Genomic DNA, 57,671 nt, shown 5'->3' on the forward strand with positions numbered 1-57,671 from the left:
GAATCATTGTTTATGCTAAATTTGTATATTTAACATTTTCAACAACCTTTCGGTGGGTGTGATCATGCTCATGCAGGGCACACACATCATGCATAAAATAATGGGGGTTTAGTAGTTCTCTGCCCCGCATCAAATTTTGTAACGGCAGACCATAACGACGCCCGCAAACCCCCATCATTTCATACATGTGACCGGTTGACGGTCATTCTAATGCAGACACATTAAAAATGAACAGACAGAAAATGAAATATTTAAAAAATTTAATCATTATAGGCATTCTATTTACCTTGACCAGTTGCGCTAACAAAAAAACTGACAAAATCATAGACAATGAGCTCAATCAATTACTTGAGCAAAAGGACTATTTCAAACTTCGTGAGCGTTTAGAAAGTAATGAAGATAAACTCACAGAAGATAGACTATTATATTATAAGGCTTTTGTTACAAACGCTTTTGGAGAAAAAAAACAATCTAATGAACATATCAATGTTTTATTGGAGAAGTATAAAAATGAATTTAACGACTCGACACTAACAAGCCTATTGGACTTAAAAGCATCCAATTACTTGTATAGCCATGATTACAAACAAGCATCAGCCAGTTATGCAAAAATGCTTAATGACTATCCAAACGTGTTAGACAGTGTGGAGATAGCCAATTGCAAGAATGTGAAAAATCTCTTTGTGACGTTTTCAAACGTAAAGCCACAAATTATGCACAAAAATAGTTTGGTGCAAATAGCTTCTTACAGAAACAAATTCAATCATATAATGACACCCGTTAAATCAAATGGTGTTTGCGAAGACTTTATTTTTGATACAGGAGCGAACTTATCAACCATTGCAGAAAGTCAGGCTAAGAAAATGAACTTAACCTTATTTGAGCAAAATGTTGACGTTGGTTCTTCTACTAAAATTAATGTTCAATCAAAATTAGCAGTTGCCGACAGTTTATATGTTGGTGATATCCTTTTTGAAAATGTGGTCTTTTTAGTTCTGGCAGACGACCAGCTTACTTTTCCTGAAGTTAACTATCAGATACATGGTATTGTTGGTTTTCCTGTTATTCATCAATTAGAGGAAGTTCATTTGCATAAAAATGGAAATATTACTGTTCCAAAATCCCCAAAAGAAAAAAAACTAAAAAATATGGTTCTAGAAGGACTTACTCCAGTTGTGAAAGTAATCTCTGACAATGACACTTTACTTTTTACTCTCGACACAGGTGCAAAAAATTCAGAACTTTCTTTTAAATATTTCAATGAACATAAAAGCGAAATAGAAAATCGAGGAGAATTACAAACAAATGCAAGAGGTGGCGCTGGCGGACGAACAACAGTTAAAGAATATTTGCTCAAGAACTTTCCAATGAAAATTGGCACAAAAAAGACAACACTAACAGAGATTCCTGTAACGCTTGAAGAATATGATTTTAACAAATATTTTGACGGCAATTTAGGTCAAGACATTTTTAATCAATTCAATACATTAATCATTAACTTCAAATATATGTATGTTGACTTTGAGTAGAAAAGAAGAACGAACCGCTAATCGAATAGCCCGCCCCGCTAGTAATCATTAGCAGGGAGAGGCTTTCACACCACTGTACGTACGGGTCTCGTATACAGCGGTTCGTTAAGTTGTGGGGAAATTTTCTTGTAAATATCAAGCATAGATTCATAACCGCGTTTCCGCAATCTTTCAAGCGTAATGGTCGTTCTTAAAATTGGACTCTGAGCCAGGACGGAAGTTGTTTTTTTATTGAGAAGATATTTTGATAACAGGCTCTTCGAACCAATAACCAATGCGTTTATAATGTTGATGCAGTTTAATTTCATATTCCCTGGAAAGCTGAAATTCCTCATTGTATTCCGGAGACGATTTGATGTCTTTACGGGATAGATTGACATAGACTTTATTGTCATTCAAACTAATACGTTCAATCCATTGTGGTGAAACCAAAACTATTTTTCCCGTCCACCAGTTTTTTGTATCAACGATTAAATATCGAATCGCCCATGTTTCTTCATCGATAATAAGCCCCTTAATATGGCCAATCTCGCCATCGTTAGCTTGTAGGTTATAGCCACTCACTTCATTGGTACTGCGCAAACTAGAATCCCACATTTCCTCCTCCTGTATTGCTTTTTCCCATTCTTTACTATCCCGTATAATATTAGGATAATATCCCCACATGTACATGCCGTTCCAATAAGCTGGCCATCTATAATAACCATAATATTCATTTTCAAATTGTCGCGACACTGGTTTGTCGCTTGAGAGAGAAGGACTATCCTCAATTTGTTTCTTAGTCAAATCGATGTTGATGTGTTCTAATTTTTTATTAACCTCAGTAAGCGCATATGGAGAAATCAGTACCTGCCTACCTATGAGCCAGCCTCCCGTATCGGCAATCAAGTAACGAATTGTCCAAAACTTGTCATCGAAGTAGAATTCATTAACCTTGCCTACTTCGCCATCGATACCATTTAATTTGTACCCTTTAAGGGTTTTTGAATTGATTAACATAGTCATCCTCCTTTAAATTTTAAGTTAAATTTTTCCTTTGACTCACTATTTTTTCTATCATCCATTCTTCATGCGGTATAAATGGCACGAACAAGGATATTCTCCACACCTATTCAAATAACCAGAGTATTTGTTTTATTATGCTCTATAATTTGCATATTTCCCTCTATTTGATGGTACGTACATTAGTATTTGGTTCTACTTTAGCAGTTAATGGCAAATAAAGTCCATTTAGAGCTATTTTGAATAATCGTTTTCTATGATTGTTTTTTCTCCTGGTATTCTTCGTTCGTGATTTCTCCTGAAGCAAAACGTTTCTGCAAAATATCCAATGGTTTTTGTAATTAGCCAACTTTTTCAAAATGTTCTTTTACAAATTCATACATCTGATTTTCTGTTAAATTGTCAGTTGTTTCAACGTTAATCTTAATGTTATTAAAATGGCTATCTTCTTTTAATAAGTTGTATAATTCTGTTTTTGCATTGGTCGGTCCAAACAGTAACACTTCTGAATATTCCATTATAACCACACTTAGCCTTTAAAAAAAATCTGAAAGCTGATCTTGATCTGTATTATGTTTCAGACTTTCGTCCATGCCAAAATTTTATTTTTCTCCTTGTATGGAGAGCGATTCTATTGTATAAGAAGTAATTGAATTACTTTTTTCTTCTATTATCTGAGCTTTGGTATGATCTAACCAAACACCAAGTATTTTTTTAGAGATTTTCATCTGTTCAATTTTTTTTGATTTCTGAATGTGTTCAAAAAAATTGAACACATTCAGGAACTCACATAAATAATTTTAGTCTTTTTTCTATTTGATAGTTTTTTATCGAATACTACCCTGATTAGAACAACTAAGCCAGCAGCTGCAAGCCATAAGTGAACACCTGAGGAAGGTTTAAAAATTAGTATCCAGATAAGCACCAATAAACCAGCTATTACATAATAGTAGATTTTTCATGATTTTATACTTTATTGTTCGTTAATAATATTACGTAATTCCTCTTTCGATATACCAAGCTTATGTTCCAACATTTCAATCATCATTTTTTCTTTTCCATCATTGAAACATAAATCTTCTTCGGTTATTTCAGGGAATAATTGCCTAATTTTTTCTTTTTTACTGCTCCAATTACTCTTGCTTATTGTGCCCATTTGTTTTTAGTTTTATGTCTAATGTTCATTCTTTACTTAAAGAATTCTTCTCCCTTGAATTATTCTGAGTATTACTGCAATTACAGCAATAACCAAAAGTATGTGTATAATGCCCCCGGCATTGTATCCAATAAACCCTATCGCCCAAGCGATTAGAAGGATTAAAGCAATTACATATAGTAAATTTCCCATGATTTCTTTGTTTGTATAAATGGATAATAATTATTCTACGTTTTCAACAGTTATATCTTTAAAAGCTTTGCCCAATTCATTCATGTCGTGGTTAAACTCTTTTTTAAATCCATTCCATTTTTCTTGTCCATCATCTTTATAGTCTGCAAGCTTCTTTTTTAATTCCTTGTTTTTTTTCTCTAATTCAACCAACTTTTTATTATAGTCAGCATTAACTTCTTTTTTTTCACTAACTAATCTGGCTTTAAATTCTGCAATGTTTTTTTCCTGAGCAACAATTAACTTTTCTGCTTCTATTTTGAATTGCTCATAGTTACTAATTGTATCTAATCGTATTTCGTACAAGTCCATTTTAGAATCTGCCAAATCCATTTTAGCCTCCTGAACATTATCTTCTGCATTCTTAATTTTTTTAGCTGATGATTGACAACCAAAAAGTATGGTTATTGTTAGCAATAGGATGCTTCCTAAGGCTATTATTGAATTTTTCATAGTTATATTTTTTAATTAAGTTTTTAATGGCAACTAATTATCTGATAAAAAAAGTTTGTTAATCACCATTAATAATTTTGTACAATTCTTCTTTGGTTTTACCCAACTTAATTTGTAGTTTTCCAAGCATTTCCTCTTGTTTACCTTCTTCAAACATTAGGTCATTTTCAGTAAGGAATGCAAATTTCTTTTTAAGTTTACCTTTCTGTTCTTTCCAGTTTCCTTTTAATTCCGTTTTATTCATGTCTTTAAATATTAATTATTGCAACTGGCAATACAGTAGTGAATCAATTTCACCTTACAAAGGTCAGGCTATATGTCATAGAAACCATTACATAATTCTGTTTATTAGTTACATCATTCGCACTTTTACCAATAAATGTTAATGTAATTAACTGTAAATCATATAGCTTACTATGTGGAAATAAAGAGTACAACATTCTGTGTGGGTGAATGTAGGAGTGAGTTTTAAACGGTCCCCAAGATAGTTTTAGAATTTAATCTCCATCGATAAGAAGTATCACGATTGGATGTTCTGCATCTATTAGGCATAGTATTTTAAATATCTTAGTTGATACTCGAAATATTATGCCTAAATATCAAGCAATCAATGAATAAGTAAATCATAGAGGGGCTGTCAAAAAAAGCCCCTTATTTTTATCTAAAAATTTTACCAGAGATTCCCTCTCTGGTTTTATTAACTTTTCTTTTAGTAATGGCTCTTATTAAGAATTCTATTAAAAATGACAGTGCTAATACTCCCACCGATAGTATCAAAATGGTGTACGAATCCTTTATTGAATATTTTAAAAATAAAACAATAACTCCTAGTGTAGTTATTAGAGCTAAAGCAACAAGTAACTTCGATGCTTTAGTCTTATTTATCAACTTCAGATGACCCAGATGCGTTATTGCATGAATAAATAACACAGTAATGGATCCTATGGCCGCAATTTGAAGTAAATCTAAAAATAATATTAACAATGCCGTTAAAACTACACTAACTATAAGGCCTTCTCTGGTTTTTCCAATTGGGTTTGCAAAAAACCCTGGAAGTTCGCCATTTTTCGCCATTTGATAAGCAATATTATTGGTAGCAAATAATACGGCATTTATAGAAGATGAAGTGGCAAATAAGGCTGCTATCGAGATTATTGTAAAACCAAATACTCCAAACGCGGGTCTGGCAGCTTCTGCAAGTGCATAATCTTTAGCTTCAAGAACCTGGTCAACTTCAAGATTGCCAAAAACAGCAAATGCCAGCGCAGTATAAATAACCATTGTTATACCAATTGAAATGAAAATGGCTTTAGTCAGGTTTTTTTCCGGATGAACAATATCCTCTGCAGTATTCGTAATTATTCTAAATCCTTCGTATGAAAAGAAAGTTATAGCAATGCTAAACAATATTTTATTCGAAGATGGATACAATGCCGGTGCCATTAGTTCAGGCTTCATATAGATTAAGCCTACAGTGGCAAAAACAACTAATATAAGAATGGTTATTATAATTGCTACATTCTGAAACTTAACCACTTTTTTAATTCCGAAATATTGGATTGTTCCAAGTAGTGTAATAATCGATAAGGCAAATATGTTAGTGTATATCAGCGATCCTTTTAAATTTAATAAGGCTGCTGCATAACTTCCAAAAGCTTTTGCAAGAAGAGCTAAGGAAATTAATGATGCCAGATACAACATGACACTTATTCCGCCGGTAAAAACATTTACACCAAACGACTGAACTAAATATTCTACTATACCTCCGGCTGCAGGAAAACGCGCTCCTAACTTAGCCAGAGAATATCCACTAATTGCGGCAACAATTCCGCCTAGGATAAATGAAATATAAACCGCTTTCCCTGCAATAGCTCCAGCTTGCCCCATTAGTGCAAATATACCGGCTCCAATCATTGCGCCAACTCCCAATCCAACTGCCGACCATAATCCAATTTTATTTTTTGATTTATCCATTCACTAATTTTTGAAAGATATTACTCTCTTGTTAAGTTTTTCATTGAATTTCCTTATTATTTCTTTGATAAGCGCAATGCATTAGCAATTACCGATACGGAACTAAAGCTCATGGCGGCGGCGGCAATCATTGGGCTAAGTAATATTCCGAAAAAAGGAAATAACACTCCTGCTGCAACAGGAATACCAATGGCATTGTAGACGAAGGCGAAAAATAGATTTTGCTTTATGTTACGCATTACTTTATGGCTTAATTCCCTTGCACGAACTATTCCATTCAAATCTCCCTTAACCAGCGTTATTTCTGCACTCTGCATCGCAATATCCGTTCCTGTTCCCATCGCAATTCCAACATTAGCTTGTTCAAGGGCAGGAGCATCGTTAATGCCATCGCCAGCCATAGCCACAACATGACCTTTTTCCTGTAAATCCTTTACAAATTTGTATTTCTCTTCGGGCATACATTCTGCCTGAAAACCATCGAGATGCAACTCTTCTGCTACAGATTTTGCTGTGAACTGATTATCGCCTGTAAGCATGTGAACTTTTACACCCATATTTTGCAGGTCTTTGATTGCACTGGCTGAGGAATCCTTAATCTTGTCGGCTACACTAACAATACCTTCCACCGTATTTTTAAGTACAAGGTACATTACTGTTTGCCCTGCCAACTGCCATTCTTCAACGATTTTCTTGTTTTTATCGTCAAGACTTACCTCAAAATCTTCCAGTATCCGGTGGTTGCCTAAACCTATTTTTTTATCTTTATAAATGGCTTTTACTCCTTTTCCTGTTAGCGATTCAAATTTATCAAGCGGAAGGAGTTCCAGTTTATTGGTTTTCGCACCAGCAACAATAGCATCCGCTAAAGGATGTTCGCTATTCGCATCCACCGAAGCCGCTAATTGCAGGACTTCCTTGTCGCTGAGTTTTCCAAATGATTTAAAGGCTTTAAGACTTGGTTTTCCTTCTGTGATGGTGCCGGTTTTATCAATAATAAGCGTATCCACTTTGTTCATTTCCTCAATAGCACGGGCATCTTTTACCAACACACCCGCATTAGCCATCCTACCCGAACCTACCATTATGGACATAGGAGTAGCGAGTCCGAGCGCACAAGGACATGCTATAATTAGCACTGCCACGGCATTTACAAAGGCATAAACGTAAGCTGGTTCTGGCCCCCAGATTGCCCAAACAGCAAACGTAATTAGTGAAATAGAAACTACTATTTGCACAAAATACTTAGCTACAGTATCGGCCACTTTTTGAATTGGCGCACGAGAGCGACTGGCTGTATTCACCATTTCGATGATTTGCGCCAGCAGGGTATCACTACCTACTTTCTCGGCTTTCAATTCAAAGGCTGTTTTGCCATTTATTGTTCCACCGGTTACTTTTTCATCTTTTGCCTTTTCGACAGGAATAGGCTCACCAGTTATCATACTCTCGTCAATAACAGCTTCGCCTTTATAAATGATTCCATCAACTGGAATCTTCTCACCGGGTTTTACTTTTAAAAGGTCGCCAACTTTTACTTCTTCCAAAGGAATTTCAATTTCTTCTCTATCTCTGATTACCCTTGCAACGGGTGGAACAAGACCGAACAAAGCTTTGATTGCTGAATTGGTTTTGCTGTGTGCTTTTAATTCCATAACCTGACCAAGTAAAACCAAAGTAAGAATGACAGCTGCTGCCTCAAAATACAGATGAACATTTCCTGTAGCATCTTTAAATTGAGCTGGAAAGATACCGGGCAACAATAATCCAACTACACTAAATAAATAAGCAGAACCTACGCCAAATGATATTAAAGTCCACATGTTGGGTGACCATCGGCGTATGGAACTCCATCCTCGTTTGAAGAAGCTTCCACTTGAATAGAATATTACAGGTGTTGCCAATGCAAATTGAATCCAGTTCCAAACAGATTTTGATGCTATTTTATCAAGATTCAGAAAAGGGATAACATCCGACATAGCGATTACAAAAACCGGAAAACTTAAAAAAAGTGCAATCCAGAATTTCTTAGCCATTTTTTTGTAAGCTTTTTCTTCATCACTGCCTTCTTCGCCTTTCTCCGGCACTAAATCCATCCCACATTTAGGACAACTTCCCGGTTTGTCTTGTGTAACATCAGGGTGCATGGGGCAGGTATATACTTGCTTTGATGAACCAACTCGTTCCTCTTTTTTCAGGTGCATTCCGCATTCCGGGCAATCACCGGGTTTTTCGTAAGTTTTGTCGCCTTCGCAGTGCATGGGGCAAACGAATTGATTCTTTTGATTATTTCCCATTGAATTGGTTTTTACCTGAATTAATTAGTGTTCGTCTATAAAGTATCTTCCTTTTTTATTTCAATCTCTTCTTTGTCTAATTCAGTCTGTCTATATTGTTTCTTTAATATATCTACCGGCCAATTTCTAGACCTTTTATGTGGATAATGCTTTTTATTTATAGCTCTAAATAGTAGTAGGATTAGTACAACAAGTACTATTATTCCTATAATCCAGCCCCATCCAAATCCCATTCCCCAATCATTATTCATTCCATTCATAGCAGCATCCGATTTTAATTAAACAGATATGTTATTTTAATTTATCAATTACGCGTTTCAATTTTTCCTGTATTATTCCTGCAATACCTGTTAGTTTTGGATTATCAATTGCCATCATAGAAGCCACTGGATCTACAGCTGCCACCTGAACCTTATTATTACCAAATTCCTGAATAATCACATTACATGGCAACATAATTCCAATTTTATCTTCTTCTTGAAGGGCTTCATAGGCAAATTGAGGATTACAAGCACCAAGAATTTTATACCTACGGAAATCAACATCCAGCTTTTCCTTTAGCTTATCGTGAATATCTATTTCCGACAGCACGCCAAAGCCTTCAGACTTTAATGCTTCAATTGTAGTTTCAACAGTAGTTTCGAAATCGGTATTCAATGTTTTTTCAAAATAATATTTCATAAGTTTCTATTTTTTAAATTGATGTATAAAAATATCCTTACCAGCATTAAATTAGTACTGTACCGACATTTAAAGCACGCAGCAGTACAAATTTAAATACCGAACAATAATTCTTTACTTCATACTTTTCAAATATTTGAAGAGCTCGTTGTCAGTAGATAAAATCACAGATGTAGTTGTGTCAAATGTTGTTTCGAAAGTTTCCATCGATTTTAAAAAACCGTATAATTCGCGGGAAGTAGATGTTTGGTCATATGCTGAAGCATATATTCCTGCAGCTTTGGCATCGGCCTTTCCTTTAATTTCTTCAGCTTTTCTAAATGCTTCGGATTGGATTGTTTTTAGTTCCCTTTCTTTCTCGCCATTAATACGCGAAGCTTCACCCTGCCCTTCGGACCTAAATTTATCAGCTATTCGAAACCTTTCACTTTTCATACGCTCGTAAACCTGCGCACTAACTTCCTGAACATAGTTAATTCGTTTAAAACGAAAGTCGAGTATGACAATACCAAGATCCTTGGCTTTCTCATTGGCAGACATAAGAATCATACGCTGTAATTCCTGACGTCCGACAGATATCTGGGCAAGCGTATCTGATATCATTTCACCTGTTGCGCCTGAGGAAGCCGGAACCCTGTTGTGAGAACGCACAGCTTCTTCCAGATTATGGGCTGCGATGTAATCTCTGGTTTCACCATCCAGGATATCATCCAAACGGGATTGTGCTCCCCTTTCATTAGTCATTCTCTTAAAAAACTGCAATGGATCTGTGATCTGCCAGCGTGCATAAGTATCAACAAATATGAATTTTTTGTCTTTTGTTGGCACTTGATTCGGATCGCCATCCCACTCCATGTAGCGTTTTTCAAAATAATTGGTTTTTTGTATAAAGGGTGTTTTGAAATTTAGTCCCGGTTCGGTTATAGCTTCTCCCACAGGTTTTCCGAATTGAGTAATAACTACCTGTTCGGTTTCTTTTACAATATATACACTTTGGAATACGACTATCAGCAATATTACCGAGGTGACGATTAAAAATATAAGTTTATTCTTCTTCATAACTCCAACCTGTTATTTGTTTAATTTCATTTGTAATAAGGGCAATACATTGTTTCCTTTTTCATCGATAATGATTTTACTGCCCAACTTTGGTAACACAGAACTCATTGTTTCGAGATAAATTCTCCTTCTAGTAACTTCGGGAGCTTTAATGTATTCTTTATAGATAGCATTAAAACGAGCAACTTCGCCGAGTGCATTATTCACCCGTTCGGTAGCAAATCCTTCGGCCTTTTGTATGGTTTCCTCTGCCTGTCCGCTTGCTTTGGGTATCACCTTATTATACTCCGATTTTGCTTTGTTAATCAAGGTTTCCCTTTCCTGTTGTGCCTGGTTTACTGCATTAAAAGCAGCTTTTACAGGTTCGGGCGGATTAACGTCTTGCAGTACAACCTGATCGATTTTAATTCCAAGTGAATAATCCTTGCATATTATGTTGGCAAGTTCTACCATTTTAGTGGCTATTTCCGTACGCCCTACAGTAAGCACTTCGTTCACAGTGCGATCTCCAACAATTTGTCTGAGTACAGCTTCCGAAACATCACGCAATGTATTTTTAGGATTCCTTACCTTAAATAAATAATTGTAAGCATCATTAATCCGGTATTGTACAACCCATTCCACATCTGCAAGGTTAAGATCGCCGGTAAGCATCAAAGACTCATCTTCGGCGCCAGACCTATTGTATTGAGAATTAACACCCGCGTGCACTGTTCGGAAACCAAACTCCAGCTTTTGTTGTCTTTCAACAGGTACTTTATACACCTGTTCAATAAAAGGTATTTTCATGTTAAGTCCTGGTTCCACTTTTTTCACATATTTACCAAAGCGTGTAATAACACCTACTTCTTCAGGTTCAATCTGAAAAAATGCACTAAATAAAGTCATCAATGAAATAAATAGTATGACGATAATATTCCTGTGCTTCACCATTTTTTTCAAAAGAGGCGATTCAATTTCGTTTGTATTAAAAACATTTTCCATTTATTAAAAGCATTTGATTCATAATTAATTTGAGTTTTCTATTTTGAAAATGTGCGGATATAGTTTACCAACTGCCAACGTTGTTCTTCAGTTAGCATATCCTTGTAAGAGACCATAGGCGGCCTGCCATTTGTTATTTTCCAGAAAATGGCACCATCGGTCTCTTTTTGTACATTTTCTGAGTTGAAGTTGGCTGGTTTTGGATTTAGGGCCACACTTGCAACACCGTCTCCTTTACCCGAGTCTCCATGGCAAACCACACATTGTTGTTGAAATAATTTCTTCCCTGCTTTGGTAGCCTCCTCATTGCCTTTTAGTGGATTAGTTATTTGGTCAGCTTCTTTTGGCGCAACCCAACCGTTGTTTCCTTTTTCCTGAGCAATAGCCTGAGAAGAGATAGCTGAAACAATAAAAATTGTTGCTATCAACGCATAATTTTTAAGTTTTTCCCTCATAATATCTTTTTATTATTTCATTCGGTTAAGTTCCGTCGGAATGTGTATTCGTACTTCATCGCCCACGACCATTGTTGCAGCCCAATTTCCAGTGCCTATGCCGTAACCGGTTCTGTCCAAAGTTGTATCAATTAAAACACCCAAAATAATTGTACCCTTCATCATTAGGTATTCCATTTCTCCAGTAATCTCCAATGGTAACAAAACATCTTTGGTTTTATCCTCAATGGTCAGTTTACCATAAACCGAATATTCCTTTTCCAATTTCTTTTCAATTTTAGCTGGAAAGTCGGGCGACTGCAGGTGTTCGTCCCTTTTCCTGTCATCCGTATTCACACTATTTACTGGAACAGTAAAATTTACTTTACTTGCTTTTAAGTTGTTGGGGTCAAAGTTAATGTTGCCCTTAAAGCTTGTAAACTTTCCGGTAACGGATTTGTTGAATAAAGAAAATTCCAGAACCCATTAAACTATTTTCTTTACTCAATATAAAATTGTAACATGTTTTTGAACGTCCTTTGAAAAATTAAATCATAATACTTCGCCCAAATGCTTATAGTTGGATGAAATAATCTTAAATGCTTCATCCATACGCCCGCTTAACATCATTTTACCCATATATAAAGCAAAACCTTTCATCTGGTCAAATTCCAACTTGGGAGGCATGGCAAGGGCATTCGGATCAGTCTGAATTGAAACCAATACCGGGCCATCATGCATAAAGGCCTTCTCTAATCCTGATTTTACATCATCCGGATCATCAATACCAATACCCGGCATTCCCATTGCTTCCGCTATTTTCAGAAAATCGGGGTTTAACATATCTGTTTCCAGATCGGGAATCCCGGCTACTTCCATTTCCAGCTTCACCATTCCCAATGTACGGTTGTTAAAAACAATGATCTTCACGGGTAATTGATATTGAACAATGGTCATGAGATCGCCCAACATCATTGAAATACCTCCGTCGCCGCAGAAGGCAATAACCTGTTGGTCAGGGCGGGCAAGCGCTGCACCTATTGCCTGTGGCATTGCATTTGCCATTGAACCATGATTGAACGAGCCCAACATTTTTCGCTTGCCTGTTCCGTCAATATAGCGTGCAGCCCATACACAACACATTCCGGTATCAACGGTGAAAATGGCATCTTTGGCAGCCAGTTCATTAATTACAGAAGCGACAAATTCTGGATGAATTTCATTGGTCTTTCCGGTATCCTTTACGTAGGACAGCAAATTCTTTTTGACTTCCTGATAAAACTTTAATTGCAAATCCAGGAAAGTGGCATCTTCCTTCATCTCTACCATAGGCATGAGTGCCTGCAAGGTATCTTTCACATCTCCGCAAAGTCCCAGATCGAGTTTAGCCCTTCTCCCGAGGTTTTCGGGTTTAATGTCTATTTGAACAATTTTATTTTTAACGGGCATGAAAGCTGTATATGGAAAATCTGTGCCTAATAATATTAGTAATTCAGATTCGTGCATGGCATGATAGGCCGATGGAATACCCAACAATCCTGTGAGCCCTACTTCATAAGGATTATCATGCTGGATTGCCATCTTGGCTTTATAGGAATACGCCACCGGAGCTTTTAGCTTTTCAGCCAATTGAATCACTTCTTTGTGAGCTTCAGCAGCTCCAATTCCGCAGAAAACAGTAACTTTTTTATGCGAGTTTATCAATTCTGCCAATTTCACTAATTCGTCTTCTGATGGTCTGACAACAGGCTGGTTCCTGAAAAGTACGGTCGTAGTTGCAGCAGCTACAGCTGGAAGCTCGGTAATATCACCGGGCAATCCAATAACTGCTACGCCTTTTTTATGCACAGCATTTTGAAGAGCTGCCTGTAACATGCGTGGCAATTGTGCAGGCGTAGCAGCTATCTGATTGTAGCAACTGCAATCGTCAAAAAGTTTTATTGTGTTCGTTTCCTGAAAAAAGTCTGTTCCAAATTCTATGGTAGGGATCGTGGAAGCGATAGCCAATACTGAAGCCGATGAACGATGCGCATCATACAAACCGTTTATCAAGTGGACATGCCCAGGGCCACTACTGCCCGCACAACATGCCAGCCCATTCAGTTGAGCCTCTGCTCCGGCTGCATAAGCAGCTGTTTCTTCGTGCCGTACGTGGATCCATTTGATTTTTCCATTGCGATGAACTGCAGCATTTACATGATTTAAACTATCGCCTGTTACTGCATAAATTCTTTGGATTCCAGCCTCTACTAATGTTTCAACCAGTTGGTCAGATATATTATTTTTCATAGTTTATTTATCCTTTATTTTTAATGATTTTTCAAACGACCAGTTAAAGTTTCCAGAGAAGTTTTTAGTTTCTCAATTGCACCAAAAATTGACTGTTCGGGAGTATTTGCATGTTCAGAAACAGCAATTGGTTTCATGCCTTCAAGACGAGCTTCAATTAAACATCGCTTATCGTTAAGCCCGTCTTTGCTGCCATCTTCGTCAGAGAGGTGAATTTCTAAGCGCGATATCTGTGGACTGAACCTACTTATTTCTTCTGATATTAAAGAAGTAAAATAATCTATTTGTTCTTCGCCCAGGCTTATATTATTGTCTGTATTAAATTGAATTTTCATTTTATTATGTTTTAAATGTTTTAATAATCTTCTTTCTCGCCCCTAAAAAGTAACGACAACTTTATTTCATACGGCTTGGTACAGTTTTCTTTATACTCAGCAAAAGCATGCAATTCAGAAATTTATGTAGTTCTGAATTCAAAGTCTGTTAACTCGGGCTTTACTTTTGGTCTGTTCTTTAAATTGATAGTTCTTGTTGTATTCAAAGTTTTATCTTTTGGAAGTAAAAAAATGAAATTGTGAACATAGACCTGCTGTAGATTTTTTTTAAACAGTACGAACTGCTTTTTCAATAGACATATCACCCGCAAGAATTTCAAAAAACTGGTTTTGCATTACGCCATCTTCCAAAACGTCAACTAAAGTTTTGGCAACATCTGCTCTTGAAATCTTTCCTGAATTTTCAAATCTTTTTTCAAGTTGAATTTTGCCCGACCCGTCTTCGTCAGTCAGATGGCCTGGTCGAACGATACTATAGTCCAAACCACTGGCACACAGATAGTCATCAGCATTTTTCTTTGCTTCCAAATAGGCTTGAAGATCTTTATTCCGGGAAGGGTCGTCTGCTCCCATTGCACTTAATATAACAAACTTTCCGGCTCTCTCATCCTTAGCAGCATCAATTAGCCGTTTTGCTCCTTCCTGATCTACGCCTAAAACATTTTTACCTTTTGATCCTGCAGCAAAAATTACTTTGTGCGCATTTTTCACTGCATCACTCAAATCTTCTTCCAAATCAGCCAGAACGGTTGTTACATTTTCCTTTTCAAAATACTCTTTTTGATCCTGCTTCCGAACCATAGCAATAGGCCGATAGGTTTCTGATTTTACTAATAAATTAATGACGATTCTTCCCGTAGTGCCGTTGGCTCCGGCAACTAATACATTCTGTTTTACTTTAGTCATGATATTTTATTTTTCTCTATAAATAGATTCGTTCGTAGTTTAATTTAATGAACCGTTTAGGATAGACTTATAATCACTTTTCCCTTTGCTCTACCTGTGGCTAAGTATAAATAGGCTTCAATGCCTTGTGCGAAGGAATAAACCTTATCAACCACCGGCTTTATCTTCCCATCTTTTACCATAGATGAGATTTCCGCCAATTGTTCGCCATTGGGTTGCATCCACGTATGCTTATAAATAGCTGATTTTTCTTTGATTATGCTTGATAATTCTTCGGGTAATTTATAATTAGTCATTCCCAGATTCTTTGCAGATTCTTCGTCTGGAAGGCCGGATATCGTGGTCACCTTTCCTCCCTCTTTGATAATTTCAAAGGCTTCCAACGTGTAGTTATTTCCTAATGTGTCAAAAACAATATCCAAATCTTTTGCAATCGTTTTGTAATCTTCAGATTTGTAATCGATCACGCGGTCGGCACCAAGTGCTTTCACCATATCTACATTTGGAGTGCTGGTGGTAGTGTAAACAAAGGCCCCTTTCGCTTTGGCATATTGAATTGCAAAAGTTCCTACACCTCCTGATCCTGCATGAATAAGCACACGATCGTTTTCTTTCAAACCGACGCTTTCTAAAGCCTGAATCGCAGTGAGTCCTATCAATGGTAAGCCGGCGGCTTCTTCAAACGATATATTATCGGGTTTTTTGGAAACCACACTACTCTCAACAGCTACATATTCAGAAAGTGTGCCCATTTGTTGTTGAGGCACTCTTGTATACACGGCATCTCCCAATTCAAATTTGGTAACTTCCGCGCCTTTCTCCACAATCACACCGCTCACATCAAAGCCAATTGTGCCGGGAAGTGACAATGGTACCATATCTTTCAATCCACCACTCACCATTTTGTAGTCAATAGGGTTGAGTCCTGCTGCTTTGGTTTCGATAAGAATATCCGAAGCCTTGATTGATGGTTTTTCTATTTCGTTTATTGATAAACTGTCTTTAAGTTCACCGTATTTTATTATTTGTAATACTTTCATATAATTATAATTTGTTTTTTAGTTGCTATATGGAACTTACCATATAATCATTTCCCTGTGTGTAGAAAGCTTTATACATGGACGTTTCATATAATTATAATTTGTTTTTTAGTTGCCATATAGCCTGTCCCGAATTTATCGGGAGAACTTACCATGCTGGAATAATCATCCCCCTGTATGTCAAAAACACTTTGGCATGGACGTTTCATATAAGTTAAGTTTTATTTTAATGCTTGTTTAAGCATTCTGTTTATTTTTTAGAATTTCTCCACGACTGCCATGCACCAGATGACCAAAGCGACCAAGCTATGAGAACCGGTTGAAAGAAAAGTCGAATTAATCGGGCACTATCAGAATTTAAAACTCCAAAAGCATCTTTTCCATCAAGGTATTGGGCTAAATTTCCTGGGAAAACCAAGATAAAGAATATGGCTAAGGCCCATCCAATATTCACTCGTTGCTTTTTCCACAACAGTAAAGTCAGACCTAATGCTATTTCAACAATACCTGATAATACTACCACTAAATTTTTGCTGAATGGAACCCAATCAGGAACCTGAGCCTGGAAATCGATACTATTAAAAGTTAGATGACTAATTCCGGCATAGACCATAAATAAGGCTAATAGAATTCTTAAAAATTTTTGCGTTAGAGATGTGTCGACTTCTTTTTTCATAGCTGTATTTTATAGATTAACAATTAAAAGGGATCTGAAAGACCGCTTTCGTACATTGGAATTTTCATGAACTAGGACCTTAATCTACTTCTTTGGTTACTCTCTTCGTATTCAATTCCATTTGGGAGAGTTTTTGCCCGCCTTTAATTCCAAAGTCCAATGTCCGAATTGGAAAAGGAATAGTAATATCTTGTTCATCAAATGCACTTTTAATCGCTTTGATGGCTTTGTTTTTCATCGTGAAGTAGCTGGGTTCTCCAGGATATTCTATCCAAAATCGAATATTAAAATTGATTGAACTGGAGTCAAATTCAGCATAGTCAAAAACCACCAAATCTTTATCTATCACTCCCTCCAAGTTTTTTATTGTGCTCACGACAACATCTTCAACTTTATCAAGATCTTCTGCGTAAGAAACTCCAACGGCTATATCAATACGCCTTTTTTTCAAAATAGAAAAATTGTAAATAGCACCCTGTAATATGTCTTTATTTGGAATGTAAACTTCCTGGCCATGGAAAGTCTCAACAACCGTAATCCGTAACTCAATTTTACTTACTATGCCCATAATACCCTTTATTTCTATAATGTCCCCAATTTTAAAAGGTTTCCTGAAGGCCAAAATAACACCCGAAATAAAATCTGCCGCTATATCCTGAAAAGCAAAACCCAATACTAAACCTAGCACACCAATTCCTGCGATTAGTGAGGTTAATGCTTTATTTAGCCCGAGTACTCCGAGCATAATAAAAAAACCAAGCCCTAAGATTGCCGCATAAACAAGAGTGGAAAATAAATGCCCTAATGCTTCGTTTTTTGATGCTTTGGTGAAAAGCTTTATAGATAGTTTGCTTCCTAGTCTTGCAAGCACTAGAAAGATTATTAATAACAACAAGGTCACTGCCATGTTGGGAATCAGACTAATGAAGGAATCAAACCAACCTTCTAACTTTTGGATTACCGTTTGTACTGGTTCTGCTAATTGCTCTTGTATGTCCTGTATCATTGTCCTATCCTAAATTTACTTTTATTTAGTATAAGGAAATATTCCTTTACTGTTTTGAAAGCATTTCCAAAAACATCCTTCAATTTCAAGGCTCGGAATGGTTAAGCCAAAATTTACTGAATGACTTTCAATAGACTTTATTAAAGTTAGGGGACATTATCGATTTTTGTGTTACACAACTTTGGTAAATGTTTATATCATTCATACATTGGAAAATGTGCCTTAGACTCTAAAGCTTAAGGCCATCTACTCGATTGGCAAAAGCTTTTATTTCATTTTTTCTAATTTCATTGGTAAATCAGTCAACTGATTAATTATCAATGTTGGCTCAATTCCCCAAGGGTCAAATATAGAATTTTGAGAACGTTGTACCCATGCAGAACGCATCCCGTATGAGATTGCACCTATTACATCAAAAGGATTACTTGAAATCAACCAAGAGTCTGATTTTGCAGAATTAGTTTCACTATTGAAATATTCATAAACTAAAGGACTTGGCTTAAAAATCCCGATACCTTCTACACTTATGATTCCATCAAATCTGTCAATAATTTTCGCATCCGTTAAAAGCTTTGTTATCGCTTTTCCACTGCCATTTGAGAAAGCAAATAATTTATGTCCGGCTTCTTTTAGATTTTTCAAACTACTCTCAACATCGGCAAAGCTTGGTAAAACAGAATACTCATCCATTAGAAATTCTTTTTGTCCTTTGCTTAAATCAGTCTTGAACATGATACAACAGAATTCCAATGAATCATTTGTACACACAGAAAAGTCTTTGTATTTATTCATTAATCCTCGTCTAAAAGAATATTCTAACTGCTTGTTTCTCCATGTCTCCATGAAAAGTTTTGCTTTGTCACCAATCATTTGCTCTAATGAATTAAACACTCCGTATGTATTTATCAGAGTTCCATAAACATCAAATGCTAGAGTATATTTCATGTTGTTCGGTTTGTTTAAAATTAAAAAGCATTATAACTTAATTTAAATATCTTAGTCATTCATCTTCTTACTCCACCATAATAAGTAGTGGTGTTTTTTAAAATACTTCTTTAACAATTAGTTTTTTATCTATTTTCAAATTCGCCAATTGTTTTTCAATGGCATCCATCATTGGCGTAGGTCCGCATACATAAATGTTTTTGGTGGGGTCGCTTATGTGAGCTTTGAGAAACCCTTCTGTGATTTGTCCGTGGGCATACCCATCAACTTTTTCGTCAGATAAAATATTGATGAAATTTTCGCCTAATAACTTTTTAAACTCCGATGCGAGAATGATGTCATCCTTGGTTTTATTGGCAAAAATGAGTTTATTGTTACCTAATTCCTTCTTTGATTGAAGATACCTGAAGATGCTTATAAATGGAGTGACACCTGCACCTCCGGCAATAAATACACCTTCTTCCTTATAGGCGATAGCACCAAAAACATCGTGCAAAATCAACTCATCATTCTTTTTTAGCATTAAAAGTTCGTTGGTTACCCCTTTGTGCGATGGATATGTTTTAATGATAAACTCAAGGTAATCATTTGCAGGAAGGCTTGCAAAGGTAAAAGGTCTTTTCTTATCCTTCCAGTCACTTTTATTTATTGAAACTTCGGTGGCCTGGCCGGGAGTAAAGTTATACTGCTGAGGTTTCTCAGTTATAATTTGCAGTACATTGTGGGTGATATTCTGAATCGAATTTATTTTTACGATATGTTGAGTCATAGGGTACTAATTTTTAAACAGATGTTAACGTTTCGTGCTTTATTTCTTCGGTATTTATAAAAAAGTAGATATTAGTTATTGATTTTTTCAAGCAACCCGTCTTTTAAATAGTAAAAAAGAGGTTTTCCTGTAGGGATTTCTAAACCAAGGATTTCTTCTTTTGTCAGTTTTTCTATAAACATGACAATGGAACGCAAGCTATTACCATGTGCAGATACCAATATATTTTTACCTGCTTTCAATTGAGGTAAAATAGTATCCTCAAAAAAAGGAATGGTTCGTTCAGCTGTATCTTTTAACGATTCGCCATTTGGAGGAGGAATATCATAACTTCTGCGCCATATATGAACTTGCTTATCTCCAAATTCTTTTGCAGTTTCGGTCTTATTTTTCCCTTGTAATTCTCCATAATAGCGTTCGTTCAATTGCCAATTGCAATAGACAGGAATAATGTTTTTTGCCATCTCTTCATTGTAAATGCTTGTCCATTCTTTCATCTTGCCTTCATTATGAATAACCACGGGGGTTTTATCACTTTTATTTTGTGCAAGGGCAAGCATAGTAGTTTCAATAGCTCTGGTCTGTACTGAAGTAAAAACTATGTCAAAATTGATATTAGCTAATTGTTCTCCAGCTTTTATTGCTTCAACAATTCCAGCGGACGAAAGAGGAACATCAACCCAGCCCGTGAACACATTTTTTTTATTCCAGACTGATTCACCATGGCGCACTAAAATTAATTTTGTCATAGCATACTTAGTTTTACATTCTAATTTTTTTCCATTCTTCTTTCATTAGTGTAATGTCTTTTATCCAATCTTCAATGTCATTTTCGTGTTCAAGCTCTTCATTTAGTATTTGAACAGCCATTTGATATGTCGAATGGTCTTTGCCATTTGTAAAATCTGCAATTTCCTGATACCTTTGGATTGCACATCTTTCTCCTTTTAGGTTTTGTTCTAAAATTACTTCGATATAGGGGTCCGATGGTTCTTCATATGAACAACGAGCTAACTTTGTCCATTCAATAGGATTTATTACTGGTGTTCCACCTAATTGAATAATTTTGTCAACAATTAAAAGAGCATGTCCTAATTCCTGATCTGCATGGATTAAAAGTTCGGGTTCTACTTCACTTCTCATTGGACCTTCCATAAGTCTTGCTCCAATCCAATACTGATAATATGCAAGCCATTCTTCGCTTAAGGCTGCATTTAACATTTTTAAAAGTTCATCTACATCAACGGATGAGATTTTAATACCTTGTTTTCCCATATTATTTTATTTTAAAAATTAAAACTATTGTAATCATTTTAACTGTGTCTGTCTGGTTTTTTATCCAAAAGCTAACGAAAAGCAATATAAAATCATAGAACCCATATTTTCAAATTCTTAAGTTTCCAAATGAGATTCAGATGTAATTGCCACTTTTAATACTTTGGAGACTATACAGTTTTGTTCAGCTTCCTTAACAACTGTAGCAAAAGCATCAGCATTCATATCTTTCACAGAACCCTTTATTGATAAATGTATTGCAGTAATGGATAAGCCTTCCAGAGTTAAGCTTGCCTTTGTATCCAATTTATCAGGGCTTAACCCTTTTTTATCTAAAATAGATGCAACTGACATTGTAAAACACCCTGCGTGTGCAGTTGCCAATAACTCTTCAGGATTAGTCCCCTTTTCACCTTCCTCAAAACGTGTTTTGAAGCTGTAATTGGTTTTATCTAATATTCCACTTTGCGTACTTAATGTTCCTTTGCCCTCTTTAATATTTCCTTGCCAATTGGCTGTTGCTGTTCTTTTCATGTGTATATAATTTGATTTTTATTTGTCACATAGAATACCCAAATTGCAAGCATCTTCCTGTGTGCAAAGCCTTTTACATGGGTGTTTCATAATTTTACATTTTAGTTTTTTGTTAAAAAGTATGTGATTTACTTCAAACCCTCAGCATTTAAATTCTATTACATTCCAGAAGGCATCTACATAATCTGATCTTTTGTTCTGATATTTTAAATAATAAGCATGTTCCCATACATTCATTCAAAGGTTAGGCTATAAATTAAAAAAAGCATTACACAGTTCTGTCTATTAGTTACATCATTCGCACCTTTTTGAATAACAAAAAAGTATTTAATCGTAGATTAGAATTAGTGAGTTAATAAAGAATGCTAATATCACTAATGTGGATAATTGTAGGGGGAGTTTTAAAGTATCGCCCAAATAGTCTTAGAGTTTAATCTCCAGCATTAAATTGTATCAGGCAAACTAATAAGAAGCTATTTTTTGAAGCCTTCAATACAGTCCAAAAACGGAAAAAACGATACCAATGATGTTGTCCTTCCAGAAATAGTGAAAATTCTGAATGAAATCTTTGGGCAGTATAATATAGAAGAAATACATTCTTTTAAAAGGAGTGAAATCGAATCTCTCATTTTGAAAAAATTAAGAAGTAAATTCAAAGAAGATCATATCAAAGTTGATGCAATACTTTTTGTAAACATTCAATTTTCAGAAATTATAAAAAAAAGAATCGAAGAAAATCTATTAAGAGAAGTAGAAAAGAATAACTGTCAGTGATTGGATAATATATCAAGTTGATAAGAATAATCCACTCATAATAATTAAGCAACCAACTGCCATGAGATTTGTTTAGAGGAAATGCTCTGCCTAAGCCCGCCTCTGCATATATTTACAATCCAAATTAATCCCAAAACTCCCAAATACTTTTGTAAATTTGATCTTTGAATACATCTCCACCAGCACACAACACAATAGTGCAGTTGCGGGTTTGGCTCGGCACACACGTTAAGAATGCAACCTTAAAAACAGCATAAGTTATGTCTATTCTAAAAGAACATCTGAAACTTGACGGAATTGCAGAAATGAAGCAATTCTTTCTTGAAAACGGTACTGCAAAAAAATATACGAAGAATAAATTCTTTATCCGGCAAGGACTAAAGAATGATTCTATTGGTTTTGTTCTCGATGGAGGTTTCAAGTATTTGGGATATACTTCGGATGGGAAAGAACAAATTGTAGGTTACTGTTTCGAAAATGATTTTGTTGTTGATTACGCTACATTCCAAATCGAAAAACCTCCTGTTATTGATGTCGTAGCCATAAAAAACAGTACTATTCTGCTCCTTACACACAATGACTTCAACGCATTTTATGAAAATTGCGGCATAATTAATTTCCGAAGCAAAGTAGCAGAAACCTTACTAAATGATATCAGCAGCAGATTGCTTTCGTTGTATTGCGACTCCCCTGAAGAACGCTACACAAAACTTATAAATCGTTATCCTGATATTTTAAATCTGATTAGTTTGAAAGAAATAGCTTCATTAATAAAAATTACCCCCGAAACTTTGAGCAGAATTCGAAGAAAATTGTCCTTGCATCAAAATCCTTGATTTGAATCAAGAATTTTGATTTCCTATCTGTCTATTTTTGATAATGAATTGTAATACTTTTTTTAGGTATCATTTGTTGCTCTAATTGAAATGCTGCAAAATACAGTAAGCAATCCTGTCAGGAGCAAAATATTCAGATATGAAACGTCCATGCCAAAGTGATTTTTACACACAGGGGGATTGATTATTCCAGCATGGTAAGTTCCATATGGTAACTAAAAAACAAATTATAATCATATGAAATCAAATGCATTAAAAATGAAAAAGATATTGTTAGTAATGGCCGTAGTGTTTACACTACCGTCCTGTGAAAAAGATGATAATGGATTCGTTCAGAACCTTCAGTTAAGCACAAAATCATGCGTATTGGATAATGAGCATAGTTATGTAGAAGTCAAAAAACTCAAAGGAACTGGTTTTCTTGATGTAACTTCTTCTCAACCAGACGTTGCCGAAATTCGTTTTGACGAGCAGAATAAGGATATATTTTATGTTATCGGCCACAGGCAGGGACATGCAACAATTACTGTTGCAGATGTTGATGTTAACAAGACAGGTGATTATGACATTAAAACAATTGATGTTGATGTTCGCGAATCGATTCATTATGGAGAATATTCGTCCGAGGAGATATACATAAAAACAGGAGAATTCCGAATATTCAAACTCCCTTTCAATTTTGACAAGAATGATAGTTTAGTTGGAGTTAACGATTATATTGTCTCTGCGTCCGCTAATGCCACACTGGGTAATCAGTTCAAAGTCCAGGCAAAATCCAACGGCATCACTGAATTTCAGATATATAAAGGAAAAATAGAACTTTTCTCGATTCGTATTCATGTAGTCAATGAATATGACTTGTACATTCAAGAGAGAGACAGCCACAGTCCGCTAACTTTAGATCTCCCGTTTATCGCTGGAGCTAACGGCATCTCAGTTTGGAGGGGAAGCGGTCAATATACTGCCAGGGTAGTTGATGAAACAGTAGCTGCAGTCGATTCGATCATTCGTGATGATGACCATTTTAATCAACAAAATAATACCGCCGCAGTTCTGGTGACACCTTTAAAGAGTGGTAAAACTAAACTAATCGTTACCGACGCGGTTACCGGGCAAACATCAGGTGTTGATATTGTGGTAAATTGATTTAGATGAAACTGAAACACAATCCGAAATGATATGAAACGAGCCATTAGAGCCAGACCTCTCGCACCGGAGTCTGACTATGATGGTGAGTTCCATCCATTGTCAAAATTCAGCAACATACGAGAATTGCAGAAACTTAAATTGAAAAAATAAACAGATGAAAATAATAAATTTAACCGGAACATTTCTTTTCTTTTTTTTTACCATTTTTTTCGTTTCATGTAGTGATGATGACAACAGTGGATTGGAGTCTATTCCTTCTGTTGCCACATACAAAACAACCTTTAAAGTTGCATTAGGATATACCTATAAGGTAACAGACATCAACACTAACCAAGTACTGATTGATGTTGATTACGGCGTAGCCGATGTGAAGATGCTTGTTTATGTCATTCACCAGAAAAAAGACGGACATTATTTAAAAATGGGGCGCGTTAGTCCTTCCAAACTACAAGATATAACAACAGATAATATTGCTTCTGTGAATGATTCATTACCGAAAGGTAAATACCATATTACTTTTGTTGCTTGTAAAGATTTTCAGTTTGTATCTGGTAGCACAGACATTCGAACATTTCTTGAACCTTTAACCAAAGATTATAATGAAGCAGTGATGCAAGTTCCGAATGACTATATTCACTATGCGACTACAGAATTCGAAGTTACCGCACCAAATGGAGATGACTCTCCCGTATTTTTGAATTTAAAGAAAATGACAACAGACCTCATTTTTGAATTTACCGATGCCGATAAAGTTCCGAATCCTTACGATTACCAGTTAACTGCAGGTGTAGATAGTATTCCATCGGCATTCTTTATTGCAACAGGAAAAACGCTTACAGTAAAAGAGACGGAAGAAAAGAAACTGTACCTCTATTCAGGAGAGCAAGATGTGCCATTAGTTACTGATGATAATAAAAAGGCAGTGGTCACAACTTTCCATACGCTGTCAAACGACAACCTGCCTGTAGCTGACCGGGGCAGATATTGGTTTGAATTTAAAGAAAGTGCTAACGGAGGAGAACAAATTAAAGTAGCTTCCGAAGATCTGGACAAGTTCACTTCTGATCATTCATCGGCAATGTACATCCATGGTTTGTACGACGAAGAACAAGCGTTAGTTAAATCAATCGGGAAAACTGAATAATCAATCAAATACTATGAAAACAAAAAATGCGTACAAATTATTGATGCTATTACTGCTTGCTGTTTTTGCAGGGGCGTGTAATGATGATGACCAGGAACCTTTAAGTTTCGACAACACTTACTATGAAGTTCCGGTACACGGCACCCGTTATATTGGCGTAAAAAGCGGAAGCGGTAATTATTCCATTCAGGTAGAAAATCCATACTTACTTTCGGCTTCGGAAGATAAAGGATGGTCAAACCCTGCAGGAACGCTTCTGGTTCGGGGGGTACTAACGGGAGAGTCAACACTCATTGTTACTGATAACCAAACCGGAGAAACAACAAATCTGCCAATAAAGGTAACCGACAACTACGAGGTTCTTCGGGTCTCTCAACTTTATTGGAATGACTCCACGATTATGAAAAACGAACATCCTGTTTTTAGCAAAATGCCTTTTGTCTTTCTCATCAACAATCAGGCGAGAGATGTATATTTCGCAGACATGAAAGGAGAAAACTCGATAACAAATAATGGCATAAGAATAAAGGGGAAAGGTTCTTATTCTTTTACAATGGATGATGGCAAACCATACCTGACATTGATATATCCGGCAAATGAAAACGGACAGTTGACCGATGATACTTCTGCGGTTGCAACTCCTCATAAATTTGAGATTACCCAAAGTAGCGAATTCTTGTGGCACCGGCTGGATGAGAACCTGAACCTCGGCTGGGGAACCATTGCCAAAGCTTATCCCAACAGTCTTCGGGGCGAAGCTATTACAATGGAGGAAATTAATTCAATCTACAAACTTGAAGGTAAATTTGAACCTGTTGAAATTCCAACCGGTATATTGAACCGATACTAATTTAGCGATCCGTAGTTAGGACAACCTTTTCAAATAGCTTCACAAAGAGAAAACATAAAATCATGAAAAAAACATTATTTATTTTATTTATTCTGGCTGCCTTTATTGGTTGCGAAAAAGAAGATGTTGATACCAACAAGGAATTGACGCCCGGTTACACAACAATCACCGGACACTTTGTAACATCAGACAACGCGCCTTTAAAAGGTGTTGGATTACAATTGAAATATGTCGAAAGGGCTTTGCTCTATTCCCACTCCTTGCTAAAAAAAGAAGCAACAACCGATGCCGATGGTTCATACAGCATGTCTTTCAATATTAAAGATGACGAAGTGGAATCTTTTGAAGGCCAATCTTCCTCTTATTTCGAATTACAGATTGACTTCAGTAATTTAGATCCGGATAAATACTTTCTGCCAGAGCAGGTTTCTGAAACGAGTACCTCTTATCCGTATAACCCGATCATTTCGTTAAAACAGGACACTGCATACGATGCGTCTTTCTATATTCCAACCAAAGACTATATTACAGTTGCATTGAAAAATTTCAAACCAACAATCGAGTCTGATCACTTCGAAGTTCAAACGTTTTGTCCATGGGGAATGAAATCTGATGAAAATGTAGGTAGCGACTTTTTAGATACTGAATATGGAATCATCTCAAGCGGCTACGATAAATTTGTAGCAAAAAGTGAAAACCAAACATTTACTAAAATTCCTGTAGCCCGAAACACCACCAACATTGTTCGAATTATTAAAATGAAGAACGGAATTGCCAGCCCGGAAGACTATAAGATTTTCATTCCTGAAAATAATACCATTGAATTAACGTATGAATATTAAAACGTATGCTAATTGAGCAGATAACCAGTGAGCTAAAAGCCCACTGGTACACCTCCATACCTCAACAGTCTCAGCATAAACCAATCGGACTTATTCATAAAACCAATTTTATAGTAAGGCTTAAGTAGGCTTCGTTGGAGCCCATCCTCTCCTACCTTCCAATTCATAATTCTAATAAATTCTCAAACTCCCAAATACTTTTGTAAATTTGATCTTCGAATATAAAACGCAGAACAAATGGATAGAAAACTAAAAGCCTTTGAGCGCTTATTAAATATTATGGATCAGCTTCGCGAAGGCTGTCCGTGGGACAAAAAGCAGACCTTTGAGAGTTTGCGCACGCTGACCATCGAAGAAACCTACGAGTTGGCCGATGCCATTTTAAAGGGTGAAAATCAGGAAATAAAGAAAGAATTGGGCGATATTCTGCTACACATTGTGTTCTATGCCAAAATAGGTTCTGAAACCAACGATTTCGACATTGCTGATGTTTGCGATGGCATCAGCGAAAAGCTGATCTATCGTCATCCTCACATTTTTAGCGATACCAAAGTCGCCAATGCCAGAGAGGTAGAAGAAAACTGGGAACAACTGAAGCTAAAGGAAAAAGACGGTAACAAATCAGTTTTGGAAGGTGTTCCGCAAAGTCTGCCTGCTTTGGTAAAAGCCAACCGCATTCAGGATAAGGTACGAGGTGTAGGCTTCGACTGGGATGAAAAAGAGCAGGTTTGGGAGAAGGTGAAAGAAGAAATGATGGAATTGCAGGAAGAAATTATCAATGGCGATCAGAACAAAATGGAAGCCGAATTTGGCGATATGTTCTTCTCCTTGATTAATGCCGCCCGTTTGTATGGCGTAAATCCTGAAAATGCACTGGAACGTACCAACCAAAAATTCACCAAACGGTTCAATTATCTGGAAAGTAAAACCATAAAATTAGGACGAAACCTAAAAGACATGAATTTGGAAGAAATGGATGAGATATGGGAAGAGGCCAAGCAGTTTGACAAGTAAGGATGAAGCTTCAAGGTACAGGGTGAAAGGAACAAGTAGTAAGGAGAAAGTAAAAAAAACAAGACATGACAGCGTTCCGACGATTGTCATTCTGAGCAAAGTCGAAGAATCTTTTCATTAATAGGAGATGTTTCAACAAACTCAACATGACGTATAAATATTGAATGCTTCCATTTTTGGACAGTCACTTTTTACTTTAATGTTTTAACTTTAAGCTTTACACTTTTAACTTTCATTTCAATGAACATTCTACAGATCATACCCGGATCGGGAGGCAGTTTTTACTGTGGCAATTGTTTGCGCGACGATAAATTTCATATCGCCATGAAAAAGCAGGGACATGAGGTGACCAAATTGCCTATGTATCTCCCCCTGTTTTCCGATGAGCATGACTTGAATGAGATTCCAGTTTTTTATGGAGCCATCAGCATTTATCTAAAGCAATTGTATCCTGTTTTCAGACATGCACCTGCCTGGATGGATCGTTTGTTGAACTCAGGCCCAATGTTAAAATTAGCGGCCTCTATGGCCGGATCGACCAATGCAAAAGGCCTGGAAGAAATGACCGTTTCGATGTTGATGGGAGAAGAAGGAAAGCAGAAAGAGGAGCTCAACCGCATGGTAAGCTGGATGGCAGAATATCTGAAACCCGATGTAATTCATTTGTCGAATGCACTCCTGTTAGGCCTGGCTCCTAAATTAAAAAAGGAATTTCCGAATGCCATACTGGTTTGCTCCCTGCAAGATGAAGATGTTTGGGTTGATGCCATGAAAGACTCATTTAGAGACAAAATTTGGGCACTAATGAGTACCAAAGCCGAACATTTGGATGCATTTATTGCTGTAAGTGATTTTTACGCGGGAGTTTCACTGGAAAAAATGAACATTCCAAAAGAGAAAGTTTTCATTAACCATTTGGGTGTTGATCCAAATGAGTATACCTATGCAACTCCCAATACAAAAGACCGAAACATCGGTTACATTTCCCGAATGTGCGAAGGAAATGGTTTCGATATTATCGTTGATGCCTTTATCGAACTTAAAAAAGATACTGCCTGCCAAGATGTGAAATTGATCGTAACCGGCGGATCAACCGGTGACGACAAACCTTTACTAAAACAAATCCGGCAAAAATTAAAAGAAGAAAGACTTTTGGAGCAGGTTGAATTTCATGAAGATTTTAACGGGGAAGGAAGGCACGAGTTCTTCAAAAAAGTGAAACTGATTTCGGTTCCTGTGCGGAATGGTGAAGCCTTTGGCTTGTATCTATTGGAAAGTATGGCTTCGGGCGTACCGGTTGTGCAACCCAATCTGGGTGCATTTGCCGAGATTGTTAATAAATCAAAGGGTGGGATCATCTACGAAAACAATACTGCAGAAGAACTGGCCTTGACTTTAAAAGAGTTATTAAACAATGAAAACAAGATTCAGGAGCTTGCTGTTGCAGGTCGAAAAGCTGTTGAAAAGGAGTTCAATATCTACACAAAAACTGATTATCTGATCAATATTTACAAGCAATTACTTACGAAGAATTAATCAGTTCTAGAAAATGTCCCCTTTATTGCTAATCAAAAGAAGCTCAAAATCGTAGTCTTCAATTAACGACTTACAAACATCAATGCATTTGCTTTTTAATGCCTTAAAAAACGGCTCGTCTTCCGAAAATGAAAATAGCTCTTCCAGTTCTCTTCCCATTTTTATCTCTCCGATTTTTTGAATCATATCATGAGAATATTCACAATCTTTGGCCAAATCCATCAAAAAATCATGATCCAAAACAACCTTGCCACTATGGGTATCTAAATTACCGGCAGCCAATTTCACCGCTTTGCCAGTCATAATTCCCATGCTTACTTTTTCGGCACCCGAAGCATTCATTGTTTGCAGCATTTCACCAATAAAATTCCCGTACTGCAGGAAAGCCAAATCGCCCAAATCAGGAAACTTCTCTTTCAGATATCGTTCACTTCTTCCTCCGGAATTTACCACAATGTGCTTGCTCCCGTTTAGCACAGCCAAATTCAACTGTTTTTGAATGGTTTGTACATAAGCTTCCAAAGAGTAAGGCTTAATTCTTCCGGTAGTTCCGATGATGGAAATGCCATCAACAATTCCCAGCTTGGGATTAAAAGTCTTCGCTCCCAGTTTTTTACCTAGGGGCACAAATACCGAAACATCAATACCTCTATTAATATCATACTCTTCCAGAATTTGCTCCAATTCTAGTGCAATCATTTTTCGGGGAACAGGATTTACTGCCGGTTCTCCCAAAGGAATTCCCAAACCATTTAAAGTAACCGTTCCTACTCCTTCTCCTTTCACAAATCGAATGCAGTTTGCATCATTCCATTTCAAACGAACACCAATCTCCATTCCATCCGTAACATCCGGATCGTCACCCGAGTTTTTCACCACCGAACACAAAGCAAAATCTTCCGCGAATCTGTTCTGATGCAATTGCATTTCACAAATTCCCCCATCGGGCAAAATAATGCTTTCTTTTGGCTGCAATTTATCCCCTAACAATAATTTTAATGCTACTTTCGCGGATATTGCAGCACAAGTTCCCGAAGTAAAACCATGCGCCAATTCTTTTCGCTCCAGTCCAAACCGATTCTTCAAATATTTCTGCAGACTTTCCCGGTTACTGATCGTCTCATCGTAATTTGGCAGGTCTGGCCGGGCAATCACATACAATGGAATTTGATGTTTTACCGCCAAATCCATTTTCTGATCCAGCAAGCCCGAATAGCCACTCTCCTTGGTAATCATGGCTTCAATTCCCGCATCAACCAACAAATATTCAACAGATTTCATTCCTTCAAACGCATCCGATACAATCAGTTTTTCGGCTTCAACACCTGCCTTTTTGGCAATTTCCAATGAAGAAGGAAAATCAAGAATCCGATACCAAATATTGGTATTTGGCATGATTTTATGAATCACCGGTAAGGCTTTCACACCAATAAGTGAAAGTATTTTTGCATAATTTTGTGACTGTAAATCCGTTAATACAGACACCAGACTGTGATGATATCGTATCCATTTGCTGTCAATTCGGGGTACTGTATCGCGCTCCACTCTAACAACAGGCAGAGCTGCTTGATTTGCAGCATCCGCAATACTATGATGCAAAACTTCCGCAAAAGGATGTGCTGCATCTATCAGTAAATCAATTTTATTTTCCAGACAAAAGATGCAAATCTCTTCCACATTCATGGCACCGCAAATTCGCTGTCCAAATTTAGATTCGTAGCTTCCCGAACTCGTTTTTGTCGAATAGAAATGTGAAATCTCCAAATCATTCAACCAATTAGATGTTGCTTTCCCCTCTGTTGTTCCCCCAAATAATAGTATCTTCATTGCAATTTATTTCTCTCTTTCGCCCTTTCATGACTCATAATTTCCAAATCGTAATCATCACTAATTTTTAATTATCAACTCCCTTTCGGCAACCGTGTGTAAACTTAGGATCGTATAATAAAGATCTGTTTTTGCGGTTTCCAATGGCTTCACCAACCACAATCATCACCGTTAAGGATAGTTTGTTTTCCTTCACAATTTTTGCCAGATCTTTCAATTCACCTCTCCAAATCTTTTCCTCTTTCCAGGTTAGTTTGTGACAAATGGCCACCGGTGTATTTTCCGGATATCCTTCCAATAAATCAGCCAGCAGTTTATCCACCAAAGTTACACTCAAAAACAAACAGATCGTGCTTTGGAATTTTGCGAACTCAGCCAATTGTTCTCTAGGTGGCATCGGTGTTCGGCCTTCCCCACGGGTCAGGATAATAGATTGAACCTTTTCTGGAATGGTAAATTGCGATTTCAAACGTGCAGCAGCAGCTTGAAAAGAGGAAATACCCGGAACAATTTCATAATCCATTTCGTGCTGATCGAAAAAGTTCATTTGCTCCTGAATCGCACCATAAATGCACGGATCACCTGTATGCAAACGCACAACCAATCCTCCTCTGTCGTAATGCTCCTTCATCACATCAAACTGCTCTTCGAGAGTTAAATCTGCCGAGTTTCTGATTACACAGGAAGCTTTTCCGTAATCGGTTAATTCCCTTGGCACCAAACTTCCGGCATATAAGATCAAATCGGCTCTTTTCAAAAGACTCTTGCCACGAACAGATATTAAATCGGGCGCCCCCGGACCCGCACCAACAATAAAAATCTCGCCTTTCCGCTCCTGTTTTGCATCCATGGCCAAAGCTAAAGTAAAATGCTTACCATTGGCATCAACATGCTTGCTCTTGGTCTGAAGCAGTGTTTTTGCACCGCTGGCAATCAATGCCGATGCCTCGGATACATTTACAGCTCCTACTTCACGATGCGCTGCCTCTGAATAGGAAACTTCACCTTCTTTCTCATTTAATTCTTCGGAAGAATAAGTAATGAACGATAAATTAGTTGTCCCGCTGAATTGTTTGTAAGCCTCTTCGTTGGCCTTTACCGTGATGCTATGGATGCTTTTTAAGGATGTAAAAGCCAAGTGGTTCGCCTCAAATCTGAATCTTAATTCCTTTTCAAAAGCTTCCACTCCAATTCCTTTTTGTGCACCAGTACCTACTACAATGCATTTAGGTCGGAAAAACAAACTTGGAATAATCGTTTCGTACAAAGCTGGAGTCACAGCTATCAGCAAATCAAAATCTTCCTGTTTAATCTGATCAAATTGATAGAAAACCTCCACAAAATCAGGACAAAATTCCTGCAAGCTTTGCGTTCCCTCGTTTTTCACCTCCAAAAGCAATGCTGTTTTCTTTTGATTCACAAAGGCTGCAATAAAATCATTCTCAGAAGTATTCTGATATTCATTCGTCCAGTCATATTTTTTGCCGAAGATATCCAATGGCCATACCTCCAATGTATCACTTGCTGTTGTAATTATTGCAGTACCATTGATAATTTTAGCAATTTGCTGAGCGTACTCATTCGCACCACCTTTGTGTCCCGACAAAACCGACTGCACATATTTTCCATGCAAATCCATATTGATTACTGCCGGATCAATCGCTTTATTCTGGATAAAAGGAGCAATACTTCTTACGCAAATGCCCATAGCACCAATAAAAATTAACAAATCAGCTACCTGAAAAGATTCTGAAAGAAAATCTGGTAAAGAAATTATTTTATCGCTGCCCGGATATCCGGCAACGGAAACAATCGTACTCCCTTCCATTTTTGCAGCAATGCGTTCGGCAGTTGCTATAGCAAAACTGTTGTTGATAATGATGAATGTATTACTCATGTATTTATTTTTTTGACCCACAAAGGAAACTCTAAGTTTATCACAAAGTCACTCAAAGTATTTACTCCTTCAATAATTTTAATATCTTTTAATTAATGTCTCTTATTACACCACAAACTAATCATTCCTTTGTGCCGCTTCGTGCAGTACTTTCTGCTCCTTTGTGGTTAATTCCTTTTTTTCGCCTGAAATATTACAATCGGGTTGTGATCATCTTGTTGCAGAATCATCTGATCGGTAATCTCCATTTTAAGTTCTTTTGCTGCCCGCAGAAAATCCTGCTTTGTTGCTTCACTAACGGCATTAAAAACCAGGATTCCATCATCGTGCAAAACGGCATGTAAACGATGCATCATTTCATTTAATTTACCTCCGTGCCCGCCAATAAAAATCCGATCCGGACTTTTAATTGCAGACAAATCGATATTGAAAAAATCACCGTGAATACCTTCTATTCCGGGTACACAAAACTTTCGTTGATTCAATTTCAATAGCTCTTTGGATTCTTCCCTTCGCTCGAAAGCAGTTACCTGCAAATGTGGTGCAAACTGCTTGGCTTCAATGGAAACCGAACCCGTGCAATATCCTACATCCCAAAGATGTTTTGCATCATCCAATTCCAAAAATGAAATGGAATTCAATCGGATACTTCGCTTGGTAATCATCTTTGGCCTGCCTTCCAGAATGTGAAAATCTGCCTCGTGAATTCCCAGTGTCCGTTTGATCTCCCACTCCTGAATTAGAATCAGACAATTTGGATGAGCAAAGTCCTTATTAACAACCTCCTGCAATGAAATTTCTGTACAATATTGTTCTTCTCCTCCCAGTTTAGAACCTACAATCATCTTGTAATTGTCGAAACCGGCGTCCAGCATTCTTGCAGCAATTGTAGCCGGTGTTTTTTTCTTATCGGTAAGAACACCAATGCATTTTTTACCCCGAATCAATTCCTGATCCAGATTCACCCAATCTCTTCCGGTCAGGGTACAAATTGTCATTTCACCATAAGCCAATTGAAACTCATGTGCCAGCAACTGCAAACTGTTGAAATAAGGATAAACCTTTATTTTTGCATCCGGAAAACGGCGTTTAATTGTATTCCCAATACCAAAAAAGAGAGGATCTCCGGAAGCAATCACCACAATGGGTTCATGAATCTGTTCATAAACCAAAAAGCTCCCCTCCAAAGGAACCACTACATCAATCCATTTTGCATTTTCAGGCAGATAAGAAGCAACCAAATCTCTGTGGCGCTTTCCTCCCGAAAAATAGTGATGTTTTTGCAGCACCTCCTTAACCTCCCCAGAAAGGCTCACTTCCATTCGATCCGGTATTCCAATGATGTGAAAATTAAACATCTCTTCCGGGTTTTAAATCGTAAGCATCTTCCAAACTTAGAATGGCATTCACAATGGTTGCTGCCAAGGTAGAACCGCCTTTTCGTCCCTCAACAATAACAGCAGGTAATTCGCAAAAGCTTTTCACTCTGTGTTTTGATTCTTTTACATTTACAAATCCAACCGGAGCTGCTATGATCCCGGCTGGTTGAATGTTTTTACTTCTCATCAAATCTGTCAATTCAATCAATGCTGTTGGTGCATTTCCAAACACATAAAGTGCCTCAGGATGCTCCTCTACAGCCAAACGAATTCCCGCCTGAGTTCTGGTAATACCATGTTTTTCGGACAATTCCATAGTTCGGGGATCGTGCAAATAACATTTGATCTCAACACCCATTCTCTCGCAGGCTTTTTTGCGAATTCCCGACTGAACCATGGTAACATCGGTAATGATTACACCTCCTTTTTGGAGGTATTCATTCAATTTTGGTGCTGCATTGTTCTGTACTTTCAAAATCTCAGTCAATTCAAAATCTGCGGAGGTATGAATGCAATGCAAAAGAATCCATTTCGTTTCCAAGGGCAAATCCATTTCTTTCAATTTTGCAGCAATGGTTCTAAAACTTTCCTGCATAATTAATGGTCCCGGTCTTCCCTCCTGTTCTTCTTTATTGTAGTATCCACGAGGTGTAATAAACCGATCACCTGAAACATAGCTCTGTGAATTCCCAACAATTACAAGCGAGAACATATCTACCATTTCAGGATCAAAATCGCGTAAGTTTGTCAAGGTAATTTGTTCTTCGGCACGAGCCACCTGGCGCACAACGGCAACAGGTGTAGTATCTTCTCTCTCTTCTAAAAACAGTTCTCGTAAACGATACAGCTGCCAATATCTTTTATTGCTTTTCGGATTGTAAATTGCAGTTACGAAATCGCCCATAGCGGCTGCCTTTATTCTCTTCTCGATCAAAGCATAACTGGTGAGTAAATCCGACAAGGAAAGAATGACCAAATCGTGACTAAGCGGAGCTCCCAATTTTGCTGCTGCCGCCTGAAAAGCTGAAATCCCGGGTATAACTTTTAGCTCTACTTTCGATTGCGTTTTCTCAGCCATTTCGAAAACAAGCGAAGCCATTCCGTAAATTCCGGCATCTCCCGAGCTGATCACAACAACATCTTTTCCTGTTTCAGCCAATTCAAAAGCTTTTTCGGCGCGTTGCACTTCCTGACGCATTCCCGTATCCATACATTCTGTTCCCTCTTTCAGGAATGATTCTATGAACTGAAAATAATATTTGTATCCGATCACCACATCGGCTTCTCTTATTGCATCTATTGCTGGATTTAAAAACAGATCCGGACTTCCCGGCCCAAGGCCTGCAACGGTTATTTTTCCTGGTATATTTGACATGATATATTATTTATTTCCGTAAAAAATTAAAATGGCGAAGTATGGAATCTTCCTGTCGTTCAAACATTCCATATTGGTGCAGGTAAACTGCTTCCAGGTTCCTAAATATTCACCATAAAAAAACTTCAGATCACGATTTTGAATGAACTCTTTAATCCAACCACGCACTTTCGATATTTTCATCAAAACTACAGTTTGGTTCTGACTCAAAAGATTTTGCAGCTCTTCTTCATCCTCTATATCCGGCGCTACCAGTAGTTTGTCATTTTGAGTGCAAAGTGGCAACTGCCCCACCGAACTACCCAATATAAAAGCCGGAACTCCTGGAATCATCTCAAAATCAACACAATTCTTCCTGAAATCTTCAAGTAAATAGGAAAACGTGCTGAAAAATGAAATATCTCCTTCACTCACCACTGCTACTTGTTTGCCTTCTTTAACATCCTTCTGAACTTTCAGAAACAAGTCTGCATATGCTTTTTCTGCCGCCGATCGATCCTTGCTCATCGGCACTGTAATCGGAACAAACTTGTTCTCCTCTACATCCAATTGTTTCAAAATCACCAATGAAAAACTATCCTGATTTCCTTTTGATGATTGCGTTGCCGGATAGTAAATCTTCTCTGATTTCTTTAAACAATTCAAAGCTTTCATCGTTATTAACTCAGGATCTCCAGGGCCTAAGGCCACTCCAAACACTTTACCTCTTTCACTTATCATGCTATCTTATTTTTAAAGGGTTCAAACGGATGTTTGCCTTTAATTTATGAGTACATCAATTCTGACCTGTTGTGAACAACAAGCTGAATTATTGAATTGTATTAATTGAGAATAGAAATTGACTCCAAAAATTAAAATTTTGCAAGCTGCATTTTTCAGCCTTCGCTTCTTTAATTAATTTGGGTTTCAGCCAGTTCGTTTTATCAAAAAACGAGATGAACAGAGAGCCATCTTTAGCTGATTTAAAATTGGAAAATTGGTTCCGCAATAACGAACCACGCATTATATGCCCCGTAGGCATACATTTAATAATTTTCTTCATAATCTTACTTTTAGTCCCGAAAGTGTCGATTAAACAAAATTGCTTTTAGGCAGGTCTTCTGACTTTCTCCCTCTTGTTGCGCCTTCCCATATCTTCCATAAGATACAGTGGCATCATGCAACAGAGTTTGGTATAGAGATTACAGCTGCGGGTACAGTTCCGGACTCAAACCGGATTCCCTCTTTAATATTACATCAAGTGATATGATATTGCCAAATCGCGAAACAAATGTATCAATATTAATTCAGGATACTAACAATCTATTTTATGAATGTAAAAAACCAAAGCAAACTAACCATCATTAAACACTGATTGTCAAACCAATAATAAATATAGTGAGATCTTATTTCTGTCTAAAAACATAAAGAACAAGAAATTTTCAGATCATAAAAAAACACCCCAAATGTTATACCGAACATTTGGGGTGCAATTTATTTTGAAGAAGTTTATTTTGTTTCTAATGGTATAGAAATCGTTTTATTTTATGTGTTGCAGTTTTTTGAAATGGATCAATTTGGGCGATCACCAACTGAACCTGCGAGAATTTATTCACACGTGAATTCACATAAACTTGTAATTCCTGCATTAACTCATCAACAGTATCATCTACATAACCCCCCACCTCTTTTTTAAGATGTTGATATTGATGTTCCAATTCCTCGTAATTAAAATGAACCATTGCCACCAATTTTCCTTTCTGTTCAATAACAACAGACTCTATTACATGTTTAAAGTTATTGATTACCGATTCTATTTCTTCCGGATAAATGTTTTCTCCACTTGATCCAACAATCATATTCTTCAATCGACCTTCGATATATAAATAATTGTCTTTATCCATTTTTGCCAAGTCTCCGGTTTTAAACCAGCCGTCCTCTGTGAGGACTTCTTTGGTTTTCTCCGGCTCTTTGTAGTAGCCCATCATCACATTATCCCCTTTTGTCCAGACTTCACCAATCTGAGTAACAGGATCTGGATTATTGATTTTCAACTCAACTCCGACTAAAGCAGGCCCTGTAGATTGAAATTTAGTAATTGCCGGACCACATCCAGCAATTAACGGTGCTGTTTCTGTCAATCCATAACCAATGGCATAGGGAAACTTTGCTTCACGCAAAAATAGTTCAACCTGAGAATTCAATTTAGCTCCGCCAATACCAAAAAAAGTTAATTTACCACCAAAGGTTTCCATTAATTTTTTCCCGGCAATTGCATTCAGCTTTTTGCGAAAAAAAGGAATTTTATATAAATATTTGGTAACGACTTTCCCATTAATCGACGGCAAAATCTTACCCCGATAAATCTTCTCGATAATCAATGGAACCGAAAACATGATGGTTGGCCGCACTTCTTTAAATGCCGACATTAATAATGAAGGCACCGGAGCTTTTCCCAGATAATAGATACAGGAACCGGCAATCATAGGAATCACATACCCCAATGTATTTTCATAAGTGTGCGACAAAGGTAAAATTGAAAGAAAACGATCCGTTTCATCTATAGGATGGATTGTTTTTGACCGAATAGCATTGGAGCAAATATTTTTATGAGACAACATAACACCTTTAGAGTTGCCTGTCGTTCCAGACGTATAAATAATTGCAGCCATATCATCCTCACAAACCTGATAATCCTGTTTTGGTTTTTCAGAAAGATCAAATTTAGGCGAAAATTCATTTGCATGAATTAAATTGAAATCTTCAATTGAAATCTTCGATTGTAAAGTTTCAATTTTAAGGTTTTCAATTTTAGAACGTAAACCTGTCGAAACAAAAACAGCTTTTGCTTCTGAATGTCTTAAAATATTTTCGATCTCAAACTGACTAAAATCGGGTAACATCGGAACTACAACTGCCCCCATAAAAGTCGTTGCATAGTAGACCATTCCCCAATTGGGCATGTTGGTACTCAAAAGAGCAATTTTATCACCCGGTTTAATTTCTAGTTTCTCGAAAAATGCAAGCAAGGCATGAATATTTGCATAAACCTCATTATAAGTAAAAGGAGTTTGCCCTACAAGAGCCATTGCATTACAGTTGCCGAATTTCGCTGCAGTTTCTGTAAAAAGTGCAGGAAATGTTAAACTTTTATACTGTTTCATTATGGTTTTATTTGTCCGTTGCAGCTCAATATTAAGGTTGAATTAACACAAACTACATATGCAAGTTATAAAAAAAACAACATTGGTATTCAATTTTCACCAAATAGCTTAATCGACTGTATTTACATCAAACAAATAGTATTCTACCCAGACTCCTGTAAATAAGTATCTTGACATATCTTGTACTTCACTGCAACACTAAAATAATTCCACTTCATGAATCCTGAAATAATTCTTTTTTTAATACATAGAAGGCTCCAAATCTTAACCTGTATCAATGAAACGTCGTCAGTTTATCTCTTTATCTGCTCTTGGTGCAAGTTCAATTACCGGATTTGGCTTACGAGTCAGCCACAAAACATAGAAAATATCCTGAGTTTTATTCTACTATCATGTAGTAAAATATTTTAATAGGAAATAGAATCGGGAGATAAGACAGAAATATTTGATCACGAATGATTCTTTCTTTTTAACCAGGAAACTCAATTTCGAAAGTACTTCCCTTTCCCAATTCGCTTTTCACTTTAATTGTTCCCTTGTGAATTCGAATTAATTCGGCACAAATACTTAAGCCCAAACCAGTACCCTGTTCGTTGTGCAGACCTTGAGTACTATTTGTTGTTTTTGAATTATCAAACAATCTATCCATAATTTCCTGCGACATCCCGGTGCCACTGTCTTTTACTTTAATATTAACATGAGATTTTGTTCTGGCCGCATCCAATCTAATCAAACCTCCTTCATTTGTGTATTTAATGGCGTTTGAAATTAAATTATTTAAAATTGTTCGGAGAATATCAGGATCGGCCATGACCTCTTCTTCAATTAAATTATGGAATTCAATCTTTATCTTATACTGTTGCAAGTCTGAGTCAAAAAAACTGTTTAACTCATCAAACATCCGATCAAATGATATTGATGTTGGGTAATACGAAATGGCCCCTGTTTGTGATCTCGACCAATCCAATAGATTGGTTAACAACTTCATTCCTTCCACTGATGACTGATGAATATAACCGGCAAACTTCTCCGTATTTTGATAATCACCTTCTCTACTCTCTTCCACTAATAATCCACTAAATCCAATTAAAGAATTAAAAGGATTTTTCAAGTCATGAGAAATTACTGAGAATAGTTTATCCTTTGTCTGATTAATTTCGGCTAACTGAAGATTCAATTTCCGCTGTGACTGATAGCGCCAATAAAGAATAACAGCAATTATCAACATCAAAATGATAATAATAACTAAATATAATTCTTGAAATTTTCGGGATTCCAATTCCTGCTCTGTTTCAGATAGAGTTTGTCGAATCATAAATCTATTTTGCATCTCTTCAATGATCTCGAACTGCTGAATAGAAAGAATGGAATCATATACTAATGAAAAACGATCATAACTCGCCATTGCTTTTGACTGATCATCAACAACTTTATAAAGTTCGACAAATGCCCTGTATGTTTTTAAAATTTTGGCATTTAATCCTAATTTACCAGCAACACCAAGCGCCTTATGTAATGCAGTCTCTGCCTCTTTGCGCTCATTTTTATGAGCATACACTAAGGCTAAACTAATATAATCATCAACAAGTCCAAAATTATGCCTGCGCTCCTGATCTAATTTCAATGCTTTCTGATAATAATCAAACGCTTTATTGTACTCCTTTTTCAGATAGAATATATTAGCCATTCCAGACAGACAAAACGCAGCATATCTAACATTACTTGAACCCAGACTTTTTTGATAAGACTGCTGATAATATGTCATTGCAACATCAATATCTCCTTTTGCTTCGTAAGTCCTCGCAATTTCCATAGTAACCGACCCCATCCCCAATTCATCGCCTAACTCCTTCCACAATGATTTTGCCTTTTCAAAATAATCCAATGCCAAATCAAAATCTTTCTTCTCACGATACACCAGCCCCATATTTACGTAGGCATATGATTTTCCCGCAGAATGGTTAAGAATATTGAATATCTGCAATGAATATTCAGAGAATTTTAAGGCCAAAGGTATATTTCCAGTTAATAGATATAAATCACCTAAATTGTTATACGAATAAGCCAGTTGCACCGAGTCTTTTTGCTGCAGACTATACTCCAAAGCCCGATGTAAGTATGGAATTGATTCTTTCGTTTTGTATAAGTAGTGCAATTGAACAACACCAATAAACCCATAGAGTCTTGGCAATTCTTTTCTTATATCATATTGAATAGCTAACTGCAGAGCCTGCTGTCCAAGAATAATTGCAGAATCAGAATTAATTTCCCGTAAACTCCAGCACTTATCTCCCAACAATCTTACCTTTTTCGAAATTTCCACTTCCGAAAAAAGTTCAGAAACTGTTTTACCTCCCGATTGAGCAAAGGTGACTGTGGTAGGAAATACAAATAAGATAAAAATAATAAAGTGCCGGGGGCGTATCATCAAATGTCCAATTAAGAAAGCTAAATATAAAACAAATTCCGTGGAGAAAATTGATTTGCTAAAATTTTGAATAACCTTTTTGAGTAAGGATATTCATATGGATGCAGAACAACTAAAATAGTTGAGAACCTACAATAATTAACACAATTGCAATCACAGTCAGATAAGTATATGGATTTGCAAAATTAAAAGTCCACCCCAACATCCGATTGTATTTCGGAACAATTAATCGTGGATCTTTTCGGTTGCAATAAAATGGTCCATGCCAATTTCCCAGATTCTTACTCATTGAATCTAATAAATGTTGATCAAGTTTCCTTCTCATGATTAAATATTTTTATTTCTTAATTTAACCTTTCATAAAGATAAATAAAACAAATGTCAACAAAAAAATGACCTCAAATCAGAAAACTGATTTGAGGTCGCAATATTCTTTCGAACTTAAAATTCTTTAGCAAGACTTTTAAATTAATTCCGTCATTAAAAGTAAAGTGAATGAAAAGCAGATCCAAGAACACTTTACTTAGCCTACAGTCATTAATTAAATTACCCTGTTAAAACAATTTTAATTAAGATACCGAAAGGCTTTTTAATTTCTCAAAATACATGGCAAACGAACGATATAAGAAATGTGTCCACTTCCCAAAAGGCACGATAATAACAGCCCACTGCACAAGAACCGTTAAATGAATTAAATACATCCAAATATTAGTTTCCAAAATATCTAAATCGATAAATAAGCGGACAACAAAAGCACTCAATCCCATTAGAAATAACCAGATTACAAAAAACCAGTCGCTTGGATGTGAATTTTTACTCACCTGTGTTTTTTTGTTAAGACGTCCAATCATGAAAATAAATGTTACTGAAAAAATAACTACACTTTCGAGATAACCCAAAATCAGAATGAAACTGCTATTGGTAGCAAACCAATCCAAAAACACCGTTGTAAAAAGCAAGGATAAATAACCAATTACAAGGATCAAATGTTGAAACCAACGGGTTTGACTATCATCACAACCCAATGTTCTTTTTTGAGTAAACATATGAACAATCAGTTCGCTAAATGATTTTAGGTAAGCAGAGAATGACACATTCACCTTTGGTTTTCGGATTACCATATTCCACATACGAATAAGATTCGGAAATAAAATCAATAGAAAAACGCTACCAATTGCCGACATCTCAAAATAGTGGCCGTAATGCAATAATAATTCAGGTTCAAAATTAAGACTTGATGCAAACCAAATTACTCCTACTGCTAACAAAACAAATGCAATAACAGATATACTTAGAGACTTATAAAGCATCCCTGAAAAGCCTGTCCAATCATATTTTGAAGTTAGGTATCTACGGAGTGACATCATTAATTCACCTGGCTCTGCTTCACGTGGGCACGTTGTACTGCAATCGCCACAATAATAGCATAACCATGGCTCCAATGAGGTCTGAATTTCATTTTCCAAACCAAGCACACTATATCTTACCATTTTTCGTGGAAACGAGTTGTCTTCGTCTGACAAAGAGCAAACAGCTGTACAATTCCCGCAATTATAACATGCGTTTGTATCAAAAGCGCCATAGCTTTGCAACTCAGTTGTGAATTTAGGATTTATCCTTGCCATTGTCTTTTATTTTGTAATAAAAATATTCGTCCATATCATCAAGGTCGCCTGTTTCAACAAAACCGTATTTCATCAAGCTCATCAACTGATACAACACCTCATCTCCAGGTATGTTTAGTGCTTTGGATAGTTGAGGAACGGTTTTATCCCCTTCTTTCAAAGCATCCATCAGTATTTTTTTTGTTTTTGTAAAATATTTAAGGTTCTCCATAACCTCTTTGGCTACAGGGTTCTTTTCTTTCCGATATTTTGCGGTTTTACCTTTTTCAACTTCCATATTCATAGTTTTAATCGGTTGATACTAAAGCGTCAATCATACTTTCAATTTGATCGTCAGTATATCCAATCAATTCAATTGCATTGGATGGACAAACAGGCATACACATTCCACACCCCTTACAAACAGATCCGTTTACAACGGCAATTTGCTTACCATCAACGTCGGTTTTTGTTAAAGCATTAAATGGACATGCATCATCACACTTACCACACCACAGGCAGTTATCAACATCAATTTTGGCAATAGTAGGTGAAAGAGCAAGCTCTCCCGCAGCAATTAATGAAAAAGACTTGGTTGCAGCAGCCAAAGATGAATTCATTGATTCCATAATATTCTTTGGCCCTTGAGAAGCACCTGCAATAGTTACACCATCAATTACTGTTTCAACTGGTCGCAGCTTCATGTGAATTTCATTAAAGAAATTATCTCTTCCCCTGGGAATTTTCAGGAGACTGCCAATTGAATTGTCCTGTCGGGGTACCATACCAGTTACCAAAACCACCAAATCAGCTTCCACTTCCAAAGTTTTATCGGCAGTTAAAATATCGTTAATGGTAACAATAGTCTTGTCTCCTTCCTTAGAAACAACCGGTGGATGATCTTCAAATGACTGCAAATAAATATCTCCCAAACGAGAAGATTCATCATATAAAACTTCCTGTTTTCCATAGGTTCTTATTCCTCTGTTAAAATGGAAATTATACAAATCTTTGTATTTCTTTTTAGCAGTGATTGCAGCATGTATGGTAGCTGTACAACAATACCGGGAACAATATTTATTCTCTCCGTCAACCTGACGACTGCCTACACAATAGATATAAGCGATATTCTTTACCTCTTTTCCTTTATAAACAAGCTTATCATCGCAATAATGAACCAAACGTTTAAATTGAGGAAGAGTAACTACATTATCGATGGTTTTATAACCAAATTCATCATCTTTTGGCTCATATGGATCAAAACCTGTTGCAAGAAGTACAGAACCAACTTTAATATTTAAAAATTCATCCTTCTGGCTAAAATCAACGTTTTCACAAACTTTTTCACACTCTCCACAGCGGGTACAATGCTCCATGTCGATCACCGGAAGTTGAGGATATTCACCCGGAAAATTGTGATAGATAGCCTTTCGTGTAGTAATATTAAAGTTAAATTTATCGGGAACAACTACAGGACAAACTTCAATGGCTCTCCCTAAATTACCCTCGTTGCAATCCAATTTCATATGACGAGGCGAAATTCTCACTTTCAATGAGATATTTCCAACACTCCCGCTATTCTCAATAATTTCAGCCCCAGTAAATAATGTAATATTTTTGTGATTCATTGCTCTGTCATAAAGACGGGTAATTAACTCTTTACCTGTTTCATTTGATACAAACAAATCATCCCATTGGGCAACTCTACCCCCTACAAAAAACTCACGTTCGATTAAATAAACCTGAGCTCCTGATTCGGCTAATTGTATAGCTGAACGAAGCCCTGCAATACCGGCACCAACAACAGCGACAGCATTAGTAGCCGCTACACGAAATGGTTCAAGGGCATTCGACCTCTTCACTTTTGCAACAGCTGCTTTTACAATCTGAATTGCCTTTTTGGTTGCCCCGACTTTATCATCAGAATGAGCCCAGGAAGCTTGTTCTCTGATATTTGCATGAATGTAATTGTATTTATTCAACCCAGCTCTTTCAGCAACAGCGCTAAATGTAAGTAAATGCAATGTAGGAGAACATGAAGCGACAACGGCACCATCCAATTGCTTTTCTGCAATATCTGTAACCATATCCTTCTGGTTGGAATCTGCACAGGCAAACATGGTTGTTTTGGATAAAAAAACGCTTTCATCCTTCTCAATTTCAGCCCGAACCTTTTCCACGTCAACGTAATCAGAAATATTACCTCCGCAATGACATACGTAAACACCTATTTTCTTTTTCATATGATTATAATTTGCTTTGTTAATTGCCATATGGAACTTTCCATGCTGGAATAATCATCTCCCTGTATGTCAAAATATCCTTGGCATGGACGTTTCATAACGATGCCCTCCTTAAATAACTTGTAGTTTCTGCAGAAGCAGCTCCTGCTGACAATATTGAATCAGGAATATCCATTGGACCCGTAGCAGTACCAGCAACAAATACACCATCAATGTTGGTTTCAGCAGGACTGGCCAAAATATCATTTTGATTGATAAATCCATAATCATCTAATCGTAACGATTCACCTTGGAAAGAATCAGAAATTTCAGAATTAGACATCACACCTACAGAAAGTACAACCATATCGTGTTCTGCTTCCTTCACCTTACCTTCTTCAATATCTTCGTATCTTAGAATTAAGTTTCCGTTTTCCTTTTCAGTGATATTACCAATTTTACCTTTAATAAATTCTACACCCATGTCTTTAGACTGATCGTAAAACTCATTAAAGCCTTTTCCAAATGCTCTGATATGCAAGTAATAAATGGTAACATCAGCCATTGGCAACGATCCCATTAACAATTGACCTTGCTTTATGGAATACATACAACATACCTGGGAACAAATCGGGTTACCTACCGATTTATCACGTGAACCTGTACACAGTACATATGCGATATTATCCGGCATTTTTCCATCTCCAGGTCTCAAAATGGTATTAAAGGGTCTGGTTGGAGCAAGTTGTCTTTCCATTTGCATGGAAGTAATTACATTTTTATATTTTCCGTAACCGTAACGCGGAATTTTAAGCGGATCAAACAAGTTGAAACCTGTAGCCACAACTACGGCTTTGGTTTTAACAATAAAGTCATTATCTGTTTGCGTAAAATCAATACATCCTGTCGGGCACACTCTTTCACATGCTCCGCACAAAGTACAATTTATGATATCGATAGCTGCAGCACGGGGACTCGCAATACTAAATGGAATAAAAGCAGCTTTACGCCCCACCAAACCTTGTTGATATTCGTCTATTACACTAACCGGACATGCTTTCTCACACAATTGACAAGCTGTACAGTCCTCGATATTTACGTATCTTGGTTTTTGATGCACATGAGCCTCAAAATTATGCTCTCCAATTTTATCAATCTTCTTAGCCTCAGCACTAAACATGATTGTAATATTGGGATGTCTGGATATTTCAGATACTTTAGGAGTAGTTATACAAGCCGCACAATCCAGAGTTGGGAATACCTTGCTAAGTGCAATCATCTTTCCACCCAGAGATAAGTCTTTCTCAACCACCAAAACCTTATAATTAAGATTTGCCAGATTAAGAGCCGCTTCTCCGCCAGAAATACCACCGCCTACAACAAGAACATCATATTCTAATATTTTCTTTTCCGACATTCTGCTTAGTTTGAAGAATTCATTAAATAATTAGTAAAACTCTTTACATGTTTTACGAATGGCTCACTGCACACAGAACATATGGCCGCCATTTTAAGACGAGCTGGATCCATTCCTTTTTGCTTTAAAAGTTCTTGAGTTGCACCTACAAGCTGACCTGTTTTATCGACACAAGATTCACCATATGGACAGTCGGTTCCATCTGCAGCTATAAATACACCATCAAACCCTTGCTCAAGGGCATGTAAAATCCATTTTGATTTGATTCCGCTTGAGCAAGGAACTGTGATGGTATAGACAGTAGGCGGATAATGTAATTTCAATAGGCCCGCCATATCAATGGCTGGATCGGAGATTTTTTCTGTTGAAAAAACCAAAATCTTCGGGCTTTTATTTACTTTTTCCGCTCCCATCTTTATTTTTTTAGATAAATTTTATAAAATCCAGATTCTTCCAATGTTCCTAAACATTCGAATCCTTTTTTGTTACACCATTTTGGAATATCATTTCTTGTACCTTCATCGGCAGAAAGAATTTCCATAATTTGACCTTTATCAATAGTTCCAATTGCTTTTTTGGCAGCTAATAGTGGTCCAGGACATGAAGTTCCACGTGCATCTACAGATGTATCTGCTTTTATTTCCAATAATTCTTCTTGTGTCATGATCTTAAATTTTAATAATTAAAAAAATTCTCTTTATATAAATAACTGTGATGTGCTCTCACCCATATCTCCGGCAAATGTTACAGCACCTGCAAAACGCATATTTGGATAATCAATCAATTCTTCTTTTTTTATTCCCATCAAATCCATCGACATTTCGCAAATAGTAATTTCAATACCAAACTCACCAGCTTGTTTAAACATTTCTTCCAAAGAAAGAACACCATGCTTTTTCATAATCGATTTGATCATTCGTGGTCCCATTCCGCACATATTCATATTCGATAATTTCAATTTTTCCTTTCCTTTAGGAAGCATGATACCAAACATTTTAGAAATAAAATTCTTTCCAGCCACTGATTTTTTAGGATCACGTAAAGCTGCAAGTGCCCAAAATGAAAAGAATAATTTCACTTCTGTATCCATTGCGGCTGCTCCTAGAGAAATAACCATTGCGGCCAAAATTTTATCAAAATCACCAGACACAACCGCGATTGATAATTGATCTTGATTCATACCTTCCAGCGTGGAAACCTTTGCAGTAAGGGCGTCAATTTGTTTTTGAAAATCAACAGCCTGAGTTTCTGTTACTTGTTGCATTTTAGTTTTGAATTAAATTAATAAACTTATATCTTCGTTTTGAGCAGATGTCTGATCCTGACTTATTCAACAAACACCAATTATTAAATCACACATATCCAAAACAATTGCCCTACCAAGAATAACAGTTCTGACAATCAATTTTTAATTGGTCATTTGATTTATTTTTTCAATTAGTGTTGATTGCAAATATATAGAGAGGAAAAACACCTTTTAATATTTAAGGCGTGATGTAAAGTAAATTTTAATGTGATTCATATCACATTATAGAAATATTTATATATTTGCATTTAGTTTCATTACTGCAAACACAGTAAAAACATATGAAATTCACATATTCGACTCAAAATCAGAACAATTAATAAATAATTATTTCTTTAATCTTGATAAGGATAATTTATGAATGAAAAATCATGTAAATTTTGTGGCAGCAGGTCTTCTGCTACAAATTTTTTAAACGATAAAGAACTAAAAATGCTTGAGGAAAGCTGCGTAGATGTGCAATTCCAAAAAGGTGACGTTATTTTCAGACAAAATGCTCTTTCTTCAAATATTATCTTTGTACAAAGTGGATTAGTGAAAATACATATTACCGGCCCTGAGAGAGAACAAATTTTAAAGATTATTAAAGGACCTATTTATCTTGGAATCCCTACAACTCTTGGAGATAAGGTGAATCATTATTCTGCCACAGCATTAATGGAAACAAGAGTTTGCTTTATCAGCTTAAACTCTTTTAAAGATTTTATTGCATCAAACAGCGATTTTGCCTACGAAATAATCACCGAATTATGCAAGAATGAATTAGGGCATTTTGATCATTGTGTAAATCAAGTGCAAAAGCAAAGCCAGGGAAGAATTGCCGAAGCTCTTTGCTTTTTTGCTGAAGATATATTTGATGAGCCAAATTTTTCATTACCTCTCTCCCGGCAGGAATTTGGTGACTTAACCGGCAATTCCAGAGAAAGTGTTTCCCGAATACTTGCCAATTTAAATAGTGATGGTGTAATATCATTAAATGGGAAAAACATACAAATTTTGAATATGGAACGCTTGAAAAGCATCAGGAAAAATGGTTGAATCTCTATAAAATACCATTCTTAAATATTCCTTTTCACTTGCTCTTACAGTTCATTCGGATTATTTATTATTTCAAAAGATAAATTCTACTGACATCATTCTTTACGTCTTTTAAATTCGATATCCGGCAAGCAAATAATTTTGATTTTAATTACATTTGCCCAATCAAAACCGCCACACACTTACATATCTATGGAAGATACAAAGAATGCCACAATGGGATATGTATATGCCCTTCAAGCCTTTTTAACCTGGGGAATACTGCCCATATTCTGGAAATTACTTTCCAATGTTTCTGCGATAGAAATTTTAGCACATCGAATTTTTTGGTCGTTTGTGTTCCTAATCATCCTGTTACTACTGACCCGGAAAAAAAATGTCTGGAATTTATTACGACAAAAAAAAACGCGTAAGAGTTTAATCATATCATCTCTTCTTATCGGCTTAAATTGGGGATTATTTATTTATGCCGTAAATGCAAAACAAATTGTTGAAGCTAGTCTGGGCTATTACATCAATCCTATTGTAAACGTAATACTTGGAATGATTGTTCTTAACGAAAAATTGGATAAGCTAAAATACATTGCAGTATTAATAGCATCCACTGCAGTTATTTATCTAACAATTGATTACGGAAAATTCCCTTGGATTTCTATTATTTTAGCCTGTTCCTTTGGCTTGTATGGTCTTACAAAAAAGACTGCTGGAATTGAAGCAATATCTGCTCTGGCTGTTGAAACGCTAATTCTGGCACCATTTGCATTGGGATATATTCTATATAAAATGTGGATTGGAAACGGAGCTTTATTTACCGGCAGCATATCAACCTCAAGCTATTTGATGCTAACGGGAATTGTTACCACTCTGCCATTATATTGGTTTGCAAAAGGAGCACAGCAAATTCCACTATCAGCATTAGGATTTATGCAATACATTGCGCCTACCCTAATGCTGTTAATTGGCGTATTAATCTATAACGAACCATTTAGATACGAACAACTTATTGCCTTTGGTTTAATTTGGATTGCATTAGCTTTGTACACAACATCTATAATCAGAAATACAAGAAATAAAATTAGATCAGCAAAACCCTGATTCTATTTCGCAAGTCCTTTATTCCCCGAATCGAGTACGTATTTCCAATCACCATTTTCATCTTTTTTCCAAACTGAGACATAGGTTCCCTGATACAGGGAATCAACCGTCTGAAAAGAATAAGTTCCATAGGTATAACCTAATTCTCCCGATTTTGAAACATCAGCATCCAATGGGCTCCAGGTAAATATAATTTGAGTATCATCTCCTGAAAATTGTTTCTTAATATTTTCTTTTCCTACAATCGGATAATTATTATCCTTCAGCATAACTGCCCCCTCCGACGCATATTTAAAAAAGGCTTTGTTCATACCATTCTCCAAACAATAATCAGAAAAAGCCACATCGGTTTCCATTAGTAATTTTTGGTTTTCTTCGTACTTTGCAGATAAATGACAAGAGCTTAAAGTAAAAAGTAAAGCAATCACAATGAACATACTATTGCTGTAATTTTTCATATTTTCTATTTATTAAATACATTCTAAAAATAAAAGATATCACAAAAAATTACCATTTCTAAAATTCAAAAAGGAACAAATTTATTCAAACGGCAAATTAGAAAGCCTTATTGTTTCTGCTGAAAAGAGATTGGCTCCTGCTATTTAGCCGGCACCCGAAAAATACAGCTCTTTACCTTGTAAGTGGAGAAACTGAATTTGAAATTAATGGTATTTTCACCCTTATTGAATCGAATGACTTAATAACCTTCTCGAAAGGTCAGGCGCACATTTTAAAAGACTGGAAGATTCAAAATTTTTAATTGCAAGAAGCCTCGAATAGAGAAAAAAAGCTTGCTCAGAGATTCTGAACAAGCTTTTTTCTGAATTGATGTATGCAATACCTTTGTTAAGGCATTCTAATTGATAGTCCTAAACTAATAAAAAAATCCGGAGAAACCTTACTTAATCCAATCCCAGTTGCAAAATCGAGTTGTAAATCCTCATTTACAGAGTAAGTCATTCCAGCATCCCAACGATGGTCATTTTTTCCTTCTTTAGGAAGAAAACCATATAATTCTGCGAAAGCTCCTAATTTTTCCGATAAACTCATCCCTATTACAGCGGTATAAATTCCTACGGCAGTATTGCCTCTCTCAGCACCACTCCAAGCTACCCCTAAGTTACCACCCAACGACATTGCTTCATTCAGTGAATATTCTCCATTAACACGAAAATCAGCACCTAAGTATTTATTTTCATAAATGCTTGCTCCAGTTTTTGGAAGCGTAAAAGTGGTCATAAAGGCTAATTTTGGCAGACCTTCGCTTTCCTCCTGCAATTGAAATTTTGCACCAACAACTATTGGTGCAAAACCACTTTCATCAAAACTACCACCATCTAATGAAACATTCGTTCCCAAATAAGCAAGTCCTAAACGAAGCTCTATTTTCTCTAAAAGACCATATCGAACCAATGTTGAATTGTACGTTGTGTTGTTGATTTCTGAATTATATCTTTCAAACGAAAACCCCGATTCTATTTGAAATCCTTTCAATGATACAATAGCAGCGGATTCAGTCTGGTCGGGACGATCTGTTACCATTTCTGACTTCTCCTGAGCAGTTAACCACCCCGAGAGCAACACGGCAACAGTCAATAAAGACATTTTTTTCATCCTGTTTTGCATGTAATAATTATTCTTTTTGCAATTCTTCAATACACATCCTTGCCTTTTCAGCATCGTCATCTGCAACCAACAATTCAACAGAATCGGGCACACCACCTATTCCAACAATGGTGCCTGAACTAAATTCATCTTTCAATAAAGAGGCAATTCCCACCTCCTCCAATCTTTCCTTATAATATTGCACATCAATAATCGATCCTATAAATACGCAGGTTAATTCGGTTCCGTCTGTCATAATAAGTAATGTTTTAAAGATTTATGTTTCCTAAACCGAAGATATGGAAAACTTTCCAAATTCCTAATTTCTATTTATTAAAAATATGAGACGCTCCCATTCTCTATCAAGCGAAATAAAATTCTTTCTTTGGAATAATTGGCCTGTTCTTCCATGTATATTCTACAATATTTTGTCTCGATTCATCCGAAAAAGATTGTAACCGCAGAAGGATTAAGAATTAAAGGAAGCAAAAAAACATCTAATTTTTGCTATTTCAATTATTTTGAAAATTTCAATTTCAGATATTTAATCGATTCCATCCAATAGCATTCGGAAAAAGGATAAGTACTTTGTACCGGTTAGAGTAGATGCAAATCATGCATTACCGGATAGTTATCATGTTAGTACATTCTTTAATAAATTTGAAAAATTATTAACGGTGAAATAATTCTTAATTGAATTTTAATTAGGTAAATTGATGCTGTTCAATTTTATGCAGCAAAAAGAAATGATTAAAAGAATATTATTTAAACCCAATACTTAAAAGGCACAACAGATTAACGATCAATAAATTTAGAAACAAGACCAAATTATTAACACGAAAATTTATTCTTTTCTTTTTCTCCTAAAACTAAAATTGATTTAGATTGTTCGAAAAGATACTTTACATTTGACGTAATAAATAATTATCTATATGAATAAGGAACAAAACAAACTTATCCTCGTTGTTGAAGATGAAGAATTCAACAGAATATATTTTGAAGAATTACTTAATCAGATCAACTGTAACGTGTTGGTTGCTAATAATGGCCTTGAGGCTGTTGATATTTGCAAAAAAAACGATAAGATTGATTTAGTGCTTATGGATATTAAAATGCCATTAATGGATGGATATGAGGCAACTAAAAAGATTAAAAAAATCAGACCCAACCTTCCAATTATAGCGCAAACCGCATTCGCTCTGCTTGGCGATAAAAATAAATCATTGGAAAATGGCTGTGACGATTACATTGCAAAGCCTGTAAAGAAGGATGTTCTCATTCAATTAATAAGAAAGCACTTAGCTTAAACAATTTAATCCTTTTATTCTTACATTTTCCGGTTCATGATATTTCATGAAGTTTATATTGAATACTTACTAAATTTACCCCTCCCATTATTGAAATATCACCTTGTAAATTAAGAATTTATAACATTTCCACTCTTGCAATTCAGACAAAAAAGTGTTTCATTGCACTTCAGTCGAATTTAAAGAATTAGGAAGATGAGGAGAAGGATTAAAAAGCTGTTGTATGTTTCCGGATTTGCAATTTTATTACTGTTTACTATCGGATTTGTAATCATTCAAAAATTCAAAGCAGAATTCGATGATCAGAAAATAATGAATGAATTTCATGCTCAAAATATTTTCCCTCATAGTGAAATGATTCCTTACGAAGGAAATGAAATTCATAGTATCTACATTGGCGATCTATCAAAACCTAAAGTTTTATTAATTCACGGTTCTCCCGGATATTGGTTCGATTTCAAGTATGTTTTTGCAGATAAAACACTTCAAAAAGAATATTGTATAATTTCCTATGATCGGCCAGGTTATGGGAAAACGACTGTTCCTGCAAAAAAACACCTTAGCGATCAGGCAAAAGTTGCTGCTGCTGTTCTTAACCATTATGGAAAATCAAATGAAAAATTTACACTCGTAGGACATTCTTATGGTGGAGCTGTGTTGGAACAAACAATTCTTGATTTTCAACCCAAAATAAGTCACGCCATATACCTTGCACCATGTTTATCTCCGAAATTCCAGAAAGCGAAATGGTACAATCTTATGATATCAGGTAGTTTAACAAATAAAATGTTACCGCACGAATTGCGAAACAGCAACCTGGAAATGATGGCTTTGGAAAAGGATTTAGACCTAAACGAAGGAAGATTACACGAAATTACTATTCCAACAAGCTATATACAAGGCAAAAAGGATGTTTTAGTGCCTTACCAAACACAAGCCTACTATCTTAAGTTTCATAAAAATGCAGATCATAAATTGCTTGAAGATTTGAATCATTTTATTCCATGGTCGAATCCGGAACTTATTGTTCAGGCAATTAAAGAAGCAAATTCGCTGAATAGGTACAGTAAATTTTGAACTGAATCGTTTTTCGATTAACTTTAGAATCATTAAAAATAAGGAGGCGAATTATGAAGAGATATATCATTTTACTTGGACTTATCCTTTTTGTTAGTAACAACCTATTAGCACAAAAAGAAATGACAAAAGATAAATACAACGAGCTTAGCGCAGATGAAAAAAGAGTAATTATTGATAAAGGAACCGAATATCCGGGAACCGGAGAATATTTACACAATAAAACAAAAGGTGTTTATACCTGCAAGCAGTGCAATGCAGAACTTTATCGATCGGACAGTAAGTTCGAATCAAATTGTGGCTGGCCTAGCTTCGATGATGAGATTGATGGTGCGGTGAAACACATTCCTGATGCAGATGGAAGACGTATCGAAATTGTTTGCGCTAATTGCAATGGACACCTTGGTCATGTATTCACTGGAGAGGGATTTACAAAAAAAAATACGCGGCATTGCGTCAATAGCATCTCCCTAAATTTCATACCATCGGAGGAAACTAAAAAGCAATAATTGAACATCTAATTGTAAAAAAGACTTACCTGAGGTAAGTCTTTTTTTGCATAAACTACTAATACCTCTCCTTCCTCCTTAAAATATTTCAGCTAAGTTTAAAGGCAATTTCAAAAAAAGATATATCTTCGCGAAAGTTTAAGATTTTAACACAATTATCGCTATGCTGTTTTATTTTAAACATATATATCAACTTTATAGTTATTTTTCACAACAACAGCTTACTAAAGTAAGAAGTTAGAAAGCCTGGACTTACTCATTCGATTAAAAAATTTGTAAGTTTATCCGAGAATCAACAACTACACTTACCAAGTCCAAAATTTTATTGTCATGAATTTCAATTTTATTCAAATCATCACCTCTTCAATGGTTCTTTTCGCAGTAATAGATATTATTGGATCCATTCCAATCATTGTAGATTTACAGAAAAAAGGAGGTAAAATTGAAGCTCTTAAAGCAACTCTTGTTGCACTTGGTGTTCTAATAGCCTTTTCTTTTTTAGGTGAAAAACTTCTTGGTCTTTTTGGCGTTGATATTTCAAGCTTTGCAATTGCAGGTTCGTTTATTCTATTTATTATGGGTGTAGAAATGGCTTTGGGAATCGAGATTATTAAGTATGATGGTCCCAGTGGTGTTTCAATTGTTCCTATCGCCTTCCCTTTGGTTGCCGGAGCAGGTTCATTTACAACTGTTCTTGCATTGCGTGCCGAATATGCAATGGAAAACCTAATTGCTGCCATTGTATTAAATATGATATTTGTTTACATCGTACTGCGCTCAACCAATCTTGTTGAGCGCATTATTGGCGAAGGTGGAATTCATATTTTGCGTAAAGTTTTTGGAATTATTTTGCTGGCCATTTCGGTAAAGCTGTTTATGACTAACGTAGCCATACAAATTCATTCTTTATTCCCTTTCCTTAAGGAAGCTTTATAACATTTCTCAGAAAGGAATTTTAAGCATATTTAACGTCGCACATATAGGTGAATCCACTAACTTTGTATCATTCAAATAAAAATTATTAATTGGGTTTCTAATGCATGACATTACCATAATTCAAATCGTTCTTTGCAGCATAGTTATCCTTTCTGCAGCATTTATAAAAGGGATGACCGGCTTTGGATTTGCATTACTTGCAATCCCATTTCTTTCTTTTATTTTCCCCATGCAGGTATTGGTTCCTGCCATGAGTTTATTCAACCTGATAACCAGTCTGGTAATCCTGTTTAAACTTCGTGAGAAAATAAAAGCCTACTATTTTATTCCCATGTTTATAGCCAGTTTGGGAGGAATTCCATTGGGCATATATGCACTCGAATATGTTAGCAGCGATACCTTGCGACTCATAACCGGAGTTCTCATTATCCTATTTTCGATACAAATGTTAGGCAAGGTGAAATTGGCCAAACGCTTTTTAAATTTGCCAATTGTTTTTGCAGGTTTCATAAGCGGTCTTTTGGGCAGCGCCATATCTGTCGGTGGTCCCCCATTGGTTATTGCAATGAATCGTAAAGGCTATTCAAAAGAAAGATTTCGAGGCGTATTTGCCTGGTTCAGTACTTTTTCCGCTTTTTTTACCACTGTTGCCTTTTTAATGAAAGGCATGATTGAAATGGAATCTGTAAACCTTGCTCTTTTTTGTTTGCCCATTCTATTTTTCGGATCGCATTTTGGCGCTAAATTTTCCGGGAAAATTGAACCGGAAAAGTTCCGGAAAATTGTAATCGGAATTAATATCATAACAGGTTCCTTTATTGTGATTTCGAGCCTTATTTAGTCATCCAAAATTAAGAGCAAAAAAAGGATGTTCCTTATGAACACCCTTTAAAATTAATACGATATAGTTGTTGTTATTACATTTCAAATTCTTCTACATCAACCCCGCCTTCTGATCCTCTTTCACGCTTCAATTTATAGTTGTTTATTTTAAAGCTTAATTTCAAATTGAATGTTGGCGATTTATGACTAAAACTGCTAAAGTTGTAGAAATTATCTCCTTCGTATAAGGTTTCATGTTTTGCTGTTCCAAAAATATCGCGAACCTGGAAAGTAGCAGACAGCCTGCGTTTCATGAAATCGCGCTTTAGAGCAGCTGATGTTGTAAAGAACCCCTTACGTTTTCCTTGAGCCCAGTTCGTTTCCGATTGATAGTTCGCAGTAAACTGAACCCGTGTTTTTGGATCAAAAATAATGGTTGAATTATTCCTAAGACTCCAATTGTAACTTTTCGTTGAGAAATCCTTATAAATATCCTCATCAGATGAATTGGTTATCGTAAAATCTCCTTCTTCTTTGTAGTGATAGAAATTACCTATTAAATCGTTCTTAAACCATTTGCCAAAAGATAAATTTATGGTTGCTTCCATACCTAAAGAATAATCATTACCTACATTAACAGAAGTACTCTTCATTACGTTTCCCTGCTCTTCCCATGGATATCTAACGCTTTCAATTTTATTGTGAGTGACTTTATAATAAGTTTCAAAAGTCACCGACTGATCTCCAAAGCGTTTCGAATAAGCCAATTCGTAAGAGTCAATATATTCCGGATTTAAATCAGGATTTCCTTGTCGCACATTGTAGGCATCTGTCCAGGTAACAAAAGGCTCCAACCAATAACCTCTCGGACGTTGAATTCGTCTGGTATAACTTGCCATTATCTGATTGTCTGATCCCAAATCCATTTGTGTATGAATGGTTGGAAAGAAATCCCACCGTTTAA

The 57,671-nt window shown here is 36.2% G+C and carries 63 protein-coding genes, 1 pseudogene and 1 riboswitch (1 of these 65 running past the window's edge); of the genes and pseudogenes, 16 read left to right on the forward strand and 48 right to left on the reverse strand.

Annotation, left to right across the window (positions count from 1 at the left end):
* Positions 1-242: 242 nt before the first annotated feature.
* A complete protein-coding gene (locus QUH73_RS07150; protein ID WP_289529753.1) occupies positions 243-1,529 on the forward strand; it encodes an aspartyl protease family protein in 1,287 nt (428 codons plus the stop codon).
* Between the two features lie 228 nt (positions 1,530-1,757).
* Here QUH73_RS07150 and QUH73_RS07155 read toward each other — a convergent pair whose 3' ends face one another.
* The 28 genes and pseudogenes from QUH73_RS07155 to QUH73_RS07285 form a co-directional block, all read right to left on the reverse strand.
* Positions 1,758-2,534, reverse strand: a complete 777-nt coding sequence (locus QUH73_RS07155) for a PRC-barrel domain-containing protein (protein WP_289529754.1) — start codon at positions 2,532-2,534, stop codon at positions 1,758-1,760.
* 251 nt (positions 2,535-2,785) lie between these two features.
* The gene (locus QUH73_RS20875; RefSeq protein WP_442913403.1) at positions 2,786-2,860 is read right to left on the reverse strand and encodes an SHOCT domain-containing protein; all 75 of its coding nucleotides are present in this window, start codon (positions 2,858-2,860) and stop codon (positions 2,786-2,788) included.
* A gap of 12 nt (positions 2,861-2,872) precedes the next feature.
* On the reverse strand, positions 2,873-3,049 hold the full coding sequence (locus QUH73_RS07160) for a hypothetical protein (protein ID WP_289529755.1): 177 nt from the start codon (positions 3,047-3,049) through the stop codon (positions 2,873-2,875).
* An 84-nt stretch (positions 3,050-3,133) separates the two neighbouring features.
* A complete protein-coding gene (locus tag QUH73_RS07165; protein ID WP_289529756.1) occupies positions 3,134-3,259 on the reverse strand; it encodes a hypothetical protein in 126 nt (41 codons plus the stop codon).
* A gap of 245 nt (positions 3,260-3,504) precedes the next feature.
* Complete coding sequence (locus QUH73_RS07170; RefSeq protein WP_289529757.1) at positions 3,505-3,687, reverse strand: hypothetical protein; 183 nt, start codon at positions 3,685-3,687, stop codon at positions 3,505-3,507.
* A gap of 36 nt (positions 3,688-3,723) precedes the next feature.
* Positions 3,724-3,879 (reverse strand): lmo0937 family membrane protein, encoded by a 156-nt coding sequence (locus tag QUH73_RS07175; RefSeq protein ID WP_289529758.1) that lies wholly within the window; start codon positions 3,877-3,879, stop codon positions 3,724-3,726.
* 30 nt (positions 3,880-3,909) lie between these two features.
* The gene (locus QUH73_RS07180; protein ID WP_289529759.1) at positions 3,910-4,371 is read right to left on the reverse strand and encodes a hypothetical protein; all 462 of its coding nucleotides are present in this window, start codon (positions 4,369-4,371) and stop codon (positions 3,910-3,912) included.
* 58 nt (positions 4,372-4,429) lie between these two features.
* The gene (locus QUH73_RS07185) at positions 4,430-4,615 is read right to left on the reverse strand and encodes a CsbD family protein (protein ID WP_289529760.1); all 186 of its coding nucleotides are present in this window, start codon (positions 4,613-4,615) and stop codon (positions 4,430-4,432) included.
* Positions 4,616-5,028: 413 nt separating this feature from the next.
* Positions 5,029-6,345: an APC family permease gene (locus QUH73_RS07190; protein WP_289529761.1), complete on the reverse strand. Its 1,317-nt coding sequence runs from the start codon at positions 6,343-6,345 to the stop codon at positions 5,029-5,031.
* Positions 6,346-6,401: 56 nt separating this feature from the next.
* Positions 6,402-8,642: a copper-transporting P-type ATPase gene (locus QUH73_RS07195; RefSeq protein ID WP_289529762.1), complete on the reverse strand. Its 2,241-nt coding sequence runs from the start codon at positions 8,640-8,642 to the stop codon at positions 6,402-6,404.
* A 35-nt stretch (positions 8,643-8,677) separates the two neighbouring features.
* Positions 8,678-8,902 carry an SHOCT domain-containing protein gene (locus QUH73_RS07200; RefSeq protein WP_289529763.1) on the reverse strand — a complete coding sequence of 75 codons (225 nt, stop codon included), beginning with the start codon at positions 8,900-8,902 and terminating at the stop codon, positions 8,678-8,680.
* A gap of 31 nt (positions 8,903-8,933) precedes the next feature.
* Positions 8,934-9,323, reverse strand: coding sequence for a DUF302 domain-containing protein (locus QUH73_RS07205; RefSeq protein WP_289529764.1), 390 nt, complete (start codon positions 9,321-9,323; stop codon positions 8,934-8,936).
* 114 nt (positions 9,324-9,437) lie between these two features.
* Positions 9,438-10,382 (reverse strand): protease modulator HflC, encoded by a 945-nt coding sequence (gene hflC / locus QUH73_RS07210; protein ID WP_289529765.1) that lies wholly within the window; start codon positions 10,380-10,382, stop codon positions 9,438-9,440.
* Between the two features lie 12 nt (positions 10,383-10,394).
* Positions 10,395-11,366, reverse strand: a complete 972-nt coding sequence (gene hflK / locus QUH73_RS07215; RefSeq protein ID WP_289529766.1) for an FtsH protease activity modulator HflK — start codon at positions 11,364-11,366, stop codon at positions 10,395-10,397.
* A gap of 38 nt (positions 11,367-11,404) precedes the next feature.
* Positions 11,405-11,821, reverse strand: a complete 417-nt coding sequence (locus tag QUH73_RS07220) for a c-type cytochrome (RefSeq protein ID WP_289529767.1) — start codon at positions 11,819-11,821, stop codon at positions 11,405-11,407.
* 12 nt (positions 11,822-11,833) lie between these two features.
* Positions 11,834-12,280: a YceI family protein gene (locus QUH73_RS07225; protein WP_289530011.1), complete on the reverse strand. Its 447-nt coding sequence runs from the start codon at positions 12,278-12,280 to the stop codon at positions 11,834-11,836.
* A gap of 72 nt (positions 12,281-12,352) precedes the next feature.
* Positions 12,353-14,089 (reverse strand): thiamine pyrophosphate-dependent enzyme, encoded by a 1,737-nt coding sequence (locus tag QUH73_RS07230; protein ID WP_289529768.1) that lies wholly within the window; start codon positions 14,087-14,089, stop codon positions 12,353-12,355.
* A gap of 20 nt (positions 14,090-14,109) precedes the next feature.
* A complete protein-coding gene (locus QUH73_RS07235; protein WP_289529769.1) occupies positions 14,110-14,424 on the reverse strand; it encodes an HPF/RaiA family ribosome-associated protein in 315 nt (104 codons plus the stop codon).
* A 267-nt stretch (positions 14,425-14,691) separates the two neighbouring features.
* Entirely contained in the window at positions 14,692-15,330 is a 639-nt protein-coding gene (locus QUH73_RS07240) for an SDR family oxidoreductase (protein WP_289529770.1), read from the reverse strand.
* A 56-nt stretch (positions 15,331-15,386) separates the two neighbouring features.
* Complete coding sequence (locus QUH73_RS07245) at positions 15,387-16,370, reverse strand: NADP-dependent oxidoreductase (protein ID WP_289529771.1); 984 nt, start codon at positions 16,368-16,370, stop codon at positions 15,387-15,389.
* A gap of 250 nt (positions 16,371-16,620) precedes the next feature.
* Positions 16,621-17,046: a DoxX family protein gene (locus QUH73_RS07250; protein WP_289529772.1), complete on the reverse strand. Its 426-nt coding sequence runs from the start codon at positions 17,044-17,046 to the stop codon at positions 16,621-16,623.
* Between the two features lie 79 nt (positions 17,047-17,125).
* Positions 17,126-18,052 (reverse strand): mechanosensitive ion channel family protein, encoded by a 927-nt coding sequence (locus QUH73_RS07255; protein WP_289529773.1) that lies wholly within the window; start codon positions 18,050-18,052, stop codon positions 17,126-17,128.
* 267 nt (positions 18,053-18,319) lie between these two features.
* Positions 18,320-18,997: a haloacid dehalogenase type II gene (locus tag QUH73_RS07260; RefSeq protein ID WP_289529774.1), complete on the reverse strand. Its 678-nt coding sequence runs from the start codon at positions 18,995-18,997 to the stop codon at positions 18,320-18,322.
* Between the two features lie 97 nt (positions 18,998-19,094).
* On the reverse strand, positions 19,095-19,766 hold the full coding sequence (locus QUH73_RS07265) for a flavodoxin reductase (protein WP_289529775.1): 672 nt from the start codon (positions 19,764-19,766) through the stop codon (positions 19,095-19,097).
* A gap of 71 nt (positions 19,767-19,837) precedes the next feature.
* Positions 19,838-20,515, reverse strand: a complete 678-nt coding sequence (locus tag QUH73_RS07270) for a 2,3-bisphosphoglycerate-dependent phosphoglycerate mutase (protein WP_289529776.1) — start codon at positions 20,513-20,515, stop codon at positions 19,838-19,840.
* Between the two features lie 13 nt (positions 20,516-20,528).
* Complete coding sequence (locus QUH73_RS07275; protein WP_289529777.1) at positions 20,529-21,041, reverse strand: ferritin-like domain-containing protein; 513 nt, start codon at positions 21,039-21,041, stop codon at positions 20,529-20,531.
* Positions 21,042-21,158: 117 nt separating this feature from the next.
* Complete coding sequence (locus QUH73_RS07280) at positions 21,159-21,575, reverse strand: OsmC family peroxiredoxin (protein WP_289529778.1); 417 nt, start codon at positions 21,573-21,575, stop codon at positions 21,159-21,161.
* 141 nt (positions 21,576-21,716) lie between these two features.
* Positions 21,717-21,812, reverse strand: a pseudogene (locus QUH73_RS07285) (Fe-Mn family superoxide dismutase); the annotation flags it as partial.
* A 243-nt stretch (positions 21,813-22,055) separates the two neighbouring features.
* Here QUH73_RS07285 and QUH73_RS07290 point away from each other — a divergent pair.
* The 8 genes from QUH73_RS07290 to QUH73_RS07325 all read left to right on the forward strand — a co-directional run bounded on the left by QUH73_RS07290 (position 22,056) and on the right by QUH73_RS07325 (position 29,720).
* Positions 22,056-22,349, forward strand: a complete 294-nt coding sequence (locus QUH73_RS07290; protein WP_289529779.1) for an SPFH domain-containing protein — start codon at positions 22,056-22,058, stop codon at positions 22,347-22,349.
* Positions 22,350-22,609: 260 nt separating this feature from the next.
* Positions 22,610-23,185: a Crp/Fnr family transcriptional regulator gene (locus QUH73_RS07295; protein WP_289529780.1), complete on the forward strand. Its 576-nt coding sequence runs from the start codon at positions 22,610-22,612 to the stop codon at positions 23,183-23,185.
* Positions 23,186-23,464: 279 nt separating this feature from the next.
* Positions 23,465-24,331, forward strand: coding sequence for a hypothetical protein (locus QUH73_RS07300; RefSeq protein ID WP_289529781.1), 867 nt, complete (start codon positions 23,465-23,467; stop codon positions 24,329-24,331).
* A 157-nt stretch (positions 24,332-24,488) separates the two neighbouring features.
* On the forward strand, positions 24,489-25,478 hold the full coding sequence (locus QUH73_RS07305) for a hypothetical protein (protein ID WP_289529782.1): 990 nt from the start codon (positions 24,489-24,491) through the stop codon (positions 25,476-25,478).
* 13 nt (positions 25,479-25,491) lie between these two features.
* Positions 25,492-26,328, forward strand: coding sequence for a hypothetical protein (locus QUH73_RS07310; protein WP_289529783.1), 837 nt, complete (start codon positions 25,492-25,494; stop codon positions 26,326-26,328).
* 62 nt (positions 26,329-26,390) lie between these two features.
* On the forward strand, positions 26,391-27,170 hold the full coding sequence (locus tag QUH73_RS07315) for a hypothetical protein (RefSeq protein ID WP_289529784.1): 780 nt from the start codon (positions 26,391-26,393) through the stop codon (positions 27,168-27,170).
* A 237-nt stretch (positions 27,171-27,407) separates the two neighbouring features.
* Positions 27,408-28,184 (forward strand): nucleoside triphosphate pyrophosphohydrolase, encoded by a 777-nt coding sequence (gene mazG / locus QUH73_RS07320; RefSeq protein ID WP_289529785.1) that lies wholly within the window; start codon positions 27,408-27,410, stop codon positions 28,182-28,184.
* A gap of 240 nt (positions 28,185-28,424) precedes the next feature.
* The gene (locus QUH73_RS07325; RefSeq protein WP_289529786.1) at positions 28,425-29,720 is read left to right on the forward strand and encodes a glycosyltransferase family 4 protein; all 1,296 of its coding nucleotides are present in this window, start codon (positions 28,425-28,427) and stop codon (positions 29,718-29,720) included.
* A 6-nt stretch (positions 29,721-29,726) separates the two neighbouring features.
* Here QUH73_RS07325 and cbiD read toward each other — a convergent pair whose 3' ends face one another.
* The 16 genes from cbiD to QUH73_RS07405 form a co-directional block, all read right to left on the reverse strand.
* Complete coding sequence (cbiD, locus tag QUH73_RS07330; RefSeq protein WP_289529787.1) at positions 29,727-31,547, reverse strand: cobalt-precorrin-5B (C(1))-methyltransferase CbiD; 1,821 nt, start codon at positions 31,545-31,547, stop codon at positions 29,727-29,729.
* Between the two features lie 67 nt (positions 31,548-31,614).
* Positions 31,615-33,444: a precorrin-4 C(11)-methyltransferase gene (cobM, locus tag QUH73_RS07335; RefSeq protein ID WP_289529788.1), complete on the reverse strand. Its 1,830-nt coding sequence runs from the start codon at positions 33,442-33,444 to the stop codon at positions 31,615-31,617.
* 167 nt (positions 33,445-33,611) lie between these two features.
* Positions 33,612-34,802, reverse strand: coding sequence for a precorrin-6y C5,15-methyltransferase (decarboxylating) subunit CbiE (cbiE, locus tag QUH73_RS07340; RefSeq protein ID WP_289529789.1), 1,191 nt, complete (start codon positions 34,800-34,802; stop codon positions 33,612-33,614).
* Positions 34,795-36,198, reverse strand: coding sequence for a precorrin-3B C(17)-methyltransferase (gene cobJ, locus QUH73_RS07345; protein ID WP_289529790.1), 1,404 nt, complete (start codon positions 36,196-36,198; stop codon positions 34,795-34,797). Before cobJ ends, cbiE begins: the two co-directional genes overlap by 8 nt.
* A gap of 6 nt (positions 36,199-36,204) precedes the next feature.
* Positions 36,205-36,918, reverse strand: coding sequence for a precorrin-2 C(20)-methyltransferase (gene cobI, locus QUH73_RS07350; RefSeq protein ID WP_289529791.1), 714 nt, complete (start codon positions 36,916-36,918; stop codon positions 36,205-36,207).
* 88 nt (positions 36,919-37,006) lie between these two features.
* On the reverse strand, positions 37,007-37,240 hold the full coding sequence (locus QUH73_RS07355) for a hypothetical protein (RefSeq protein ID WP_289529792.1): 234 nt from the start codon (positions 37,238-37,240) through the stop codon (positions 37,007-37,009).
* Positions 37,241-37,271: 31 nt separating this feature from the next.
* Positions 37,272-37,472: riboswitch (cobalamin riboswitch) on the reverse strand.
* A gap of 225 nt (positions 37,473-37,697) precedes the next feature.
* Positions 37,698-39,341, reverse strand: coding sequence for an AMP-binding protein (locus tag QUH73_RS07360; RefSeq protein WP_289529793.1), 1,644 nt, complete (start codon positions 39,339-39,341; stop codon positions 37,698-37,700).
* Between the two features lie 469 nt (positions 39,342-39,810).
* Complete coding sequence (locus tag QUH73_RS07365) at positions 39,811-41,769, reverse strand: tetratricopeptide repeat-containing sensor histidine kinase (RefSeq protein WP_289529794.1); 1,959 nt, start codon at positions 41,767-41,769, stop codon at positions 39,811-39,813.
* 112 nt (positions 41,770-41,881) lie between these two features.
* Positions 41,882-42,094 carry a DUF5808 domain-containing protein gene (locus tag QUH73_RS07370; protein ID WP_289529795.1) on the reverse strand — a complete coding sequence of 71 codons (213 nt, stop codon included), beginning with the start codon at positions 42,092-42,094 and terminating at the stop codon, positions 41,882-41,884.
* A 244-nt stretch (positions 42,095-42,338) separates the two neighbouring features.
* Entirely contained in the window at positions 42,339-43,394 is a 1,056-nt protein-coding gene (locus QUH73_RS07375) for a 4Fe-4S dicluster domain-containing protein (RefSeq protein ID WP_289529796.1), read from the reverse strand.
* The gene (locus QUH73_RS07380) at positions 43,375-43,671 is read right to left on the reverse strand and encodes a hypothetical protein (RefSeq protein ID WP_124994212.1); all 297 of its coding nucleotides are present in this window, start codon (positions 43,669-43,671) and stop codon (positions 43,375-43,377) included. The genes QUH73_RS07375 and QUH73_RS07380 overlap by 20 nt, the downstream gene beginning before the upstream one ends.
* 10 nt (positions 43,672-43,681) lie before the next feature.
* Entirely contained in the window at positions 43,682-45,616 is a 1,935-nt protein-coding gene (locus QUH73_RS07385) for a CoB--CoM heterodisulfide reductase iron-sulfur subunit A family protein (protein WP_289529797.1), read from the reverse strand.
* 94 nt (positions 45,617-45,710) lie between these two features.
* Positions 45,711-47,012: a CoB--CoM heterodisulfide reductase iron-sulfur subunit A family protein gene (locus QUH73_RS07390; protein ID WP_289529798.1), complete on the reverse strand. Its 1,302-nt coding sequence runs from the start codon at positions 47,010-47,012 to the stop codon at positions 45,711-45,713.
* A gap of 5 nt (positions 47,013-47,017) precedes the next feature.
* Complete coding sequence (locus tag QUH73_RS07395) at positions 47,018-47,425, reverse strand: hydrogenase iron-sulfur subunit (RefSeq protein WP_124994215.1); 408 nt, start codon at positions 47,423-47,425, stop codon at positions 47,018-47,020.
* Positions 47,426-47,427: 2 nt separating this feature from the next.
* Entirely contained in the window at positions 47,428-47,676 is a 249-nt protein-coding gene (locus QUH73_RS07400) for a sulfurtransferase TusA family protein (RefSeq protein WP_124994216.1), read from the reverse strand.
* Positions 47,677-47,709: 33 nt separating this feature from the next.
* Positions 47,710-48,276 carry a DsrE/DsrF/DrsH-like family protein gene (locus QUH73_RS07405; RefSeq protein ID WP_289529799.1) on the reverse strand — a complete coding sequence of 189 codons (567 nt, stop codon included), beginning with the start codon at positions 48,274-48,276 and terminating at the stop codon, positions 47,710-47,712.
* 399 nt (positions 48,277-48,675) lie between these two features.
* On the opposite strand from QUH73_RS07405, the gene QUH73_RS07410 reads away from it, so the two are divergent.
* Together QUH73_RS07410 and rarD are read left to right on the forward strand one after the other, a co-directional pair.
* Entirely contained in the window at positions 48,676-49,356 is a 681-nt protein-coding gene (locus tag QUH73_RS07410; RefSeq protein WP_289529800.1) for a Crp/Fnr family transcriptional regulator, read from the forward strand.
* Between the two features lie 192 nt (positions 49,357-49,548).
* Complete coding sequence (rarD, locus tag QUH73_RS07415; RefSeq protein ID WP_289529801.1) at positions 49,549-50,451, forward strand: EamA family transporter RarD; 903 nt, start codon at positions 49,549-49,551, stop codon at positions 50,449-50,451.
* Positions 50,452-50,453: 2 nt separating this feature from the next.
* On the opposite strand, the gene QUH73_RS07420 is transcribed toward rarD, so the two are convergent.
* From QUH73_RS07420 to QUH73_RS07430, 3 genes are all read right to left on the reverse strand, one after another.
* Positions 50,454-50,909, reverse strand: coding sequence for a YybH family protein (locus QUH73_RS07420; protein WP_289529802.1), 456 nt, complete (start codon positions 50,907-50,909; stop codon positions 50,454-50,456).
* Positions 50,910-51,297: 388 nt separating this feature from the next.
* Positions 51,298-52,065, reverse strand: coding sequence for a transporter (locus tag QUH73_RS07425; RefSeq protein WP_289529803.1), 768 nt, complete (start codon positions 52,063-52,065; stop codon positions 51,298-51,300).
* Between the two features lie 19 nt (positions 52,066-52,084).
* Positions 52,085-52,312, reverse strand: coding sequence for a putative signal transducing protein (locus QUH73_RS07430; RefSeq protein WP_289529804.1), 228 nt, complete (start codon positions 52,310-52,312; stop codon positions 52,085-52,087).
* A 676-nt stretch (positions 52,313-52,988) separates the two neighbouring features.
* Here QUH73_RS07430 and QUH73_RS07435 point away from each other — a divergent pair.
* The 5 genes from QUH73_RS07435 to QUH73_RS07455 all read left to right on the forward strand — a co-directional run bounded on the left by QUH73_RS07435 (position 52,989) and on the right by QUH73_RS07455 (position 56,726).
* A complete protein-coding gene (locus QUH73_RS07435) occupies positions 52,989-53,363 on the forward strand; it encodes a response regulator (RefSeq protein WP_289529805.1) in 375 nt (124 codons plus the stop codon).
* Between the two features lie 195 nt (positions 53,364-53,558).
* Positions 53,559-54,440, forward strand: a complete 882-nt coding sequence (locus QUH73_RS07440) for an alpha/beta fold hydrolase (protein ID WP_289529806.1) — start codon at positions 53,559-53,561, stop codon at positions 54,438-54,440.
* Between the two features lie 53 nt (positions 54,441-54,493).
* On the forward strand, positions 54,494-54,949 hold the full coding sequence (locus tag QUH73_RS07445; RefSeq protein WP_289529807.1) for a methionine-R-sulfoxide reductase: 456 nt from the start codon (positions 54,494-54,496) through the stop codon (positions 54,947-54,949).
* A 330-nt stretch (positions 54,950-55,279) separates the two neighbouring features.
* A complete protein-coding gene (locus QUH73_RS07450) occupies positions 55,280-55,885 on the forward strand; it encodes a MarC family protein (RefSeq protein ID WP_124994224.1) in 606 nt (201 codons plus the stop codon).
* A 100-nt stretch (positions 55,886-55,985) separates the two neighbouring features.
* Entirely contained in the window at positions 55,986-56,726 is a 741-nt protein-coding gene (locus QUH73_RS07455; protein WP_289529808.1) for a sulfite exporter TauE/SafE family protein, read from the forward strand.
* Between the two features lie 76 nt (positions 56,727-56,802).
* On the opposite strand, the gene QUH73_RS07460 is transcribed toward QUH73_RS07455, so the two are convergent.
* Positions 56,803-57,671, reverse strand: the final stretch of a protein-coding gene (locus QUH73_RS07460) for a TonB-dependent receptor domain-containing protein (protein WP_289529809.1). The gene runs 1,597 nt beyond the window's last position; the window shows 869 of its 2,466 coding nt (coding positions 1,598-2,466); the start codon falls outside the window, past its right edge — the gene reads right to left on this strand; the stop codon is at positions 56,803-56,805.

Source organism: Labilibaculum sp. K2S (assembly GCF_030372765.1).
In the GTDB taxonomy this organism is placed as follows: Bacteria; Bacteroidota; Bacteroidia; order Bacteroidales; family Marinifilaceae; genus Labilibaculum.

Excerpts from the sequence above, each read along its gene's own strand:
- rarD (WP_289529801.1), top strand. The coding sequence starts at position 49,549 with ATGGAAGATACAAAGAATGCCACAATGGGATATGTATATGCCCTTCAA.
- QUH73_RS07390 (WP_289529798.1), bottom strand. The coding sequence starts at position 47,012 with ATGTCGGAAAAGAAAATATTAGAATATGATGTTCTTGTTGTAGGCGGT.
- QUH73_RS07280 (WP_289529778.1), bottom strand. The coding sequence starts at position 21,575 with ATGAAAAGAACAGCAACAGCCAATTGGCAAGGAAATATTAAAGAGGGC.
- QUH73_RS07360 (WP_289529793.1), bottom strand. The coding sequence starts at position 39,341 with ATGAAACAGTATAAAAGTTTAACATTTCCTGCACTTTTTACAGAAACT.
- QUH73_RS07375 (WP_289529796.1), bottom strand. The coding sequence starts at position 43,394 with ATGGCAAGGATAAATCCTAAATTCACAACTGAGTTGCAAAGCTATGGC.
- QUH73_RS07395 (WP_124994215.1), bottom strand. The coding sequence starts at position 47,425 with ATGGGAGCGGAAAAAGTAAATAAAAGCCCGAAGATTTTGGTTTTTTCA.
- QUH73_RS07245 (WP_289529771.1), bottom strand. The coding sequence starts at position 16,370 with ATGAAAGTATTACAAATAATAAAATACGGTGAACTTAAAGACAGTTTA.
- QUH73_RS07440 (WP_289529806.1), top strand. The coding sequence starts at position 53,559 with ATGAGGAGAAGGATTAAAAAGCTGTTGTATGTTTCCGGATTTGCAATT.
- QUH73_RS07165 (WP_289529756.1), bottom strand. The coding sequence starts at position 3,259 with ATGAAAATCTCTAAAAAAATACTTGGTGTTTGGTTAGATCATACCAAA.
- hflK (WP_289529766.1), bottom strand. The coding sequence starts at position 11,366 with ATGGAAAATGTTTTTAATACAAACGAAATTGAATCGCCTCTTTTGAAA.
- QUH73_RS07355 (WP_289529792.1), bottom strand. The coding sequence starts at position 37,240 with ATGAAGAAAATTATTAAATGTATGCCTACGGGGCATATAATGCGTGGT.
- QUH73_RS07450 (WP_124994224.1), top strand. The coding sequence starts at position 55,280 with ATGAATTTCAATTTTATTCAAATCATCACCTCTTCAATGGTTCTTTTC.
- QUH73_RS07410 (WP_289529800.1), top strand. The coding sequence starts at position 48,676 with ATGAATGAAAAATCATGTAAATTTTGTGGCAGCAGGTCTTCTGCTACA.
- hflC (WP_289529765.1), bottom strand. The coding sequence starts at position 10,382 with ATGAAGAAGAATAAACTTATATTTTTAATCGTCACCTCGGTAATATTG.
- QUH73_RS07205 (WP_289529764.1), bottom strand. The coding sequence starts at position 9,323 with ATGAAATATTATTTTGAAAAAACATTGAATACCGATTTCGAAACTACT.
- QUH73_RS07420 (WP_289529802.1), bottom strand. The coding sequence starts at position 50,909 with ATGAAAAATTACAGCAATAGTATGTTCATTGTGATTGCTTTACTTTTT.
- QUH73_RS07365 (WP_289529794.1), bottom strand. The coding sequence starts at position 41,769 with ATGATACGCCCCCGGCACTTTATTATTTTTATCTTATTTGTATTTCCT.
- QUH73_RS07155 (WP_289529754.1), bottom strand. The coding sequence starts at position 2,534 with ATGACTATGTTAATCAATTCAAAAACCCTTAAAGGGTACAAATTAAAT.
- cbiD (WP_289529787.1), bottom strand. The coding sequence starts at position 31,547 with ATGAAGATACTATTATTTGGGGGAACAACAGAGGGGAAAGCAACATCT.
- QUH73_RS07235 (WP_289529769.1), bottom strand. The coding sequence starts at position 14,424 with ATGAAAATTCAATTTAATACAGACAATAATATAAGCCTGGGCGAAGAA.
- QUH73_RS07255 (WP_289529773.1), bottom strand. The coding sequence starts at position 18,052 with ATGATACAGGACATACAAGAGCAATTAGCAGAACCAGTACAAACGGTA.
- cbiE (WP_289529789.1), bottom strand. The coding sequence starts at position 34,802 with ATGTTTAATTTTCACATCATTGGAATACCGGATCGAATGGAAGTGAGC.
- QUH73_RS07260 (WP_289529774.1), bottom strand. The coding sequence starts at position 18,997 with ATGAAATATACTCTAGCATTTGATGTTTATGGAACTCTGATAAATACA.
- QUH73_RS07275 (WP_289529777.1), bottom strand. The coding sequence starts at position 21,041 with ATGGGAAAACAAGGTATTAAAATCTCATCCGTTGATGTAGATGAACTT.
- QUH73_RS07400 (WP_124994216.1), bottom strand. The coding sequence starts at position 47,676 with ATGACACAAGAAGAATTATTGGAAATAAAAGCAGATACATCTGTAGAT.
- QUH73_RS07385 (WP_289529797.1), bottom strand. The coding sequence starts at position 45,616 with ATGAAAAAGAAAATAGGTGTTTACGTATGTCATTGCGGAGGTAATATT.
- QUH73_RS07425 (WP_289529803.1), bottom strand. The coding sequence starts at position 52,065 with ATGAAAAAAATGTCTTTATTGACTGTTGCCGTGTTGCTCTCGGGGTGG.
- QUH73_RS07325 (WP_289529786.1), top strand. The coding sequence starts at position 28,425 with ATGAACATTCTACAGATCATACCCGGATCGGGAGGCAGTTTTTACTGT.
- QUH73_RS07405 (WP_289529799.1), bottom strand. The coding sequence starts at position 48,276 with ATGCAACAAGTAACAGAAACTCAGGCTGTTGATTTTCAAAAACAAATT.
- QUH73_RS07190 (WP_289529761.1), bottom strand. The coding sequence starts at position 6,345 with ATGGATAAATCAAAAAATAAAATTGGATTATGGTCGGCAGTTGGATTG.
- QUH73_RS07200 (WP_289529763.1), bottom strand. The coding sequence starts at position 8,902 with ATGAATGGAATGAATAATGATTGGGGAATGGGATTTGGATGGGGCTGG.
- QUH73_RS07150 (WP_289529753.1), top strand. The coding sequence starts at position 243 with ATGAAATATTTAAAAAATTTAATCATTATAGGCATTCTATTTACCTTG.
- QUH73_RS07300 (WP_289529781.1), top strand. The coding sequence starts at position 23,465 with ATGGCCGTAGTGTTTACACTACCGTCCTGTGAAAAAGATGATAATGGA.
- QUH73_RS07175 (WP_289529758.1), bottom strand. The coding sequence starts at position 3,879 with ATGGGAAATTTACTATATGTAATTGCTTTAATCCTTCTAATCGCTTGG.
- QUH73_RS07170 (WP_289529757.1), bottom strand. The coding sequence starts at position 3,687 with ATGGGCACAATAAGCAAGAGTAATTGGAGCAGTAAAAAAGAAAAAATT.
- QUH73_RS07305 (WP_289529782.1), top strand. The coding sequence starts at position 24,489 with ATGAAAATAATAAATTTAACCGGAACATTTCTTTTCTTTTTTTTTACC.
- cobI (WP_289529791.1), bottom strand. The coding sequence starts at position 36,918 with ATGATAAGTGAAAGAGGTAAAGTGTTTGGAGTGGCCTTAGGCCCTGGA.
- QUH73_RS07380 (WP_124994212.1), bottom strand. The coding sequence starts at position 43,671 with ATGGAAGTTGAAAAAGGTAAAACCGCAAAATATCGGAAAGAAAAGAAC.
- QUH73_RS07310 (WP_289529783.1), top strand. The coding sequence starts at position 25,492 with ATGAAAACAAAAAATGCGTACAAATTATTGATGCTATTACTGCTTGCT.
- QUH73_RS07185 (WP_289529760.1), bottom strand. The coding sequence starts at position 4,615 with ATGAATAAAACGGAATTAAAAGGAAACTGGAAAGAACAGAAAGGTAAA.
- QUH73_RS07370 (WP_289529795.1), bottom strand. The coding sequence starts at position 42,094 with ATGAGAAGGAAACTTGATCAACATTTATTAGATTCAATGAGTAAGAAT.
- QUH73_RS07250 (WP_289529772.1), bottom strand. The coding sequence starts at position 17,046 with ATGAAAAAAGAAGTCGACACATCTCTAACGCAAAAATTTTTAAGAATT.
- QUH73_RS07220 (WP_289529767.1), bottom strand. The coding sequence starts at position 11,821 with ATGAGGGAAAAACTTAAAAATTATGCGTTGATAGCAACAATTTTTATT.
- QUH73_RS07240 (WP_289529770.1), bottom strand. The coding sequence starts at position 15,330 with ATGACTAAAGTAAAACAGAATGTATTAGTTGCCGGAGCCAACGGCACT.
- QUH73_RS07230 (WP_289529768.1), bottom strand. The coding sequence starts at position 14,089 with ATGAAAAATAATATATCTGACCAACTGGTTGAAACATTAGTAGAGGCT.
- cobJ (WP_289529790.1), bottom strand. The coding sequence starts at position 36,198 with ATGTCAAATATACCAGGAAAAATAACCGTTGCAGGCCTTGGGCCGGGA.
- QUH73_RS07160 (WP_289529755.1), bottom strand. The coding sequence starts at position 3,049 with ATGGAATATTCAGAAGTGTTACTGTTTGGACCGACCAATGCAAAAACA.
- QUH73_RS07195 (WP_289529762.1), bottom strand. The coding sequence starts at position 8,642 with ATGGGAAATAATCAAAAGAATCAATTCGTTTGCCCCATGCACTGCGAA.
- mazG (WP_289529785.1), top strand. The coding sequence starts at position 27,408 with ATGGATAGAAAACTAAAAGCCTTTGAGCGCTTATTAAATATTATGGAT.
- QUH73_RS07445 (WP_289529807.1), top strand. The coding sequence starts at position 54,494 with ATGAAGAGATATATCATTTTACTTGGACTTATCCTTTTTGTTAGTAAC.
- cobM (WP_289529788.1), bottom strand. The coding sequence starts at position 33,444 with ATGAGTAATACATTCATCATTATCAACAACAGTTTTGCTATAGCAACT.
- QUH73_RS07430 (WP_289529804.1), bottom strand. The coding sequence starts at position 52,312 with ATGACAGACGGAACCGAATTAACCTGCGTATTTATAGGATCGATTATT.
- QUH73_RS07270 (WP_289529776.1), bottom strand. The coding sequence starts at position 20,515 with ATGACAAAATTAATTTTAGTGCGCCATGGTGAATCAGTCTGGAATAAA.
- QUH73_RS07180 (WP_289529759.1), bottom strand. The coding sequence starts at position 4,371 with ATGAAAAATTCAATAATAGCCTTAGGAAGCATCCTATTGCTAACAATA.
- QUH73_RS07295 (WP_289529780.1), top strand. The coding sequence starts at position 22,610 with ATGTCTATTCTAAAAGAACATCTGAAACTTGACGGAATTGCAGAAATG.
- QUH73_RS07265 (WP_289529775.1), bottom strand. The coding sequence starts at position 19,766 with ATGACTCAACATATCGTAAAAATAAATTCGATTCAGAATATCACCCAC.
- QUH73_RS07315 (WP_289529784.1), top strand. The coding sequence starts at position 26,391 with ATGAAAAAAACATTATTTATTTTATTTATTCTGGCTGCCTTTATTGGT.
- QUH73_RS07435 (WP_289529805.1), top strand. The coding sequence starts at position 52,989 with ATGAATAAGGAACAAAACAAACTTATCCTCGTTGTTGAAGATGAAGAA.
- QUH73_RS07455 (WP_289529808.1), top strand. The coding sequence starts at position 55,986 with ATGCATGACATTACCATAATTCAAATCGTTCTTTGCAGCATAGTTATC.